This is a genomic window from Pseudomonas sp. P7758 (genome assembly GCF_013386485.1).
GTDB lineage: Bacteria > Pseudomonadota > Gammaproteobacteria > Pseudomonadales > Pseudomonadaceae > Aquipseudomonas.
In genome coordinates this window covers 1-54,773 of sequence record NZ_JACARS010000052.1, presented here as the reverse complement: position 1 = coordinate 54,773, position 54,773 = coordinate 1, and the positions used below count along the sequence as shown (strand labels likewise).

Annotated in this window: 60 protein-coding genes, 1 tRNA gene, 1 pseudogene and 1 riboswitch (1 of these 63 running past the window's edge); of the genes and pseudogenes, 22 read left to right on the top strand and 40 right to left on the bottom strand. The window is 60.9% G+C overall.

Features of this window, described 5'->3' with window-relative positions; all coding sequences use genetic code 11:
• Together HX873_RS11475 and HX873_RS11470 are read right to left on the bottom strand one after the other, a co-directional pair.
• Nucleotides 1–566, bottom strand: the 5' end (the start) of a protein-coding gene (locus HX873_RS11475) for a low temperature requirement protein A (protein ID WP_177122683.1). 622 nt of this gene lie to the left of the window's left edge; the window shows 566 of its 1,188 coding nt (coding positions 1–566); the start codon lies at nt 564–566; its stop codon lies off the left edge, out of view.
• Between the two features lie 26 nt (nt 567–592).
• The gene (locus HX873_RS11470) at nt 593–1,528 is read right to left on the bottom strand and encodes a LysR substrate-binding domain-containing protein (RefSeq protein ID WP_003211897.1); all 936 of its coding nucleotides are present in this window, start codon (nt 1,526–1,528) and stop codon (nt 593–595) included.
• A gap of 61 nt (nt 1,529–1,589) precedes the next feature.
• Here HX873_RS11470 and HX873_RS11465 point away from each other — a divergent pair, with 61 nt between their 5' ends.
• Nucleotides 1,590–1,835, top strand: coding sequence for a hypothetical protein (locus tag HX873_RS11465; RefSeq protein WP_023659101.1), 246 nt, complete (start codon nt 1,590–1,592; stop codon nt 1,833–1,835).
• Here HX873_RS11465 and HX873_RS11460 read toward each other — a convergent pair.
• The 6 genes from HX873_RS11460 to HX873_RS11435 all read right to left on the bottom strand — a co-directional run bounded on the left by HX873_RS11460 (nt 1,790) and on the right by HX873_RS11435 (nt 8,049).
• Nucleotides 1,790–3,121, bottom strand: coding sequence for an MFS transporter (locus HX873_RS11460; RefSeq protein WP_177122682.1), 1,332 nt, complete (start codon nt 3,119–3,121; stop codon nt 1,790–1,792). The two genes, HX873_RS11465 and HX873_RS11460, sit on opposite strands and share 46 nt — an antisense overlap.
• A 59-nt stretch (nt 3,122–3,180) precedes the next feature.
• Nucleotides 3,181–4,503, bottom strand: coding sequence for an MFS transporter (locus HX873_RS11455; RefSeq protein WP_003211904.1), 1,323 nt, complete (start codon nt 4,501–4,503; stop codon nt 3,181–3,183).
• A 75-nt stretch (nt 4,504–4,578) separates the two neighbouring features.
• A complete protein-coding gene (locus HX873_RS11450; RefSeq protein ID WP_134325896.1) occupies nt 4,579–5,457 on the bottom strand; it encodes an SMP-30/gluconolactonase/LRE family protein in 879 nt (292 codons plus the stop codon).
• 69 nt (nt 5,458–5,526) lie between these two features.
• Nucleotides 5,527–6,459: a 3-keto-5-aminohexanoate cleavage protein gene (locus tag HX873_RS11445; RefSeq protein WP_087692589.1), complete on the bottom strand. Its 933-nt coding sequence runs from the start codon at nt 6,457–6,459 to the stop codon at nt 5,527–5,529.
• An 82-nt stretch (nt 6,460–6,541) separates the two neighbouring features.
• Nucleotides 6,542–7,330 carry an SDR family oxidoreductase gene (locus HX873_RS11440; RefSeq protein ID WP_177019685.1) on the bottom strand — a complete coding sequence of 263 codons (789 nt, stop codon included), beginning with the start codon at nt 7,328–7,330 and terminating at the stop codon, nt 6,542–6,544.
• Nucleotides 7,327–8,049 (bottom strand): GntR family transcriptional regulator, encoded by a 723-nt coding sequence (locus HX873_RS11435; protein WP_003211913.1) that lies wholly within the window; start codon nt 8,047–8,049, stop codon nt 7,327–7,329. The genes HX873_RS11440 and HX873_RS11435 overlap by 4 nt, the downstream gene beginning before the upstream one ends.
• Nucleotides 8,050–8,183: 134 nt before the next feature.
• Here HX873_RS11435 and HX873_RS11430 point away from each other — a divergent pair, with 134 nt between their 5' ends.
• Nucleotides 8,184–8,576, top strand: coding sequence for a VOC family protein (locus HX873_RS11430; protein WP_008437902.1), 393 nt, complete (start codon nt 8,184–8,186; stop codon nt 8,574–8,576).
• Between the two features lie 120 nt (nt 8,577–8,696).
• On the opposite strand, the gene HX873_RS11425 is transcribed toward HX873_RS11430, so the two are convergent.
• Entirely contained in the window at nt 8,697–8,843 is a 147-nt protein-coding gene (locus tag HX873_RS11425; protein WP_008437901.1) for a hypothetical protein, read from the bottom strand.
• Between the two features lie 198 nt (nt 8,844–9,041).
• Between HX873_RS11425 and HX873_RS11420 the strand changes: the two genes are divergently transcribed.
• Together HX873_RS11420 and HX873_RS11415 are read left to right on the top strand one after the other, a co-directional pair.
• Nucleotides 9,042–10,334, top strand: coding sequence for an MFS transporter (locus HX873_RS11420; RefSeq protein ID WP_003211917.1), 1,293 nt, complete (start codon nt 9,042–9,044; stop codon nt 10,332–10,334).
• 12 nt (nt 10,335–10,346) lie between these two features.
• Complete coding sequence (locus HX873_RS11415; protein WP_087692592.1) at nt 10,347–11,105, top strand: substrate-binding domain-containing protein; 759 nt, start codon at nt 10,347–10,349, stop codon at nt 11,103–11,105.
• On the opposite strand, the gene HX873_RS11410 is transcribed toward HX873_RS11415, so the two are convergent.
• Both HX873_RS11410 and HX873_RS31765 read right to left on the bottom strand, forming a co-directional pair.
• The gene (locus HX873_RS11410; protein WP_008437881.1) at nt 11,097–11,999 is read right to left on the bottom strand and encodes a LysR family transcriptional regulator; all 903 of its coding nucleotides are present in this window, start codon (nt 11,997–11,999) and stop codon (nt 11,097–11,099) included. The two genes, HX873_RS11415 and HX873_RS11410, sit on opposite strands and share 9 nt — an antisense overlap.
• Entirely contained in the window at nt 11,996–12,241 is a 246-nt protein-coding gene (locus tag HX873_RS31765; protein WP_008437880.1) for a hypothetical protein, read from the bottom strand. Before HX873_RS31765 ends, HX873_RS11410 begins: the two co-directional genes overlap by 4 nt.
• Before the next feature lie 151 nt (nt 12,242–12,392).
• Between HX873_RS31765 and HX873_RS11400 the strand changes: the two genes are divergently transcribed.
• Both HX873_RS11400 and HX873_RS11395 read left to right on the top strand, forming a co-directional pair.
• On the top strand, nt 12,393–13,238 hold the full coding sequence (locus tag HX873_RS11400) for a DUF6216 family protein (protein WP_003211924.1): 846 nt from the start codon (nt 12,393–12,395) through the stop codon (nt 13,236–13,238).
• Between the two features lie 192 nt (nt 13,239–13,430).
• On the top strand, nt 13,431–14,282 hold the full coding sequence (locus HX873_RS11395; RefSeq protein ID WP_003211926.1) for a hypothetical protein: 852 nt from the start codon (nt 13,431–13,433) through the stop codon (nt 14,280–14,282).
• Here HX873_RS11395 and HX873_RS32085 read toward each other — a convergent pair.
• The 5 genes and pseudogenes from HX873_RS32085 to HX873_RS11375 all read right to left on the bottom strand — a co-directional run bounded on the left by HX873_RS32085 (nt 14,251) and on the right by HX873_RS11375 (nt 19,812).
• Nucleotides 14,251–15,060 carry a methyl-accepting chemotaxis protein gene (locus tag HX873_RS32085; protein WP_371316412.1) on the bottom strand — a complete coding sequence of 270 codons (810 nt, stop codon included), beginning with the start codon at nt 15,058–15,060 and terminating at the stop codon, nt 14,251–14,253. The genes HX873_RS11395 and HX873_RS32085 overlap by 32 nt on opposite strands.
• Before the next feature lie 48 nt (nt 15,061–15,108).
• Nucleotides 15,109–15,876, bottom strand: a pseudogene (locus HX873_RS32080) (MCP four helix bundle domain-containing protein); the annotation flags it as partial.
• A gap of 179 nt (nt 15,877–16,055) precedes the next feature.
• Nucleotides 16,056–17,081, bottom strand: coding sequence for a histone deacetylase family protein (locus tag HX873_RS11385; RefSeq protein WP_177122681.1), 1,026 nt, complete (start codon nt 17,079–17,081; stop codon nt 16,056–16,058).
• A 168-nt stretch (nt 17,082–17,249) separates the two neighbouring features.
• Entirely contained in the window at nt 17,250–18,479 is a 1,230-nt protein-coding gene (locus tag HX873_RS11380) for a Zn-dependent hydrolase (RefSeq protein ID WP_177122680.1), read from the bottom strand.
• Nucleotides 18,480–18,501: 22 nt separating this feature from the next.
• Nucleotides 18,502–19,812 (bottom strand): MFS transporter, encoded by a 1,311-nt coding sequence (locus HX873_RS11375; RefSeq protein WP_177122679.1) that lies wholly within the window; start codon nt 19,810–19,812, stop codon nt 18,502–18,504.
• A gap of 159 nt (nt 19,813–19,971) precedes the next feature.
• Here HX873_RS11375 and HX873_RS11370 point away from each other — a divergent pair, with 159 nt between their 5' ends.
• From HX873_RS11370 to HX873_RS11360, 3 genes are all read left to right on the top strand, one after another.
• Complete coding sequence (locus HX873_RS11370) at nt 19,972–20,913, top strand: LysR family transcriptional regulator (protein ID WP_177122678.1); 942 nt, start codon at nt 19,972–19,974, stop codon at nt 20,911–20,913.
• Nucleotides 20,914–21,025: 112 nt separating this feature from the next.
• A complete protein-coding gene (locus HX873_RS11365; protein WP_102368300.1) occupies nt 21,026–21,847 on the top strand; it encodes an SDR family NAD(P)-dependent oxidoreductase in 822 nt (273 codons plus the stop codon).
• 26 nt (nt 21,848–21,873) lie between these two features.
• Entirely contained in the window at nt 21,874–22,902 is a 1,029-nt protein-coding gene (locus tag HX873_RS11360; RefSeq protein WP_102368299.1) for an AraC family transcriptional regulator, read from the top strand.
• A gap of 2 nt (nt 22,903–22,904) precedes the next feature.
• Here the strand turns inward: HX873_RS11360 and HX873_RS11355 are convergent, their stop codons facing one another.
• From HX873_RS11355 to dapA, 11 genes are all read right to left on the bottom strand, one after another.
• On the bottom strand, nt 22,905–23,672 hold the full coding sequence (locus HX873_RS11355) for an anti-sigma factor (protein WP_003211941.1): 768 nt from the start codon (nt 23,670–23,672) through the stop codon (nt 22,905–22,907).
• Nucleotides 23,669–24,166, bottom strand: coding sequence for an RNA polymerase sigma factor (locus tag HX873_RS11350; protein WP_003211943.1), 498 nt, complete (start codon nt 24,164–24,166; stop codon nt 23,669–23,671). The genes HX873_RS11355 and HX873_RS11350 overlap by 4 nt, the downstream gene beginning before the upstream one ends.
• A 59-nt stretch (nt 24,167–24,225) precedes the next feature.
• Complete coding sequence (locus HX873_RS11345) at nt 24,226–24,777, bottom strand: tetratricopeptide repeat protein (RefSeq protein WP_003211945.1); 552 nt, start codon at nt 24,775–24,777, stop codon at nt 24,226–24,228.
• Between the two features lie 43 nt (nt 24,778–24,820).
• A complete protein-coding gene (locus tag HX873_RS11340) occupies nt 24,821–25,378 on the bottom strand; it encodes a cytochrome b (protein WP_177122677.1) in 558 nt (185 codons plus the stop codon).
• Nucleotides 25,379–25,453: 75 nt separating this feature from the next.
• A complete protein-coding gene (locus HX873_RS11335) occupies nt 25,454–25,888 on the bottom strand; it encodes a DUF86 domain-containing protein (protein WP_003211948.1) in 435 nt (144 codons plus the stop codon).
• The gene (locus tag HX873_RS11330) at nt 25,878–26,273 is read right to left on the bottom strand and encodes a nucleotidyltransferase domain-containing protein (protein WP_087692601.1); all 396 of its coding nucleotides are present in this window, start codon (nt 26,271–26,273) and stop codon (nt 25,878–25,880) included. Before HX873_RS11330 ends, HX873_RS11335 begins: the two co-directional genes overlap by 11 nt.
• Before the next feature lie 121 nt (nt 26,274–26,394).
• A tRNA-Ser gene (locus HX873_RS11325) sits at nt 26,395–26,484 on the bottom strand.
• Nucleotides 26,485–26,567: 83 nt separating this feature from the next.
• Nucleotides 26,568–27,281: a phosphoribosylaminoimidazolesuccinocarboxamide synthase gene (gene purC, locus HX873_RS11320; RefSeq protein WP_003211975.1), complete on the bottom strand. Its 714-nt coding sequence runs from the start codon at nt 27,279–27,281 to the stop codon at nt 26,568–26,570.
• Nucleotides 27,282–27,309: 28 nt separating this feature from the next.
• Nucleotides 27,310–28,068, bottom strand: coding sequence for an MBL fold metallo-hydrolase (locus HX873_RS11315; protein WP_003211977.1), 759 nt, complete (start codon nt 28,066–28,068; stop codon nt 27,310–27,312).
• 4 nt (nt 28,069–28,072) lie between these two features.
• Nucleotides 28,073–29,188, bottom strand: coding sequence for an outer membrane protein assembly factor BamC (gene bamC / locus HX873_RS11310; protein WP_008437851.1), 1,116 nt, complete (start codon nt 29,186–29,188; stop codon nt 28,073–28,075).
• Between the two features lie 17 nt (nt 29,189–29,205).
• On the bottom strand, nt 29,206–30,084 hold the full coding sequence (gene dapA / locus HX873_RS11305) for a 4-hydroxy-tetrahydrodipicolinate synthase (RefSeq protein WP_003211981.1): 879 nt from the start codon (nt 30,082–30,084) through the stop codon (nt 29,206–29,208).
• 261 nt (nt 30,085–30,345) lie between these two features.
• Here dapA and HX873_RS11300 point away from each other — a divergent pair, with 261 nt between their 5' ends.
• Together HX873_RS11300 and HX873_RS11295 are read left to right on the top strand one after the other, a co-directional pair.
• Nucleotides 30,346–30,906: a glycine cleavage system protein R gene (locus tag HX873_RS11300; protein ID WP_003172487.1), complete on the top strand. Its 561-nt coding sequence runs from the start codon at nt 30,346–30,348 to the stop codon at nt 30,904–30,906.
• 10 nt (nt 30,907–30,916) lie between these two features.
• Complete coding sequence (locus tag HX873_RS11295; protein ID WP_003211984.1) at nt 30,917–31,390, top strand: peroxiredoxin; 474 nt, start codon at nt 30,917–30,919, stop codon at nt 31,388–31,390.
• Nucleotides 31,391–31,523: 133 nt separating this feature from the next.
• On the opposite strand, the gene HX873_RS11290 is transcribed toward HX873_RS11295, so the two are convergent.
• Together HX873_RS11290 and HX873_RS11285 are read right to left on the bottom strand one after the other, a co-directional pair.
• A complete protein-coding gene (locus HX873_RS11290) occupies nt 31,524–32,594 on the bottom strand; it encodes an AI-2E family transporter (protein ID WP_003211986.1) in 1,071 nt (356 codons plus the stop codon).
• Between the two features lie 40 nt (nt 32,595–32,634).
• Nucleotides 32,635–32,874, bottom strand: coding sequence for a sulfurtransferase TusA family protein (locus tag HX873_RS11285; RefSeq protein WP_003211989.1), 240 nt, complete (start codon nt 32,872–32,874; stop codon nt 32,635–32,637).
• 95 nt (nt 32,875–32,969) lie between these two features.
• Here HX873_RS11285 and HX873_RS11280 point away from each other — a divergent pair, with 95 nt between their 5' ends.
• Nucleotides 32,970–34,403 carry a M48 family metalloprotease gene (locus HX873_RS11280; protein ID WP_087692605.1) on the top strand — a complete coding sequence of 478 codons (1,434 nt, stop codon included), beginning with the start codon at nt 32,970–32,972 and terminating at the stop codon, nt 34,401–34,403.
• A gap of 67 nt (nt 34,404–34,470) precedes the next feature.
• On the opposite strand, the gene HX873_RS11275 is transcribed toward HX873_RS11280, so the two are convergent.
• The 4 genes from HX873_RS11275 to rpoE form a co-directional block, all read right to left on the bottom strand.
• The gene (locus tag HX873_RS11275) at nt 34,471–35,910 is read right to left on the bottom strand and encodes a DegQ family serine endoprotease (RefSeq protein WP_003211993.1); all 1,440 of its coding nucleotides are present in this window, start codon (nt 35,908–35,910) and stop codon (nt 34,471–34,473) included.
• 244 nt (nt 35,911–36,154) lie between these two features.
• Nucleotides 36,155–37,111, bottom strand: coding sequence for a MucB/RseB C-terminal domain-containing protein (locus HX873_RS11270; protein WP_177122676.1), 957 nt, complete (start codon nt 37,109–37,111; stop codon nt 36,155–36,157).
• Between the two features lie 16 nt (nt 37,112–37,127).
• Nucleotides 37,128–37,715: a sigma-E factor negative regulatory protein gene (locus tag HX873_RS11265; protein WP_003172479.1), complete on the bottom strand. Its 588-nt coding sequence runs from the start codon at nt 37,713–37,715 to the stop codon at nt 37,128–37,130.
• Nucleotides 37,716–37,746: 31 nt separating this feature from the next.
• Nucleotides 37,747–38,328, bottom strand: coding sequence for an RNA polymerase sigma factor RpoE (rpoE, locus tag HX873_RS11260; protein ID WP_003172477.1), 582 nt, complete (start codon nt 38,326–38,328; stop codon nt 37,747–37,749).
• Nucleotides 38,329–38,795: 467 nt separating this feature from the next.
• Between rpoE and nadB the strand changes: the two genes are divergently transcribed.
• Nucleotides 38,796–40,412: an L-aspartate oxidase gene (gene nadB / locus HX873_RS11255; protein WP_003211997.1), complete on the top strand. Its 1,617-nt coding sequence runs from the start codon at nt 38,796–38,798 to the stop codon at nt 40,410–40,412.
• Here the strand turns inward: nadB and HX873_RS11250 are convergent.
• Nucleotides 40,381–40,833, bottom strand: coding sequence for a protein YgfX (locus tag HX873_RS11250; protein WP_008437845.1), 453 nt, complete (start codon nt 40,831–40,833; stop codon nt 40,381–40,383). The genes nadB and HX873_RS11250 overlap by 32 nt on opposite strands.
• Nucleotides 40,817–41,071 carry a succinate dehydrogenase assembly factor 2 gene (locus tag HX873_RS11245; protein ID WP_003212000.1) on the bottom strand — a complete coding sequence of 85 codons (255 nt, stop codon included), beginning with the start codon at nt 41,069–41,071 and terminating at the stop codon, nt 40,817–40,819. The genes HX873_RS11250 and HX873_RS11245 overlap by 17 nt, the downstream gene beginning before the upstream one ends.
• A gap of 139 nt (nt 41,072–41,210) precedes the next feature.
• Between HX873_RS11245 and HX873_RS11240 the strand changes: the two genes are divergently transcribed.
• Nucleotides 41,211–42,152 (top strand): folate-binding protein YgfZ, encoded by a 942-nt coding sequence (locus HX873_RS11240; protein ID WP_177122675.1) that lies wholly within the window; start codon nt 41,211–41,213, stop codon nt 42,150–42,152.
• A gap of 36 nt (nt 42,153–42,188) precedes the next feature.
• Complete coding sequence (locus HX873_RS11235) at nt 42,189–43,010, top strand: HDOD domain-containing protein (RefSeq protein ID WP_003212004.1); 822 nt, start codon at nt 42,189–42,191, stop codon at nt 43,008–43,010.
• Here HX873_RS11235 and HX873_RS11230 read toward each other — a convergent pair whose 3' ends face one another.
• On the bottom strand, nt 43,011–44,396 hold the full coding sequence (locus HX873_RS11230; protein WP_003212006.1) for a sensor histidine kinase: 1,386 nt from the start codon (nt 44,394–44,396) through the stop codon (nt 43,011–43,013).
• A complete protein-coding gene (locus tag HX873_RS11225) occupies nt 44,389–45,060 on the bottom strand; it encodes a response regulator (protein ID WP_003212008.1) in 672 nt (223 codons plus the stop codon). The genes HX873_RS11230 and HX873_RS11225 overlap by 8 nt, the downstream gene beginning before the upstream one ends.
• A gap of 236 nt (nt 45,061–45,296) precedes the next feature.
• Here HX873_RS11225 and HX873_RS11220 point away from each other — a divergent pair, with 236 nt between their 5' ends.
• The 5 genes from HX873_RS11220 to HX873_RS11200 all read left to right on the top strand — a co-directional run bounded on the left by HX873_RS11220 (nt 45,297) and on the right by HX873_RS11200 (nt 50,727).
• On the top strand, nt 45,297–46,577 hold the full coding sequence (locus tag HX873_RS11220) for an OprD family porin (RefSeq protein WP_008437839.1): 1,281 nt from the start codon (nt 45,297–45,299) through the stop codon (nt 46,575–46,577).
• A 28-nt stretch (nt 46,578–46,605) separates the two neighbouring features.
• A complete protein-coding gene (locus tag HX873_RS11215; RefSeq protein WP_161635736.1) occupies nt 46,606–47,592 on the top strand; it encodes a tripartite tricarboxylate transporter substrate binding protein in 987 nt (328 codons plus the stop codon).
• A gap of 130 nt (nt 47,593–47,722) precedes the next feature.
• The gene (locus tag HX873_RS11210; protein ID WP_008437838.1) at nt 47,723–48,181 is read left to right on the top strand and encodes a tripartite tricarboxylate transporter TctB family protein; all 459 of its coding nucleotides are present in this window, start codon (nt 47,723–47,725) and stop codon (nt 48,179–48,181) included.
• Nucleotide 48,182: 1 nt separating this feature from the next.
• On the top strand, nt 48,183–49,697 hold the full coding sequence (locus tag HX873_RS11205; protein WP_003212016.1) for a tripartite tricarboxylate transporter permease: 1,515 nt from the start codon (nt 48,183–48,185) through the stop codon (nt 49,695–49,697).
• On the top strand, nt 49,690–50,727 hold the full coding sequence (locus HX873_RS11200; RefSeq protein WP_003212018.1) for an AbrB family transcriptional regulator: 1,038 nt from the start codon (nt 49,690–49,692) through the stop codon (nt 50,725–50,727). The genes HX873_RS11205 and HX873_RS11200 overlap by 8 nt, the downstream gene beginning before the upstream one ends.
• A 68-nt stretch (nt 50,728–50,795) precedes the next feature.
• Here HX873_RS11200 and ung read toward each other — a convergent pair whose 3' ends face one another.
• On the bottom strand, nt 50,796–51,488 hold the full coding sequence (ung, locus tag HX873_RS11195; RefSeq protein ID WP_177122674.1) for a uracil-DNA glycosylase: 693 nt from the start codon (nt 51,486–51,488) through the stop codon (nt 50,796–50,798).
• A 135-nt stretch (nt 51,489–51,623) separates the two neighbouring features.
• On the opposite strand from ung, the gene HX873_RS11190 reads away from it, so the two are divergent.
• A complete protein-coding gene (locus HX873_RS11190) occupies nt 51,624–52,736 on the top strand; it encodes an enoyl-CoA hydratase/isomerase family protein (RefSeq protein ID WP_177122689.1) in 1,113 nt (370 codons plus the stop codon).
• On the opposite strand, the gene HX873_RS11185 is transcribed toward HX873_RS11190, so the two are convergent.
• Together HX873_RS11185 and HX873_RS11180 are read right to left on the bottom strand one after the other, a co-directional pair.
• On the bottom strand, nt 52,730–53,179 hold the full coding sequence (locus HX873_RS11185; RefSeq protein ID WP_177122673.1) for a DUF3757 domain-containing protein: 450 nt from the start codon (nt 53,177–53,179) through the stop codon (nt 52,730–52,732). The genes HX873_RS11190 and HX873_RS11185 overlap by 7 nt on opposite strands.
• Before the next feature lie 160 nt (nt 53,180–53,339).
• Nucleotides 53,340–53,696, bottom strand: a complete 357-nt coding sequence (locus HX873_RS11180) for a hypothetical protein (RefSeq protein WP_003212026.1) — start codon at nt 53,694–53,696, stop codon at nt 53,340–53,342.
• Between the two features lie 302 nt (nt 53,697–53,998).
• Nucleotides 53,999–54,099, top strand: a riboswitch (guanidine-I (ykkC/yxkD leader).
• 61 nt (nt 54,100–54,160) lie between these two features.
• Between HX873_RS11180 and HX873_RS11175 the strand changes: the two genes are divergently transcribed.
• The coding region (locus tag HX873_RS11175) for a putative urea ABC transporter substrate-binding protein (protein WP_177122672.1) at nt 54,161–54,773 on the top strand (613 nt) is incomplete at its 3' end.

Below are 54,773 nucleotides of genomic sequence, written 5' to 3'. Positions count from 1 at the left end.
AGCCCGGGCACCCAGAAATACACCGACGGGGAAATCAACTCGATCAACAGCGCCAGGGCCCAGAAGGCTAAACGCTGCTCGCCTTCGAGCAGCGCACCGGTGATCCAGAACACCCCGGAAAACAGCATCCACGCCAGGATCCGCTGGAAATTGCGGGTCATGTTCAGCGACTCGCCGCGCACCGCCCACAACGCAAACAGCGTGCGTCCTACCTGCATGAACACATAGGCGCCGGCGAACAACAGCCCGCGATCGGTAAACGCCTTGGGGATCGACGAGGACAGCAACAGGCCCGCCACCATCAAACCGAACAGGCCGATGCGGATCGGGATTTTTTCCGGGTCCAGCCAGTTGGTGACCCACGAAGTGAAGATCCACACCCACCACACCGCGACCATCATCAACGCCACCTGCACGGCACCGCCGATGGACAAGTGGGCGAGCAGCGAATGGGACAACTGGGTCACGGCAAACACGAACACCAGGTCGAAAAACAGCTCGACCATGCCAACCTTGCCGCTGTCATGACTGCCGCGCCCACGCAGCAAGGAACGGGATGGGGCCATGCCTGGATCTCCCTGAAGGTTTTATCTCAAGATTTGGGTGCGACCACCGGCAGCATGTCCCGCTCGCTCATGAACGCCTCCAGCCGCGAACGCATCCAGCGCTCCGCCGGATCGGTGTCAACGTGGCTGAGCCAGACCATCGACAAATCCAGGGTCGGGGTTTCGAACGGGAACGGTTCACAGAACAGATTGCCCCCGGCGGCCATGGCCTGGGCGGTGTAGTCCGGCAGGCTGGCGATCATGTCGGTGCCGGCGAGCAGCGCCGGCAATGCGCTGTATTGCGGCACCGAGAGCACCACGTGGCGCTTGCGACCGATTTCCGCCAGCCACTCATCGGCAAACCCGGACACGTTGGCGGTGTGGGACACCAGCACATGGGGCCGTGCGCAATATTCGTCGAGGGTCAGGGGTTTGTCCGAGGCGTCCGCCCGCAGCAGGCACGGGCGGATATGCCGCAATAATTTGCGCTTGGCATTGGCCGGCAGGCCGCGGGTCTGGGTGATGCCGACAGTGATATCCCCGGAACCCAGCAGGTCCGGGATGCGCCAGTAATCCACATGCTGCACCACGAACACCACCTGCGGCGCTTCCTGGCGCAAGGCCCGCAGCAGCGGCGGCAGCAGGCCGAACTCGACGTCATCGGACAGGCCAATGCGAAAGGTCATGGTGCTGATGGACGGGTCGAAATCGTGGGTCAGGCTCAGGGCCGACGACAAGGAGTCGAGGGCCGGCGACAGGTGCTTGATGATTTCCTCGGCCCGCGCGGTAGGTTCCATCCGATGGCCGACACGAATGAACAGCGGGTCATTGAACAACGTACGCAGGCGGTTGAGGGCCGAACTGATGGTGGGTTGCCCGAGAAACAGCTTCTCCGCCACCCGGGTCACGTTGCGTTCGAGCATCAAGGTTTCAAAGACCACCATCAAATTGATGTCGGCCTTGCGTAATTCATTGCGATTCATCGGCGACCGCCCCACTGCCCTGGATAAGTCGCAGTTTAGAAACACCCGGGGCCCTGCGTCTATGCGCACACTGTTCAACACGGGCCTTTGGGACTATAAAGCAGCTTCCAAGGCTTGCGAGAACACCATCGTGCTGGTCATTTCTGCCTTGAGCGTCCTGGTTGCCGGGATTTTGCTCTGGGCCATCAAATTCATCGCTCATCCCACCGCCAGGACACTGTTACGGGTATTTGTCGGTTTGTGCCTGGCGGCAGTCGTGGCTTACCTGGTGCTGGCTTCGGGGTTTCCTACCTCGTTGCTGGTGTGACCGGGCTCCTGCTCCTGCCCCTGACGCAAACGCAAGGCGGCCAACGCGGCCACCACCAGCACCACGGCAATCACTTTCAAGCCATTCGTGGCATTGCCGGTGCTCATCTCGATCGCGCCCATCACCGACGGCCCGACAAACCCGCCGAGCAATCCGCAGGCATTGACGAAGCCCAGCCCGCCCGCCAGCGCCACGCCCTTGAGGCGCGAGGCCGGGTAGAGAAAGATGATCGACTGCACCACAAAGAACATCACCGCCGACACACAAAAGCCCAGCAGGCTGAACACCGGCCCCGACACCGAGGCAATCCCCAGCCCCAATGCCATGGTCAGCAAACCGGTAATCAACAGCCGCCGGGCACGGGTGGGCGTGGTCGCAAAGCGCGGCAGCAACACAGCGCCGGCCGCTGCGGCAATCCACGGCAATGAGGTCAGCAAGCCGACGCTCATGGTGCTCAATTCACCGTATTTGCTGATGATGCTCGGCAGGAAAAAGATCACGGTGTAGATGGTGATCTGATGGCAAAAATACACAAAGATCGCCAGCAGGATCTGCGGTGTCAGCCAGTTCTTCAGGGAATGCCCGCCCTCGCCTGCGCCCTCTTCGGTCTCCATCGCGATGCGCTGTTCAATCCCGCGCGCCTCTTCGGCCGAGAGCCATGGTGCCTTGCTCGGACGGTCCGGCAACTTGCACCACACCACCCAGGCAAACGCGACTGCCGGCAGCCCTTCGAGCAGGAACATCCACTGCCAGCCGTGCCAGCCGAGCAGCCCGTCCATGCGCATCAACGCCGCGCCCACCGGGCCACCGATGATGTTGGCAAAACACACGCCGAGCAGGACATACCCGGTAGCCCGCGCCCGTTGCTCGCGGTTGAACCAGTAGGTGAGGTACAGCATCACCCCGGGAAACAGGCCGGCTTCGGCAATGCCCAGCAGCAGGCGCAGGATATAGAACGAGGTCTCACCCTGGACGAACGCCATGGCCGCCGAAATCAGGCCCCAGGTCACCATGATCCGGGCTATCCAGAACCGCGCGCCGACCTTGTGCATGATCAGGTTGCTGGGGATTTCCGACAGCGCATAGGTCAGGAAAAACAGCCCGGCGCCGAGGCCATAGGCCGCTGCTGAAATCCCCAGGTCAACGTCAAGATGGTGCTTGGCCAAGGCGATGTTGGTGCGGTCCAGGAAGCTCAGCACGTAGGCGATGATCAGCAAGGGCATCAGCTTGACGAACATCAGTTTGTTCAACTCCCGTGGTTCACGGGCGGTGTTGGCAGTCTTCATCGGGCAATTCCTCTTGGCGCCCCGCCAGCGCAACGGCTGGGGGACGCATCGGTGTTGTTCTAGGGTTCGAGTTGCGCAACCAGCGCCGGCGGGCGATGGGAAAACAGTTGCAGCAGCGCCCCGCCCAGGGCACAGCCGGCCATCACGAAGAAGCACACCGTGTAGCCGTGCAAGGTGGTCCAGCCGCCGCCCATGGCAATCAGGCTGCCCATCAGCACCGGCGCCAGGCCGCCACCGATAAACATCGCGGTGGTGATGATGCCGTTGGCGGTGGAGGTCGCCGACGGCTCGGCCGAGTCGCAGGCCACCGCGTAGTAGATCGGCCACACTGCGTTGGCCACCAGGCCGAACAGCAGTTGCACGACGATGATCAGGGTCAGGGTGTTGGCGAAGTAGAACGCACCGACACTGGCCGCCATCCACACCCCGCAGATGATCAGGGTGACGCGCCGGCCAATGATGTCCGACAGCGACGGCCACACCAGTTGCCCGAGAATCCCGGTCAAGGTGAACACCACGCTCATCCCCGCCGACTCGGCCAGGGACAGCCCGGCAATGTTGTACAGGTACGCCGGCAGCACGATGTTGACGCCCATGTACACCACTTGGGTCAGCATCGTATTACCCGCCGTCAGGGCGATATTGCGGTTGCGCAACGTGGCGATAAACGTGCGCCAGGCGTGGCCCTTCACTTGGCTGGCCGGTGCGTTGTCCGGCGGGGTCATGCCCTTGGCGGCGATGTCGACGTACAGCGCGGTGATGCGTTCGGCGGTGGAATACCGCGCCCAGAAAATCATCAGCGGCAACGCCACCACGAACGCGAAGAAGAACACGTAGCGCCAGTTGTCTTCACCGAAGGTGCTGATGACAAAGCTGGCGACGATGCCACTGAGCATGGCGCCGATCGGGTAACCGGTGTGGTGCGCGCCAAGGGCAAAACCACGACGCTCCACCGGCCACCATTCGGCGGTGTTGCTCACGCCCACCGGCTCGCCCCAGCCTGCGCCGAGGTTGACGCCAACCCGCAGCGCGATAAAGGTCGCGAGGTTGCCGCTCAGGGCCTTGAACCCGGAGAGGAACGAAATAGCCGTGTAGCCCAGCACCAGCGGCACCTGGAACCGCGCACGTTTCCAGCCACCGCCGTAGCGGTCACTCCACATGGAGCCGGGAATATCCAGCAGCGCCAGGGCCAGCATGATCACCGTGGCCATGGTGCCCCACTGGTCGGCCGACAAATCGAAATGCTTGGAGATGGTCGGCCCCAGGCGCAGCACGATCTCACGGTCGTAGGCGTTGAGGATCCAGATCATCCAGCACACCAGCAGCGACACCCAGGAGTGCCGGTGAATACTGCGCAGCGAGGCTTTTTTCAAGGTTGCCATGGGTTTCTCCAGGCGCGCGAGGGCGCGCACTGACACAAGGTTGCGAAAGGAAAGTGCCTTGTTGAAAAAAACGCGCTAGCTGGCGAACCGTCGCTCGGCTATTCCTTGCACGCCCAGCCCGGTGATCGCAAAAAGCGCCCCGCGCTGCTGACCGTCGGCCGGGAAACGCGGCAACGGTGGCTTGGCCATGGAGGTGACAAACAGGGTGTCCAGGTTCGGCCCGCCAAAGGTCAGGCTGGTGACTTTTTTCACCGGCATCTGGATGATCCGGTCGACCTCGCCGTCGGGTGTGTAGCGCACCAGTTTTCCGGCGTAGACCAGCGCCTGCCACAGGCAGCCTTCGGCATCCACGGTGCAGCCGTCGGCAGCGCCACCGCCGCTGGTATCGACCTTGGCGAAGGTGCGTCGATTGCTCACCGCGCCGCTGGCTGGGTCGTAGTCATAAGCCCAGATCTCGCCGGACCAGGTGTCGCAAAAGTAAAACGTATCGCCCGCCGGGCTCCAGCACGGGCCGTTGGACACGATGATGCCTTCGTCCAGGGTGTGCAGGCTCAGGTCCGCGTCGAGGCGGTAGAGTTTGGCGCTGGCGCTGTCTTCGAGGGTGTCCATGGAGCCGAAGACAAAGCGCCCCTGGCGATCGACCTTGCCGTCGTTGAGGCGGTTGTTGGGCAGTGCGGGTTCCGGGTCGATCACCAGGGCCAGTTCGCCGCTGTTGAGGTCGAGGAGGTGCACGCCGTTTTGCAGGGCGACGATGGCTTGCTCGCCGCTATGGCGCAGGGCCATGGAGCCGATTTTCTGGCCCACATCCCAGGCCCGCAGTTCGCGGCCATCCTCGGTGCAGCGCAGGATCCGGCCGTCGGCGCTGTCGATCCAGTACAACCGTTGTTGTTCGACGTCCCACACCGGGCCTTCGCCCAGGGTGGTCTTCACGTCCACAAGCACTTCGATACGCATGGTGTTATCCCCTTTTTTGTTGTTGTGCGGGATGGGCATGGCCGCGCCATGACGCGGCCGGTTTATCAATTAGAAATTGACTTGGTCGCGCCCCTTGAGCCCGAGGATTTCCCGCGCTTCATCCGGCGTGGCGACCTGATGGCCGAGGGCTTCGATCACTGTGCGAATGCGCCGTACCTGGTCGGCGTTGGACGCGGCCAGTTTGCCCGGGCCATCCCACAGCGAATCCTCCAGGCCGACCCGGGCGTTGCTGCCCATGGACAGGCCCATGGTGGCCAGCGGAATCTGCCCACGGCCGGCGCCGAGGATCGACCACACGTAGTCGTCGCCAAACAGGCGGTCGGCGGTGCGGCGCATATGGGCCAGGTCTTCCGGGTGCCCGCCGATGCCGCCGCGCAAACCGAATACCGACTGGATAAACAACGGTGGTTTCAGCAGGCCGCGCTCCAGGAAATGGGCGGCGGTGTACAGGTGGCCGATGTCGTAGCACTCGATTTCAAAACGGGTGCGGTTCTCGGCGCAGGAATTGAGGATGTGGGTAATGTCGCGGAAGGTATTGCGAAAGATCCGGTCGTCGCTTTCTTCCAGGTACGGACGCTCCCAGTCATGCTTGAACTCGGTGAAGCGGTTGAGCATTTCGTACAGGCCGAAGTTCATCGAGCCCATGTTCAGCGAGGCCAGTTCCGGCTTGAACTGCATCACCGGTTGCAGGCGTTCTTCGACGCCCATGGTCGGTGCGCCGCCGGTGGTGATGTTGATCACCACGTCGCTGGCGGCCTTGATCTGCGGCAGGAATTCGGCGAACAGCGCGGGGTCCTGGCTGGGACGGCCATCGATGGGATCACGGGCATGCAGGTGGACAATGGCGGCGCCGGCTTCGGCGGCACCGATGGCGGCGTCGGCAATTTCCTGCGCGGTGATCGGCAAATGCGGCGACATCGACGGCGTATGGATGGCACCGGTGACGGCGCAGGTGATGATCACAGGACGATTTTTGGACATGACGATTCTCCGACTTTTATTCTTATGAAAAAAATCCCGGGTGTAACTTGTGTGTTCTTCCCTGGCTTAACGCTGACGCGGCCTACAGGTACTCGACGTTACCGTCGACACTGATCGCCTGGCCGGTGACATTGCGGGCGGCAGGCGAGCAGAGAAACAAGGCCATGGCCGCGACGTCTTCGGCGGTGACCATGCGCTTGAGGGAGATCTTGTTCAGGTATTCCTGGCGCATCTCGGCTTCCGGCACACCGACCTGTTCGGCACGGGCGCGGATCACGCCGTCCATGCGCGGGCCTTCAACGATGCCGGGCAGCAAGGCGTTGACGCGGATGTCGCTTTCACCCAGCTCCGAGGCCAGGGATTTCATCAGGCCGACGATGGCCCATTTGGTCGCCGCATACGGCGTGCGCCAGGCGTAGCCGAGGCGCCCGGCGACCGAGGCGATATGCAGCAGATGGCCGTGGGACGATTCCTTGAGCATCGGCACCGCGTGGTGGGCAAAGCGGTATTGCGCCGTCAGGTTGATATTGATCGTGGCTTGCCACTCAGCATCGCTGATGGCGTCGATGCCGCCGGTGGGCCCGGCAATCCCGGCGTTGTTGACCAGCACATCCAGCCCGCCGAATTGCTCGCGCTGCACCTGGAACACCGCCTCGATCTGCGCGGCATCGCTCACGTCGGCACGGGTGGCGACAGTGCCCGGGTACTTGTCGCGAAACGCCGCCAGGGCCGCTTCGCTGACATCACACACATGCACCTTGGCACCCGCCTCCAGATAGGCCGCCGCCAACACTTCACCGATGCCGGCAGCCCCGCCGGAAATCAACACACGTAACCCAGGATAAGGCTGCAGCCGCTGTAGGATACTCATGCACGTTTACCTCCTGAAACAGACGACCGCGAACGGTCGTTCTTGACGAGCAGGCGCGCCAGGGAATCGGCGGCCTGCATGATGTCATCGGTCACGGCCGCGCGGGCACCGGCGCCATCGCGGGCGGCCAGGGCTTCGACGATGCGCGTATGCGCCTCCATCGAGCGTTGCAAGTGAGCTTTATCGGGGGCGACCAGGGCAAAACACGGGCCCATGTGCAGCCAGAAGTTTTCCACGGCGGCCATGGTCAATTCGGCCTGGGCGACGGCATAGATCCGACGGTGAAAGGCGAAGTTGGTCCACAGGTAGCGGGAAACGTCGACTTCGTCGGCGGCTTGTTGCATCTGCTGGCAGAGGTCGGAAATTTCGTCGAGGTCGGCTTTTTCCAAGAGCAGCACGGCTTTTTCTGCCAGCAAACCTTCCAGGGCGACCCGCGCATCGCGAATCTCGCGCAGGCGTTCGACCGTCATCATGCGGACCCGCAGACGGGAGGTTTCGGTGACTTCAAAGGCGTTTTCGGCGCTGAGGCGCTGGAGGGCTTCGCGTACCGGCATGGGGCTGGAGCCGAGGGCTTCGGCGAGGCCGCGGATGGTGAGTTTCTGGCCGGGCTGAAAACGACCACTCATCAAGGCTTCGCGGATCTGGCGATAGACCTGGTCTTGCAAGGTATCGCGGGACACCTGGCGCAAGGTGGGAAGGAGAAGCGGGCCATCTGTCATGAGTCAAAACCTGTGTTGTCGTTCTTATGGCTCCAATATGTGATCACAAATCAAATATGTCAAATGGTTTCCCGTTGACGGTATGCACGACGCTGACTCTAATGAGCCCTTTCTCCAGCAAGGACCGCTGAACCATGAAATTTGCCTACACCATCGTCTACGTCCCGGACGTCGCTGCATCCCTGCAATTCTTCGAAAAAGCCTTCGGCTTCAGTCGCCGTTTCCTGCATGAATCGGGGACCTATGGCGAGTTGGATACCGGTGATACCACCCTCTCTTTTGCAGCGCATGAGTTGGGCGAGATGAACTTCAAGGGCGGGCATGTGGAGGCGCATGCTTCACAGCAACCGCTGGGGATGGAGTTGGGGTTTGTTACCGAGGATGTGTCAAAGGCTCATGCCAGAGCGCTGGCCGAGGGTGCGACAGAACTTGCTGCGCCGAGCACCAAGCCTTGGGGGCAGGTGGTGTCGTATGTGCGGTGCCCGGATGGGACGCTGGTGGAGTTGTGTACGCCGATTCAAAACTGAAGAAACACTGTAGGAGCGAGCTTGCTCGCGAAGGTCGTTAACGATAACGCGGGAAATCAGGTGCCCCGCGTCGCCCTCAGGTTTTTCGCGAGCAAGCTCGCTCCTACAGGAAACAAGGACTCAAGGCTTGAGCGGGCGCTCCTGGTCACGCTCGGACAGTTCCGTGCCATCGTCCGGATGCTTCCAGGTCTGCGGTTTTTCTTCCTCGCGAAGCTTCCTGGCGCGCTCCTGCTCCAACTCATCACGTTGCTTGTGTTCGTTGCTCATACCCACCTCCCGTCCGTAAGAATTGGACACAATGGAGAAGCATAGATGAGGGAGCGGTTTTGTGTGATCCCGGTCATTGATAACCAAGGCGCATCAATACATGTAAACAACTCACTTATCATTTCCAAATGTGTCAGCCACTATCCGCGGTCTTAAGCGAAACAAGCACTTTAAAAAGAACGCTGGAGACACAAGAAAATGCAAAACCCTTCACGGCCTGACTCTGCCCGCTCCAAAGTCGGCGCGGTCTTTCGCGTCACCTCCGGCAACTTTCTCGAACAGTTCGACTTCTTTCTGTTCGGTTTCTATGCCACCTATATCGCCGCCGCCTTCTTCCCTGCCGCTAATGAATTTGCGTCATTAATGATGACCTTCGCCGTGTTCGGCGCGGGCTTTTTGATGCGTCCGCTGGGGGCTATCATCCTCGGCGCGTACATCGATGATGTGGGCCGTCGCAAAGGCTTGATCGTGACCCTGGCGATCATGGCCAGTGGCACCCTGCTGATCGTGCTGGTGCCCGGCTATCACACCATTGGTTTGTGGGCACCGCTGCTGGTGCTGATGGGCCGGCTGTTGCAAGGTTTCTCGGCCGGTGCCGAACTGGGCGGCGTGTCGGTGTACCTGGCCGAAATGGCCACCCCGGGCCGCAAGGGTTTCTATACAAGCTGGCAATCGGGTAGCCAGCAGATCTCCATCGTGGTCGCGGCCGCCCTGGGTTATGGCCTGAACCAGTGGATGGAACCAGCCGTGGTTGCCGATTGGGGCTGGCGCATTCCGTTCGCCATCGGCTGCGTGATCATCCCGTTCATCTTCGTCCTGCGCCGCAACCTGCAGGAAACCGAAGAGTTCGCCAACCGCAAGCATCGCCCGACCATGCGCGAAGTGCTGGCCACCCTGGTGAAGAACTGGACCATCGTGATCGGCGGCATGATGATGGTGGCGATGACCACCACGGCCTTCTACCTGATCACCGTGTACGCACCCACCTTCGGCAAAACCGTACTCAACCTGACCACCGCCGACGCCCTGCTGGTGACCCTGCTGGTGGCCGTGTCGAACTTCATCTGGCTGCCCATCGGTGGCACCCTCAGTGACCGTTTTGGCCGCAAGCCGGTGCTGATCGCCATGACTGCTTTGACCGTGCTGACCGCTTACCCGGCACTTTCCTACGTGGTCAATGCGCCAAGCTTCGCGCACATGCTGGAAACCCTGCTGTGGTTCTCCTTCCTCTACGGCATGTACAACGGTGCCATGATCCCGGCCCTGACCGAGATCATGCCGGTAGAAGTGCGTGTGGCCGGCTTCTCCCTGGCCTATAGCCTGGCGACCGCGATCTTCGGCGGTTTTACCCCGGCGATTTCCACCTGGTTTATCCACGAGACGGGCGACAAGGCATCGCCCGCCTACTGGCTGATGTTCGCCGCGCTGTGCGCCCTGTGCGCGACGTTCGCACTGTATCGCCGCGCCAGCGCCCGTCTGCAAGTTGCCTGAGGAGTCGCACTGATGAACCCCATGCTGAAAACACTGGCGGTACTGGCGATCGGTTCCCTGGCGATGGTCGCCCACGCCGAAGAGCTGAAAGTCATGACCTCCGGCGGCTTCACCGCTGCCTACAAGGTGCTGGGTGCGCAATACGCCACCCAGAGCGGCGACACCCTCGACACCATCCTCGGCCCGTCGATGGGCAAGGCGCCGGAAGCGATTCCCAACCGCCTGGCCCGTGGCGAACACGCCGACGTGGTGATCATGGTCGGCTACGCCCTGGATGAGCTGATCAAGCAAGGCAAGGTCGACAAGGCGTCCCGGGTTGAACTGGCGGACTCGCGCATCGGCCTGGTGGTCAAGGAAGGCGCGGCCAAGCCCTCGATTGCCACCGATGCCGAACTGAAGACGGTACTGACCAACGCCAAATCCGTCGCGTACTCGGACAGCGCCAGCGGCGTCTACGTCGAAAAGGAACTGTTCAAGAAGCTCGGCATGCCGTCCAAGGGCACCATGATCGAACGCATCCCGGTGGCCTCCCAGGTGGCCAAGGGTGACTACGAGGTGGGCTTGCAGCAGGTGTCCGAACTGCTGCCGATTCCGGGCGTGACCTACGTCGGAAAGATCCCTGAAGACGTGCAGTCCGTCACCCGTTTTGCCGCCGGCATTCCGGTAAATGCGCAGCACCCGGCGCAGGCGAAAAAGCTCCTGCAATTCCTCGCCTCGCCCCAGGCGCAACCCGTGGTGCAATCCACCGGCCTGGATTCGGTCTCACACTGACCGGAACGGCATCTCCCGCGTCAACCGCTCCAGTTCCAGTGCCGCCGGCGTCAACGTACGCCCGCGGCGCTTGATCAACCCCACGTTGCGCACCACCTCCGGCTCCACCAGCGGCACGCTCGTCAGAATCGGATGTTCGCCGCCCGGCATCGCAATCGACGGCACCATCGCCACCCCAAGCCCCGCCTCCACCAGCCCGATCATGGTCGTCACGTGATGGGTTTCGCAGATGCTTGGTTTCTTCACCCGCACGCCGCGCAGGGCCTGGTCCAGCAGGAAGCGGTTGCCTGAGGTCTTGTCCACGGTGATGTAGTCGTGCTCGTACGCCTCGGCCCACGTCACACTAGCGCGGTCCGCCAGCGGATGCTCCCGGCGACAGGCCAGTACATAACGCTCCTGCAACAGCAGCTCGAACTCCACCCCGTCTGCCAGGCTGCCGCTGAAACTCACGCCGAAATCCGCCTCGCCACTTTCCACTGCCGCACACACCTCGCCCGCACTGGCGTCCAGGACCCGCAGGCGAATCTTCGGATAGAGTTTGTGGAATTCGGAGATCACGTGGGGCATGAAGTAGTACGCGGTGGAGGGCACACAGGCGATGGTGACATTGCCCATGCGGGTCGAGGCGACGTTGCTGATGCCCATCAGGGCGATGTCCAGGTCATCGAGCATGCGCTCGACTTGCGGCAGGAACGCGCGGCCGACCATGGTCAGGCTGACCCGGCGCGTGGTGCGTTCGAAGAGTTTGACGTCGAGGGCGGATTCGAGCTTCTCGATACGCCGGCTGAGGGCCGGCTGGGAGATACGGATGGCTTCGGCCGCCGCACGGAAACTGCCCTTGTCTACGACGGCGCGGAAGGCCTGGAGGTCGTTGAGGTCGAAGTTGATGATCATCGAGTGGGCCGTTGGGTAGTCGCGGGAGAAAAACGCTCAGATGCAAAAAACCCAGCAACAGGCTGGGTTTTTCCGGTATCTGCCGTATACAAAAATCCTGCCTCTGCTAACAGCTCAGTGAGCTGGGCTTGATCATAGGTCTCGGGTATTAGGGCGTCAATTGTCGCAAAACTGGCATCAAGCTTCACACGCTCGCTGGCACCGTCAAAACCCTTGATCAGCAGGTCTACGTGAATCTGCACACCGTATAAGCGTTTCAGTTCAATGACCTCTTGATGCTGTCCGGCTTCCTACGTGCAAGTCAGCTTCTTCCTGTTTTTCCTGAAGCAAAGACACCTCTGCCCAGTTTGCCTAGAATCGCGCGTTCGACTCGTTATGACTAAGGATTAAGCCATGACCGCCCCAATCTCCAAAAGCACACCGCTGACTTGGTATGTTGAAAATTTCCCTGCATTCAGCGGCATCGTTACTCTACTCGCCGTTGTGTGGCTGCTTTGTTTCATCTACCGACGCTCCGGCTCTCTGTTGTTTCTGCGCGACTGGATTTGGCGTTTTTTTGGTGGGCAGCCGCACTTCGAAACCGAACGTTTCGAACGCATGCGCAAGGACCTCCGTGAGCTGGAGTACTACCGCTATGAGTTCAACATTCCTGCAAACACCTTGCAGGATGCAGACTCGGCTGAAGAGTGGATGTACAACAATGGATTCACCCCACGCGATTTCGGTCGAGTGAAGCGCTACATTGACTGGAGCGACTTCACCGCCTTGAGCTTCATCACCAGAAGGTTCGCGCAGTGGAGGACCAATTGCTGTTTCTTGTTGGCCATCGTGCTGCTGGCAGGCGTAGCGATCACTCCACCTTTGATTGAATCCGGGTATTTGATGGTGTCACTGAAAAACTCTCCGGAGTCGCCATCATTCTACCTCTCCGAAGAAAACGTGAAGTTCGGGATATGGTCCGACGCAAGGCTCACTGTTGAGCAATGTCGGTCATCAGGGTCTCTGCAAGCCTTCATCCTTCCCGGTCTGCCAGAAGAAAAGCTCGACGTCATCTGCTCATTTTTTATCGATAAAAACTACAGTAAATACGTGCGCGACGGTTTGAGCGAACAGCGCGGGCTCCTGCTGTGGTTCGCCTTGCTCTCGATGGGCGGGATGATCTGGCTGGTTATCCTTATCGCGCGAATGGAAGTCGCCCGTAAGCTATACCGCCAGTGGCTTGCCAGAGGGATCAGGTGATTCCCAGAGACGTTTCAGGTGGGGCACGATATGCAGCCCTCTTGCAGGTGACCACGACAATTAATTTATATTCAGATCTTTTCTATTCACGACTACCTACCGGCAGCGCACTCAATGGATAACACAATAAAAAGGACTTCCAACCCAGCGCCTCTCTATCGCGCGCTTCTTCTGGGTCTGTGGCTACTGGGGTTGCTCTGCCTTGCCACCCTGGGCTTCTTCGCCTGGCAAAGTTTCTATCCGGTCAGCGCTGCCAATAACTGGAGTGTGCAAGTGATCCACCGCAATGTGGAAAAGGCTGCGTCGCTGATGCCAATGCTTGACGGTTCGCTGATGGTCAGCCAGGAATTGAGCAACAGCCTTGGCAGTATCGTGCGCATCTTGCCCGACGGAAAACGCGAACAGGTGGTAGGAAATTTATCCAAACCGGATGGGATGGTCGCCACTCAAGGCGGTTGGGTATTCAGCCAGGAAGTGGACGGCGCGCCGGTCAGTTTCCTCAAGGACGGCGTCGTTACCGAGCTGTTCAAGGGCGACAGCGTGCAAGGGCTGTGGGACGACGGCGAGTTCCTTTACGCCATCGAAGACCGCAAGGTAGCTGCCCGCATACTGCGCTATCGCTGGAGCGACAAGACCTTGAGCGTCGTGCGTGACCAACTCAGCGAAGGCGAGTCGATCGTTCGCTGTACCGATGGGCGCATGCTCTACACGGAAAAGAAGAAGGGTGTGGTCCGCGAATTAACCGAGGACGGTAGCGATCCAGTGGTACTGAGCCAATTGAACAAACCCACCTTCCTGATGTGCGATGAACGCGGGTTATGGATCAACGAGGATTCCACCCACCGCGCGCGTTTGTTGTTGATCGACAAGCAAGGACGCCAGCAGACGATTCTGTCTTTCCTGAAGGCGCCACAGTCGATTGTGCGTACGACGAAGGGAACGTACCTGGTGGCCGAAGGGGGTCGTGACCGGATCCTGGAGCTGGTGCCATCCGTGGCACGACTAGACCCGGTTACAGCTGAAACCGCGCCACCGCCTCATTGAGCGACACGGCCAAGCGCGCCAGCTCTTGGCTCGACCCGTTGATCTGCCCTGCTCCCGAAGATGATTGCGCGGACAGGTCACGAATGTTGACGATGTTGCGATCCACTTCCTTGGCCACCTGCGCCTGCTCCTCGGCGGCGCTGGCAATGACCAGGTTGCGCTGGTGAATCTGGTCGATGGAGTCGGTGATCTGGCTCAAGGCTCCACCGGCGCCTTCGGCCAGGATCAAGGTTTCGCTGGCCCGCTGGGTGCTCGATTGCATTGAGGTCAGTGCCTCGCTGGAGCCACTGCGCATCGCGGTGACCATCTGGTCGATTTCCAGGGTCGATTGCTGGGTGCGATGGGCCAGCGCACGCACTTCGTCGGCCACCACGGCAAAGCCACGCCCGGACTCACCGGCACGCGCCGCCTCGATGGCGGCGTTCAGGGCCAACAGGTTGGTCTGCTCGGCGATGGAGCGAATCACATCGAGCACCTTGCCGATGTCCCGCGATTGATCGGCGAGGTTTTGCACCAGGCTCGAGGTTTCACCGATGTTGGTACTCAACGCCTGAATCGCGCTGACCGTCTCGCCGACGCGCTGCTGGCCATCGCGGGCCGTTTCATTAGAGAGCCGGGTGGATTCGGAAGTGGAGACTGCATTACGTGCCACCTCATCGGCGGCCGAGGTCATCTCGTTGACCGCGGTGGCGGCTTGCTCGATTTCAGCGGTCTGCTTTTGCAGGCTGCGGCTGCTCTGGTCGGTGATGCCGTTGAGGTCGGTGGCCGACGCGGCCATCTGCCCGGCCGACTGGCGAATCAGCTGCAAGGTACTGCGCAGGCTGCCTTGCATGGTCTGCAACGCCACCAGCAGGCGCGTCACTTCGTCATCGCCGGTCACTTCAACGGTTTGCGTCAGGTCGCCTTGGGCGACGTTTTCTGCGGCGCGCACCGCGTGGCTGAGCGGGCCGACAATGCTACGCGTCAGCAACCAGGCCAGGGCCACGGTGCTCAACGCGGCCAGCAGCACGAAGCCGAAGACCATCGTGCGCGAGCGGCTGTACTGCAACTCGGCCGTCTGGCCCTGCAGGTTTATCTGGGCGTTGTAATAGTCGGCCAGGGCATTGAGCTGATTGCCGGAACCGTCGACCACGGTCTTCATGTCCACCAGCAGCAACTTGTTCAGCTCGGCGGTCTGCTGCTTGTCGGCGAGGATGAATGACTGAGTGAGACCTTGCTGATACTGACGCAGGGAGACCTGGAACTGATCATAAAGATTGCGTACCTCGGGGGTATCAATCACCGCATTCAGGTCGGCCAGTTTCTTCGTCAGATCCTGGCTGCGGGTGTCCATCTGGCTACGGTATTGCGAGAGGCTCGCGGGATTGGGATCAAGGGCCATGCGCAGGGAAATAGTGCGGATGCGCAGCATGATTTCGCGGATATCCGAGACCAGGCGCATTTTCGGCACCAGGCCACTTTCAACCTGCACGGCGCTTTCGCGGATGCTTGCCATGTTCGAGAGCGCAAAGAACCCCAACAGCGCCACGAGCAAGGCAATCAAGGCAAAACCGAGACCCGCACGGCGGGCGATGGACAGGCTGCGGAGCGACATGGCGATTGTTCTCATTATGGGCATACGACATCGTATGACAGAGTTTCGGCCAGTCAGGCCGGGACTTTAGGGGTGTCGACCAGAAGTTAAGAGATATAAATTATCGACGTGAAAGGCCCACGGGTCGGACGCGCCTTGAATGTATTTCCAAGGCAGTCCGGGGCGCTTTATTCAGCGGGTTACATCGACCACGCCTGCGCACTTGCAAAAAAAGCCTGAGCATTACTGTCCAGCGTTTCCAGGTGATACCCGCCCTCCTGCACGATCACACACGGCAACCCCAATCCACGAATGCACTCCCCCAGCCGCGCAAATCCTTCCCGCGTCACCGCCACTTTGCTTTGCGGATCCAGCTCGTAGATATCGAACCCCAGCGACAACACCAGCACGTCCGCCGAGAAGTCCTTCACTGCCTTCAATGCCAGTTCCAGCTTTTGGAAAAACACCGCCTCACTCGCGCCATGCGCCATTGGCAGGTTGAGGTTGAAGCCTTCACCCGCAGCAGCGCCGCGCTCTTCCGCAAAGCCTGCAACCCCCGGATAGAAGTTGGTCGGGTCGCCATGAATCGACACGTACAGCACGTCATCACGCTCGTAGAAAATCTCCTGGATGCCTTGCCCATGGTGCATGTCGGTGTCGAGTACGGCGACGCGCTCGAAGCCAGCGCGCAACCCCTGCGCCGCAACCGCCGCGTTGTTGATATAGCAGAACCCACCGGCTGCATCAAAACGCGCGTGGTGGCCTGGCGGGCGGCATAGCGCGTAGGCCGCGGGTGCGCCGTCGAGGATGTCCCGGGCGGCAGCGACGGCGCTTTGGGCGGACCAATAGGCCGAGCGCCAGGTGAGTTCGCCAATCGGGCAACTGCCGTCGGCGAGGTAGCGCGCCGCCTGGGCAAGGATGCCGCGCAGGGCGTTGGGCTCGCGCACGAAGATGTTGGACATGACTTCGTCGCCCCAGTCTTCGGGGATTTCTTTCCAGCGCTGGTGGGCTTCCTGGAGGAAGGCCAGGTAGGCCGCACCGTGCACAGCCAGCAGTGGATCAAGGCCGTGGTCGTGGGGTTGCTGGATGTCGAAGCCCAGGTTTTGCGCGGCCAGCAGCAGATTGCGGGCGCGCTCCGGGACTTCCTGCGGGGTACGCATCTGGCCACGGGAGTAGTAGCTGCGAGGATGGTGCAGGAGTTGTTCGGGGTGGAAATAAGTACGCATGGGATTTCTCCTGATGGGCACACATCTGCGATTGAACACCGGACCTGTAGGAGCTGGCTTGCCTGCGATTGCGGTGGCTCAGATACAAATTTGTTGCCTGAACCACCGCTATCGCAGGCAAGCCAGCTCCTACATTTTGATCGTGTTCAACCTTGCAGAAATGTTTCGTTAATTAGCCTGGCCGGCACGTTTCAACACGGCATTGAGCAATACATCGGTACCCTGGCGAACGTCCTCGGGCAGCACATCTTCGGCTTCGTTATGACTCAAGCCGCCCACACACGGGATAAAGACCATCGCCGTGGGGCAGAACCGCGCCAGGTGGATGGCGTCATGGCCAGCACCGCTGACAATCGATTGCTGGGCATAGCCCAACGCATCCACGGCGGACTGCACACAGGCGACACACTCGGCATCAAACGGTGTCGCCGGGCTGATCCAGCGCGGGCTGACGGTGACGCTCAGACCACGTTGGGCGGCGATGTCCTGCAAGCGGGCACGCACCTGTTGCTCCATGGTTTCTATGTCGGCGTCGCGGTGATGGCGCAGGTCGACGGTAAAATTCAGCAAGCCGGGAATGGTGTTGCGCGACGACTTGGCGATGCTCAATTCACCCACGGTCGTGAGGCCCTCAGGCGCAAAATCAGCCGCCAGGTTTTCCAGCGACTGGATCATCTGCGCTGCGCCGTACAAGGCGTCCTTGCGCAGTGGCATCGGCGTGGTCCCGGCATGGGCGGCCATGCCTTCCACGCGCACGTCGAGCCAGCGAATCGCCTGCCCACCGGTGACCACGCCAATGCTCTTGGCGTTGTCTTCCAGAATAGGACCTTGCTCGATGTGCGCTTCAAAATACGCATCCACCGCGCCACCCAAGGGGCGCTCGCCGTTGTAGCCGGTGCTGCGCAACGCATCCGCCACGCTGACACCGGCGACATCCCGGGTGGCCAGCGCGTTATCCAACGCCAAGGTGCCAGTGAACACCGCCGAGCCGAGCATGGCCGGAGTAAACCGGGCGCCCTCCTCGTTGGTCCACACCGCGATTTCCAGCGGTTTGCGGGTCTTGATGCCGTGGTCGTCGAGGCTGCGGATCACTTCCAGTCCGGCCAGCACACCATAGACGCCATCAAAGCGCCCGCCTTCCGGCTGGGTGTCGAGGTGGCTGCCCATCATTACCGGGGCCGCTTCATTATCCGTGCCGGCGCGGCGGGCGAACAGGTTGCCGATGGCGTCGACGCTCAGGGTCAGCCCGGCCTCTTCACACCAGCGGCTGAACAGTGCGCGGCCGGCCTGGTCTTCGGCGCTCAACGCCAGGCGGCAGCTGCCTCCGCGAGCCGTGGCGCCGATCTCGGCCATGGCCATCAGGCTGGCCCACAGACGCTCGCCATTAATCTTCAACATACACATTCTCCAATCAAACGCTTCAAGCCATTTCAAGACGGTGGGCGGTGGCGTGACGCCGGGACAACGCAAGTACGCACAGCAGCGAAACCGCCGCGATCGCGCTGTAGAACACAGCCATCGGCCACCACTGGCCCTGGTATTCATGGGCCAGCCAGGTGCCGATCAACGGCGTGAGGCCACCGGCCAGCGCGCCGCACACTTGATAGGCCAGGGAAATGGCGGTGTAGCGCACGCGGGTTTCGAACAAGCCGCTGACGAAGCCTGCAATCACCGCATAAAACGAGGCCATGCACACCACGGCCAGGGCGATGCCGAGGATGATCAATGGCGCCTGGCCGCTGCTGACAAGCACGAACATCGGATAAGGCGAGGCCATCGCAAGCACGCTCATCGCACACAGAAAGCGTGTGGCACCGACCTTCTCCGACACCCAGGCCGCCAGCGGCTGGACACAGAACTGGATGATGGCCACGACAAACAGGCATTCCAGAATCAACGAGCGCGGCAGGTTAAGTTGCTGGGTGGTGTAGGCAATCATGAAGGTGTTGGTGAAATACACCCCGGCAATCCCCAGGGTGTTGGCACCGATGCACAGCAGCAGCGGGCGCCAGGCCGTTTTCAGCACTTCGATCACCGGGGCCTGATCCTGGGTGATGGCCCGGGCCTTTTCTGCCTTGGCTTTGTCTTCCAGGAACTCAGGCGATTCGTTGACGCCCAGGCGGATTGCCAGACCGACGATCAACAACAAGGCACTGGCCAGGAACGGCACGCGCCAGCCCCAACTGAGCAGGTCGGCCTCCGGCAAACGGGTTACCGCACTGAAGGCCAGCAACGACAGGATCAAACCCGCCGGGCTACCCAGTTGCGCAAAGGAGGCAAAGAAATTGCGACGGCCTTTGGGTGCATGTTCGCCGGCCATCAGCACCGCCCCGCCCCACTCGCCGCCAACGGCGATGCCCTGCACGATGCGCAGCAGCACCAGCAACACCGGCGCCGCGACGCCGATCTGCGCATAGGTCGGCAACAGGCCGATACATACGGTGACCACGCCCATCATCACCAAGGTGATCACCAGGGATTTCTTGCGACCGATACGGTCACCGATATGCCCAAACACAATGCCGCCCAATGGCCGGGCGAAAAAGCCCACGGCAAAGGTGCCGAACGCGGCCATGGTGCTGAACAGTTTGTCGTCGGAAGGGAAGAACAATTGACCGAACACCAGCGCGGCGGCGGTGGCGTAAATGTAAAAGTCGTACCACTCGATCATGGTGCCGATGAAAGCGGCGGCCGCGGCACGGCGCGGCTGCGGCGAAGCGGAAGGCTTCATGGGGCTGGCTCCTTTGGTTATTTTTTTGGCAGGAGAAAGGACTGGCGCACGCGCTCTGATGGCGCTGGTTGAGGGTGATTTTTCGTCTCGGCCCTATGATTAGTCAATTTTCTATTTATTATTCCGATTATAAATCCTGCTTATTATCGAGCTGTCGCCATGCCTGAAAACCGCCGCGATGTTCATCCGCTGCTCAATGACCGCCTGGACTGGAACCTGTTACGCACCTTCCGGGTGATCGGCCAGGAGTTGAGCATCAGTCGCGCCGCCGCCCGCCTGCACCTCACCCAGCCGGCCATCAGCCAGGCGCTCAAGCGCCTGGAAGAACAGCTCGACTGCCAGTTGATCGCCCGGCGCGGCCCGCGCTTCGTGCTGACCGAAGCCGGCGAGCAGATTTTCGCGATCGCCGGCGAGATGTATGGCCAGGTCTCGCAGATGAGCAACGCCCTGCAAAAGCCCGGTGACGAGGTGATCGGCAAGGTGCGGTTGCTGATGATCAGTCGGATCAGTTCGGACACCTTTGATGACTTCCTGGCGGACTTCCATCGCCAGCATCCCCGGGTCGACCTGGACGTTGAGGTGATGCGCAGCTCTGACATCGTCGCCGCCCTGCTGGAGAAAACCGCTACGCTGGGCCTGAGCCTCAATCGCCGGGCGCAACCACGGCTGGAGCAGCACCTGTTCCTGCGTCAGCGTTATGCATTTTTTTGCGGGCGGCATCACCCGTTGTTCGGACGCACCGGGCTGGCGGAGGGAGATTTGCAGTCGGAGAACTTCGTGAGTTTCACCAGCGACCAGATCGGCGGAATGCTCTCGCCGTTGACGATCTTTCGCGACCAGCAGGGCTTCAGCGGGCGCATCGTGGCGTCGTCCTCCAGCCTGGAGGAAGTGCGGCGGTTGGTGATTGCCGGGTTTGGCCTGGGCTGCCTGCCGATTCATGTGGTGGCCGAGGATGTGAAGCATGGGTTGCTCTGGCGCTTGCCGCCAGACGAAGGGATTACCGACGTGGATATCCACCTGCTGTGGAACCGTGAGCAGAAGATGAGCCGGGCGGAGACGGTGTTTATCGAAAGCCTGTCGGCACGGTTGGCCGCAGAATAAATGGCGTGATATGCAAGTCACTTGGCGGCCTCTTGCTAGTGTATGAGAGAAGCCGGTCGACCATCATTCGTTCACAGGTTACTCCCGCAGTCTCAAACGAAGAGGTGTTCGAATGTCCAGGATATGGTTTATCACCGGCAGTTCCCGCGGCCTCGGCCGCTCGATTACCGTAGCCGCCCTGCGCGCCGGTGATCGTGTGGTTGCCACCGCGCGCAATCCCAAGCAGTTGGATGACCTGGTGGCCGACTACGGCGAGGCGATTTATCCGGTCACGCTGGACGTGACCAACAACCAGCAGGTGCTGGAAGCGGTGGATGCCGCGGTGAAACATTTTGGTCGCCTGGATGTGGTGGTCAATAACGCCGGCTACGGTGACCTGGCGTCGGTGGAAGATGTGACGCTGGAGGATTTTTCCGCGCAGATCAGCACCAACTTCTATGGTGTGGTGCACGTGAGCAAGGCCGTGGTGCCGGTGCTGCGCGCCCAGGGCCGTGGGCATATCTTCCAGGTATCGTCGTTGGGTGGCCGCATCGGCATGGCCGGCCTGGCCGCGTATCAGAGTGCGAAATGGGCAGTCGGTGGATTTTCCACAGTACTGGCACAGGAAGTCACACCACTGGGCATCCAGGTGACCGTGCTGGAGCCGGGCGGCATGCGCACGGACTGGTCGGGCAGTTCCATGACGATTCCGGCCATCAGTGAGCCCTACCAACAAACGGTCGGCGCCCTGGTTGAATTGCTCAACTCCCCCGGCATCCTGCCGACGGGTCCGGACCGGGTTGCCGAAATCGTGCTGGAGCTGGCACTGAACAAAGACGCCCCGCTACGCTTGCTGATCGGCAGCGATGCCGTGCAATACGCCGCCCGGGCAGCAGCAGACTTGGCCGAGTCGGATAAGAAGTGGCATGACCTCAGCGTGTCAGCCTCGGATTAATCTCACGCTTTTGAAAAAGGTGCCGCATGCCTGACGTGACCCAACCCCGTTTCAACATACCGGATGTGTTCTGGCTGGCGCTGCAGAGCGTCGGGCTGGAGCCGTCGGTGGTGTTGCGTCAGGCACGCTTGCCCATGACCCTGCATATCCGCGAGCGGCGAGACCGGCGGCAGGTGACGACGCTGGAGTTCTTTCGCTTGTGGGAGGCGGTGCGCATACTTAATCCTGATCCGGCTGTCGGGATATTACTGGTGACGCGGCTGGATATCACCGCGCTTCCACCCTCCAGCTTTGCCGCTTTTATCGCCCGGGATTATCGCGATGGCCTGCACCGCCTCGCCCGCTTCAAGCAATTGTGCACACCCGAGCGCCTGCAGGTTTGCGAGGATGGCCGTACCTGTACGGTGACCATCGACTGGTTGCACACGCCAGAATTACCGCCTGCGCTGCTGGTGGATGCGGCGTTTGCGACGTTTGTTGAATTGGGGCGACGGGGAGCACGGACGCAGATCACTCCCCTGCAGGTCGAACTGGTTCGCCCGGACGATGGCAGCCGTGCACTGGCCGAGTTTTTCGGTTGCTCCGTGCGTTTTGGTGCCGGGCGCAACGCGCTGATACTGGACGCCGCCGATCTGGACCGATCTTTTCCGGGGTACAACCCGCAAATGCTCGAAATGCTGAACCCGGGCCTGGTGGCAGCGCTTGCCGAAGCCTCGACACCAGCCAGCATCAGCCATCAGGTCAAGATCACCCTCAAGCGCTTCCTGGCCAGTGGCCGCCCCGAGATGGTCGAGGTAGCGCGGGAGCTGGGCATGAGCGAACGCACGTTGCAACGGCGCATTACCGAGGCCGGCACCAGTTTTCGGCAACTGATGCTGGAAACCCGCCAGGAAGTGGTGCGGCATCTGCTCACCGAGCCGTCGATTGAGATAGACGAGATCGCGTGCCTGGTGGGCTATGAAGATACCAACTCGTTTTATCGTGCGTTTCGTTCCTGGGAGGGGACGACGCCGGCTCGGTGGCGGGCGTTGCAGACGCCCTCATCGTCTCATTGAAGCTATGCCGACAAAGCCTTCTCGGCACTGCGCGCCATGATCTGCAAATCCTCGAACGGGTTTCTGCCAATCAACATGAACGCATGGGACGGGCTGGACCAAAACACCACGTTCATGCCCCGGCGCTGTTCGGTGGCCATGGCCACCGCACCTTTTTTCGCCGCCGTAATGCACAGCGCCAGCGGGCCGTGGCGCGCGTCGAGGTAGGTCAGTTGGCCGATCAGTACGCCGTCATAATCGAGGATTTGTGCGCGGCGAAATTCGGCGCCAGGCAGGTGTACTGCATCCGGGTTCAACGGCAGGCCGAGCTGGGTCCCGACCGAACTCAGCTGGGCGATATGGGAGTCGGGATCGGCGCTGAGGTTTTCCAGGGTCTGGGGCGTATACAGCGCCATGTATTCGGCCACCGAGGCACGCCAGCCCGAACCGGGCTCAGGCCGGGGCCAGGTCATGAACAAGCGATCAGCGACCACACCGGCCACCGCAAAGCTTGCTGCTACCGCGAGAAATTTGCGTCGACTCAGGGTGGGTGTTTGTGCCGGCGGCAAGGCATCGAGCATCACCTGCAAACGCTCTGTAGGGGCTTGATCGAGAACCGAATCGAAGGCTGATTTGAACGGCAAGTGGCCGCGCTTGAGCAGCTCCAAGCGGGCCGTCACGGCAGGATCGATCCCCAGCAGGTTATCGATAACCTGACGCTGCCGAGGGTCTAACTCACCGTCCAGGTAAGCCACCAGCAGTTCATCCGACGGTGGTGTATTTTGAGTCATCGTCGTTCTCCGCTCGATTTATCCAACAAGCCGCTTGAGTGCGCAGTTTCAGCCAGCTTCATGCGCGCAGCGGCCAACCGGCTCATCACCGTTCCTACGGGAATATGCAGGACTTCGGCAATTTCCTTGTATGAGAGGCCTTCGACGTAGGCCAGAAAAACAGTCTCCCGCTGCGCTTCGGGTAATGCATTGACGCGCTTGATCACCTGTGCGGCCAGGACCTGGTCCTGAGCCAGGGCTTCACCGTCGAACGACAACGCCTGCTCGGCGTCGACAAACCCCTGCCCTTGCCGTACTCGCTGGGCGCGCAATTCGTTAAGCCAGATCGAATGCATGATCGTCAGCAACCAGCGATCCAGCCGCGTGCCAGCCACGAACTGGCCTGCACGCTCCAACGCCCGCACGCAGGTGGCTTGCACCAGGTCATCAGCCACATGCTTTTGTCGCGACAGCACCAGCCCGTATCGCCATAAACGTGGCAACAGCTGGCTCAACTCTCGGCGCAACTCAGCGTCTGTGGTGATGGCGCTCTCCCCGCTGTTCGCTCACAGCTTCAAGCCTGAGGCGCGGCGGCGATGGCTTCTGCCAGGTCTTCGTACTCTTCGCAGGTGGTGCTGCACAACGCCTTGATCTTCACCAGTTGCTCCTGGGCCAGGTCCACACGGCCCTTGATGACGTAGGCTTCCCCCAGGTACTCACGGACTTGTGCGTAGTTGGGGTCCAGTGCCACGGACTTCAGGTAGTAGCTGATGCCTTCATCGGTGCGCCCCAGTTTGCGGGTGGCGTAGCCGCGGTAGTTCAGGGCCTTGGCGGTGTTCGGGTTGTGCAGGGTGTCGAGCAGTGACAGGGCTTCTTCGTAACGCCCGTCCTTGGCCAGGCGGTAGGCGTAGTCGGTGCGGTCGGCGTCCGACGTGGCCTTGCTGGTTTGCAGCACGCACTTGCCAGTCTTGGTATCCCAGACCTGGCCTTTGGGGCAGTTGGGCTTGGGCGGCGCCGATTCGTCACCGGAGGCATGGGCCTGGCCGGCCAATAGCGCGGCGGCCATACAGGCGCCAAAGAACAAAGCGGTGCGGTAACCAACGGCGTGCTCGGGACGATTCTTCATGGCATTCATGCTCCGTAACGATAGGGAAAGTACAGCAGCAAACTCAGTAGGGAAGATCGCCACGAGGGGCCGGCAGCATGCGGCGCAACGTGCTGTCGCGCTGGATGTAGTGATGCCACAGCGCGGCGCAGGCATGCAGCCCGGCGAGTACGATGATCGCCCAGGCGACATTGTTGTGCAGGCCACCCAGGGTGCCTCGCAATTCGTGATCGATCACAAAAGGCGCTGGCACCGGGAACAGTCCGAAAAAGTTGAAGGGCTCGCCCTGGGCCCAGCGGAACAGGAAGCCCAGGGTCACCTGCGTCAGTAACAACAGGTATAGACAGCCGTGGGCGATTTTGGCGGCCACGTTAAGCGCAGGGTGATTGTCGGCCTTTGGGTGATTGCCGCCGAACACACGCCAGAGGATACGTGCACCGATCAGCACCGCCATGGCGATGCCCAGGGAGATATGGACCGATTGCAGGCCCTTGCGCAGTGGCGTGCCTTTTTCCAGGTTTTCCCAGACGTGGGCGCTGGCGAACATGAAGATCACCAGGGCGGCGGTCAGCCAGTGGAAGGTGCGGGTCAGGCGGTCGTAGCGGTCGGCGGGATTGTTCATGGGCGTTTCCTGAGTGGTCTGTGTGGTGAACACCGCAGCAGGAAAACTTATTCAGAGGGATGGAAAATTTACAGATTAGACTTGTTTATTTTCCAACCCCGCATCCTTGGTCAAAATATGCGAACTAAATGCTAGAAACTCATCCAGGTGTTTTGTAATGATCGCTACAGTAATCGGCAATTGAAGCGTCTGGTACTCGTGAACAGCAATGTTACGGAACCCGACCATGTTCTTCAGGTTGGTCAGCAACGCAGGATTGACCCAACCGCCCTGACATAACAACTCAAACACGTCACGAGCTCCTTGTGGAACACCCAGGCGCTCACGACGAATCAAGTGCTGGCCCATGTCCAGCGCTGCCTCACAGGCACGCTGAATATTCAAAATCGCCGCATCCTGGCGCGTGAAATCGGTGGTGAAGCTGGTGGGATCCTTATCGTATTCCTGACGGGCGCGCGCAACGCAACGCTCAATACTGGCTGCTTTATTGATGAGAACATCATCGACCATAAACTTTCCCTTCCTTCTGGATATCCGCCAACAACTCAGCCCTTGCCGTGTCCAGCGCGGTTTTTTCGCTCAGGACGTAGCTCTCGAATAGACCCGCCTGGACGTTCCCGGACCAGAGCCGACGCCCAGTGGTCAATACTTGGTATTGCATTACCGTTGAGGCTGCGCGCAAATCAAGCAAGTCGACGGGAACCCCAACGATATCGGCCAACTCCCCAGAAAGCTGCCATAGCAATAAAGGCTCGACCACTCCCGCAGAAAGGACCGCAACATCCAGATCACTCTCACTACCTGCCTCACCCGTCACTTGGCTACCGAACACATACACAGCCAATAGCTCGGGAACTTCAGCCTGCAAATGCGCCAGTACTTTTTTAAAATTCATGACCGATGTCCGAAGCGCCAATTAACGAAGACCGTAGCAGAATTCATTATGCAGTTTCTGACTGAAAGCAAAAAACCCCCGACAACATTGAAGTTATCGGGGGTTTTTCATTTTTCAATAATGGCGGAGAGATAGGGATTCGAACCCTAGGTACCGGTGAAGGTACAACGGATTTCGAATCCGTCCCATTCGGCCACTCTGGCATCTCTCCAACGGCGCGCATCATAACAGCCTGTTTCCTGGAAGCAAAGCGCAAAAGCGATTTTTTTCCGTGCTATCAGATGCTTGCGTCGATTACAGCGGTACGCCGAGACGGTTGGCGACTTCTTCGTAGGCTTCGATAACGTCACCGAGGCCCTGGCGGAAGCGGTCTTTGTCCATCTTCTTGCGAGTGTCTTTGTCCCACAGGCGGCAGCCGTCCGGGCTGAATTCGTCGCCCAGGACGATGGAGCCGTCGTGGAACACGCCGAATTCCAGTTTGAAGTCCACCAGCAGCAGGCCGGCGTCGTCGAACAGTTTGCTCAGGACGTCGTTGACCTTCAGCGACAGCTCCTTCATGCGAGCCAGTTGCTCAGCGGTGCCCCAACCAAATGCCACCACGTGGGATTCGTTGATGAACGGGTCACCCTTGGCGTCGTCTTTCAGGAACAGCTCGAAGGTGTAGGGGTTGAGCTTGAGGCCCTCCTCCACGCCCAAACGCTTCACCAGGCTGCCGGCCGCATAGTTACGCACGACGCACTCGACCGGGATCATGTCGAGTTTTTTCACCAGGCATTCGTTGTCGCCCAGCAGTTTGTCGAATTGGGTCGGAATGCCGGCCGCTTCGAGTTTCTGCATGATGAAGGCGTTGAACTTGTTATTCACCATGCCTTTGCGGTCGAGCTGTTCGATGCGCTTGCCGTCGAACGCCGAGGTGTCGTTGCGAAACAGCAGGATCAAGCGGTTGGCGTCGTCGGTCTTGTAAACCGATTTGGCTTTGCCGCGGTAGAGTTCTTCACGTTTTTCCATGATGGGCTCCGCTTGCTAAGTAGGTGGGCTAGGCGATGTGTCGCCAGTCGAGCCCTGAATCTTGATCGGCCAGTTGCAGCCAGTCCGGGTCGCACCCAAGGGTGTCGACAAAACATTGCCGGGCCAGCTGCGGCAGGTTGTTCTTGCTGCTCAGGTGGGCCAGGACCAGGTGTTGCAGGTCTTGCCAGCCCAACTCATACACCAGGTACGCCGCCTGGTGGTTGTTCAAATGTCCAAACTGCCCGCCGACCCGCTGCTTGAGAAAGGCCGGGTAGTGGCCACGCGCAAGCAGGTCACGGCAGTGGTTGGACTCGATCATCAATGCGTCGAGGTCCCGGTAACCGTCCAGCACCTTGGCGCAGTACGAACCCAGGTCAGTGAGCAGGCCAAAACGCCGTTCACCGTCACTGAATACGTATTGCGTCGGTTCCTGGGCATCGTGGGCCACTTCAATCACATCGATGCTCAAGGCACCGATCTGCAATTGTTCGCCACCGGCCAGCAAACCTGCGGGCTCAATCGGTTTGCGCATCCCGCGCAAGGTGCCGCGACTCAGGTACACCGGAAGATTGTAGCGCCGAGACAGCAAACCCACGCCATGCACGTGGTCGGCATGTTCGTGGGTCACCAGAATCGCGCTCAGCTGCGCGGGGTGAACCCCCAGGCGCAGCAGGCGCCGCTCGGTTTCCCGCAGGGAGAAACCACAATCAACCAGGACGTACGTGTCGTCATGGGCTACAAGCGTGCCGTTCCCTTGGCTACCGCTGCCGAGAACGGCAAAACGCATCGGATCAGCCCAGGTTGTCCTGAATCACGCCCAACACTTTGCGCGCCACTTCTGCCGGCGCCACGGTGTTGATGTTTTTCTCGACGGTGACTTGCACGCTTTCGCCTACCTTGCTCAAACGAACCTGGTAACGCTCGGCGCGGGTCTCGATCTCTTCCTTGGTCGGCTTGCTGCCGAACAACTTGCTGAAGAAACCTGGCTCGTCGTCTTTCTTCTCGGCTTTTTCGGCCAGGTTGATGTAGTACAGGCCCAGGCTGCGGTTGATGTCTTCAACGCGCCATTCGCCGTGCTCCAGCGCGCGGCCGACACTCGACCAGGCGCGGTCCAGGTCTTCACCCAGGTTGAGCACCACGTTGCCGCTGCCGTCTTCGCTGAGGCTGACGCGGCTAGGGGTGTCAAAGCTACCGGCGGCGAGCAGGGAGACGGAGCCGCCCTTCTCGGAAATACGGCTCATACTGGCGAGCATTTCGTCGACCAGGGCAGCGTCCACGCCGGTGTTGACCGAACGTGGGGTGAAGTCGACGTTGGCGGTGCTGCCGGCAGGACGCTCGGCGCTGACTACGTAGACTTCACTGGTGTTGCGTTGCACGCCTGGCTCGATACGCACGCGGATGCGGGCTTCGCTGTCATTGGCTACACCACCGGCCTGCAGGCGCTTGGCCATGGATGCCGACAGTTCGCTGGTGTGCTGCCACGCGGTGGTGAATTCACCGGTCTGCGGGCGTTGTTCGTCAAGGCGGAAACCGTTGTCCTGGAAGAACTGCACGGCCACCGGCCAGACTTCGGCAGGTGGGCGCTGGGCCATGACCCAACGGGTGTCGCCGCTCTTCTGCAGGCTGTAGTCGCTGGCATCGGCCACGGCCGACAACGGCTGTGGACGCGGCACTTCGTATTCACCCTTGACGGTGTCGTCGGCCACGTTGCGCGGAATCGGCAGCAACGGGTCAAGGCGCTTGGCGACATTGACGTCCGACGGCAATTTCATCGGGGCGGTTTGTTGGGCTTCCAGGTAATCGCTACCGCGGTCGCGGAAGTAGCCTTCCGGGCCCCAGATCCAACCGCAGCCACTGGTGCTGGAGATAATCAAGGCAAGTGCGGAAAGTCCGGCCAATCGCTTCATGCGTAGTGCTTCCTCAATTAAACCAGGACGCCGGACTGGCGCAGGGCCTGTCGCAGCGGTTCGTGACAGGCTTCGCTGAGCCAGGTGAGCGGCAGACGGATACCGTCCGGCATCAGGCCCATCTCATGCAGCGCCCATTTCACGGGGATAGGGTTGGATTCGATAAACAGGGTTTTGTTGAGCGGTGCCAGTTGTTCGTGGATCGCCCGGGCCTTGACCGCATCACCGGCGATGGCGGCGGCACACAGCTCGCTCATGGCGCGCGGTGCAACGTTGGCAGTCACCGAGATGTTGCCTTTGCCGCCCAGCAGGATCAGCTCGACCGCCGTGGCGTCATCACCGGAGTACACCAGGAAGTCGCTGCTGACGCCGGCCAGGATGTCCTTGGCGCGCTGCAAGTCACCGGTGGCTTCCTTGATACCGATGATGTTCGGTACGGTGGACAGGCGGATCACGGTCTCGGCCTTCATGTCGCAGGCGGTGCGACCGGGTACGTTGTAGAGGATCTGCGGGATATCGACCGCTTCGGCAACGGCGCGGAAGTGCAGGTACAGGCCTTCCTGGGTCGGCTTGTTGTAGTACGGCGTCACCAGCAGGCAGGCATCGGCGCCGGCTTTCTTGGCGTTGCTGGTCAATTCGATCGCTTCGCGAGTCGAATTGGCGCCCGTGCCGGCGATGACAGCAATGCGCCCTGCAACGCGCTTGACCACGAACTCGATCACTTCGATGTGTTCTTCCACATCCAGTGTGGCCGATTCACCTGTGGTGCCGACCGCCACGATGGCGTTGGTGCCCTCTTGCAGGTGGAAGTCCACCAGTTTGCCCAGGCTGTCCCAGTCGAGATTACCTTGTGCATCCATGGGTGTGACCAGTGCCACCATACTGCCCGCAATCATGCAACCGCTCCTGCCGGAAAAAGAGAGCGGTAATGGTACTGGCGCCAAGATGCTTGTACAAGCGAAGTACCGCCTGAGGATGCGTTCTGGATCAACTTAGTTCGCAGCAGCGCCATCATTCGGCCAAAGCGGGGTTTGATGAAGCTGATTACGTAATGAAAACGCCACCTCCTAGCCCTTGGCGATGGTTTTCGCTACCCTTCATCCTTTGATTGATACCGCTTGCATCGTATCGACCGCTCATCGCTTTAGGAAGGCTGCATGTCCACCCCCACAGTCCGCGAACAATTCCTTGTCATCAGTGCCCTTGGCGCCAACCCCATGGAGCTGACTAACGTCCTGTGCCGCGCCAGCCATGAAAACCGCTGCGCCGTCGTGACCTCCCGCCTGACCCGCCATGGCGAGTGCAGTGCGCTGGTCCTGCAGATTTCCGGGACCTGGGATGCCCTGGCCCGCCTTGAAACCGGTTTACCGGGTTTGGCGAAGAAGCATGACTTCACGGTCAACGTGGTGCGCAGCGCCGCCCTGGAAAACCGTCCGCAGGCCCTGCCCTACGTGGCCTATGTCAGTTCGGCCTACCGCTCGGACATCGTCAACGAGCTGTGCCAGTTCTTTATCGACCACAACGTCGAGCTGGAAAACCTGACCTGCGACACCTATCAGGCTCCGCAGACCGGCGGCACCATGCTCAACGCCACCTTTACCGTGACCTTGCCGGCCGGCGTACAGATCAGTTGGCTGCGTGACCAGTTCCTGGATTTCGCCGATGCCCTGAACCTCGACGCACTGATCGAGCCTTGGCGCCCACAGAACCCTATGTAAGGAAGTCTTCATGTCTGTAGTGATCGACCAACCGGTAGCCGACTTCGAAGCCCAGGCCACCAGCGGGCAAACCTTCAGCCTCGCCGGGCTCAAGGGCAAGCAAGTGGTGATCTACTTCTACCCGAAAGACAGCACCCCGGGCTGCACCACTGAAGGCCAGGGCTTCCGTGACCAGCATGCTGCGTTCAAGGCGGCCAACACCGAGGTGTTTGGCGTGTCCCGGGACAGCGTGAAGTCCCACGAGAACTTCAAGGCAAAGCAGGAATTCCCCTTTGAGCTGATCAGCGACAAGGACGAAGCGGTTTGCCAGCTGTTTGATGTGATCAAGCTGAAGAAGCTGTATGGCAAGGAATACCTGGGTGTTGATCGCAGCACCTTCCTGATCGACAAGAATGGCGTACTGCGCCAGGAATGGCGCGGTGTGAAAGTGCCAGGCCATGTGGATGCAGTGCTCGAAGCGGCGCAGGCGCTGAACCAGGCTTGATTCACCTGCTGGCTTTGAAATAGCTATCGCAGCCAAGCCAGCTCCCACCTGTGATCATTGTTCGACAGGACAACTCAGTCAATGTGGGAGCCGGGCTTGCCCGCGATGAGGCCCTGCACCGGCACCACAAATATCAGAGTAACGGCGCCACCACCGGCTCCTGCCGAGGCCAGGCATCCAGCACCGCCTTGAACAGCGTCGCCAGGGGAATCGCAAAGAACACCCCCCAGAAGCCCCACAACCCGCCAAACAACAACACCGCACAGATGATCGCCACCGGATGCAGGTTCACCGCCTCGGAGAACAGCAGCGGCACCAGCACGTTGCCGTCCAGCACCTGGATGATGCCGTACACCGCCATCAGGTAGATGAATTGATCACTCCAGCCCCACTGGAACAGCGCGATCAACATCACCGGCACCGTCACCACCACCGCGCCAACGTATGGCACCACCACTGAAACACCCACCAGCAGTGCCAACAGGGCAGCGTAGTTAAGCCCCAGCGCGACAAAGCCGATGTAAGTGACGCCACCGCAGATAAAAATCTCGATAACCTTGCCGCGGATGTAGTTGGCAATCTGCCGGTTCATTTCCTCGGCGACCCGGGTAATCAGCGCACGCTCACGGGGCAGATAGCCACGCACCCAGCGACCGATCATCTCGCGGTCCTTGAGGAAGAAAAACACCAGGATCGGCACCAGTACCAGGTAGATCATGATGTTGACCAGCAGCGGCAAGCTCGAAAGGGAAAAGGTCAGCGCCCATTGTCCGAACTTTCCGATTTCGCCGCGAGCCACCTCAATGGCCTGCAGGACCTGCTCGTCCGACACCAGGTGCGGATAGCGCTCAGGCAACAGCAGCAGCAATGACTGCCACTTGGCGAGCATGCCCGGTAGCTCGTTGAACAAGGTGATCAACTGGTGCCACAGCAAAGGCACCACGATCACGATAAATACCAGCAACAGCCCCATGAACAAGGCAAACACTAGACCCACCGCTGCCCCACCCGGCAAGCGCAGACGCTCCAGGATGGAGACCAGGCCTTGCATCAGGTACGCCAGCACCATCCCCGCCAGTACCGGCGCCAGCATGCCGCCCAAAGTGAGCACGGCCGTAAAGGCAAGAAACAGCAGGACGGCCAGCACCACGGCTTCTTCGTCGGAGAAGTAGCGCTGAATCCAGTCACGTAACACTTTGAACATCAATAAACCTCAGGCGATAAGGACAGCATATTCAAGCGATTCAGGCCTTGCGCAACCAGTAACGATAGACGCCCGCTTCGTCTTCTTCATGCAGCAGGGTGTGGCCGGCCAGCTTGGCAAACGTACGAAAGTCCCGCTGGGAGCCAGCGTCCGTGGCGATCACCTTGAGCACCGCGCCGCTGGCCAGCCGATTGAGCTCCAGCTTGGCCTTGAGCAAGGGCAGCGGGCAGTTAAGGCCACTGGCATCCAGTTCGGCATCGAAGGCTACAGCGTCGGTCATGGTCTAACTCCGGGTGGGCGTCGAGGGCGCTTAGAATATCTGGTCCGAAGCTCAGTGTCCGGCTACAGTAAGCTCTTTGTCGAAAGGCTTTGTGCATGACTTTTTTGCGCCCTACCCTGCTGACGCTGGCTTGCCTGCTTGCCTCTCCAGGCTTCGCCGACGACCTGCCGTCACTTGGCGACGCCAGTTCTGCCATTGTCTCGCCAAAACAGGAATACGATCTGGGTCGGGCATGGCTGGCCTACCTGCGTGGCCAGGTCTCGCAACTCAACGACCCGCAGCTCAAGGATTACGTCGAATCCAGCGTTTATAAGCTGGTGGAAACCAGCCAGGTCAATGACCGGCGCCTGGAATTCATTCTGATCAACAGCCCGCAGTTGAACGCCTTTGCCGCACCGGGCGGTATCGTCGGGGTCAACGGCGGCCTGTTCCTCAACGCCCAGACCGAAGGCGAATATGCCTCGGTACTGGCCCACGAATTGGCTCACTTGTCCCAACGTCACTTCGCACGAGGCGTGGAAGCACAGCAGCGCATGCAGATCCCGATGATGGCTGCGCTGCTCGGCGGCATCATCGCTGCCGCCGCTGGCGCAGGCGATGCGGGCATTGCCGCGATCGCCGGCAGCCAGGCCGCCGCGATCCAGGAGCAACGGCGCTTTTCCCGGCAAAACGAGCAAGAGGCTGACCGCATCGGCATTCTCAACCTGGAGAAAGCCGGCTACGACCCACGGTCCATGCCAACCATGTTCGAGCGCTTGATGCGCCAGTACCGTTTCGATGCCAAGCCGCCTGAATTCCTGCTGACTCACCCGGTAACCGAATCGCGTATCGCCGACACCCGCAACCGTGCGGAGCAAGCCAAGCTGGGTGGCATTGAGGACAGCCTGCGCTATCAACTGATCCGTGCTCGAGTGCAACTGTATTACGAAGACACCCCGGGGCTGGCCGCCAAACGTTTCCAGGCCCAGCTGGATGAAAATCCGAAGAACGATATCGCGCGTTATGGCCTCGCCATCGCTCAGATCAAGGGTGCCCAGTTCAACCTGGCCCGGGAAAACCTCAAGCCGCTGCTGGCCAAGGCGCCCAACGACATCACCTACAACCTGGCGCAGATCGAGCTGGACATGACCAACAATCGCCTGCCGGATGCCCAGCAGCGTACGGACCGAATGTTGACGCAATATCCAGGCAACTATCCGCTGAACCAGGTTCGTGTGGATCTGCTGCTCAAGCAGAACCGCAACGCTGACGCGGAAAAAGCCCTGGAAGGATTGTTGAAGTCTCGCCCGGACGATCCGGACGTCTGGTACCAGGTTGCGGAAACCCGTGGCTTGTCGGGCAATATCATCGGCCTGCATCAGGCCCGGGCCGAGTACTTCGCGCTAGTGGGAGATTTCAAGCAGGCCATCCAGCAATTGGATTTCGCCAAGCGTCGCGCCGGCAGCAACTTCCCGCTTTCGTCACGTATCGACGCACGCCAGCGTGAACTGATCGACCAGGAACGCATGATCAAAGACATGATGGGCTAAACCTTTCAGCCACAAAAAAGCCCCGCTCTCGAACATCGAGAGCGGGGCTTTTTATTGGACTAGCGGATTACTCGGCCAGTTTGAAGGTAATGAAGCTGGCACGCCCCTGACGCAGGACGCGCATCGACACCGAACGGTTCTTCGGCAGCGCCTTGGCGATGTCGGTGAACTCTTTGGTGGAGTTGATAGCCTGGTTGTTCAGGTGGGTGATGACATCACCTGGTTGCAGGCCGATCAGGGAGGCAGGACCGTCCTGGACTTCCTTGATCACTACACCGCTCTTGAGGTCGAAGCTCTTTTTCTGTTCGTCGGTCAACTCGACGACGGCAATGCCCAGGCGATTGCTGCTGCGCTCGGCACCTGGCTTGCTGTTGCCCAGCGCATCCAGCGCCGCGCCTTCTTCCGGGATCGCACCGACGGTCAGTTCGACGTTCTGGCGCTTGCCGTCACGAATCACTTCCAGCTTGGCCTTGCTGCCGGCCTTGAGCGCGCCCACCAGGTGTGGCAAGTCCGCAGACATGACGATCGGCTGGCCGTTCATGCTCAGGATCACGTCACCGACTTGCAGGCCACCTTTGGCAGCAGGGCCATCGTCCTGGATCTGCGCGACCAGGGCACCGGCCGGCTTGTCGAGACCGAAGGATTCAGCCAGGTCCTTGTTCACTTCCTGGATCACTACCCCCAGCCAGCCGCGGCTGACTTTGCCACCGGTTTTCAGCTGGTTGGATACGTCCATGGCCACGTCGATCGGAATCGCGAACGAAACGCCCATGAAACCACCGGAGCGGGTGTAGATCTGCGAGTTGATGCCAACGACTTCACCCGCCAGGTTGAACAACGGACCGCCGGAGTTGCCCGGGTTGATCGGCACGTCGGTCTGGATGAACGGCACGTAGTTTTCGTTCGGCAGGCTGCGACCGATGGCGCTGACGATACCCTGGGTCACAGTATGGTCAAAACCAAACGGCGAACCGATGGCGACGACCCATTGGCCGGCTTTCAGGTCCTGGGATTTGCCCAGTTTCAGCACCGGCAGGTCCTTGCCTTCGATTTTCAGCAGGGCAACGTCGGAACGTGGGTCGGTGCCCACCAGCTTGGCTTTCAGCTCACTGCGGTCCGCCAGGCGCACCAGGATCTCGTCGGCGTCGGCAATCACGTGGTTGTTGGTGAGGATGTAGCCGTCAGGCGAGATGATGAAGCCCGAGCCCAGGGACTGGGCCTCACGCTGGCCGCCACCACCGCCACGCGGCGTGCGCGGCTGGGGCATGCCGCGTTCGAAGAACTCCCGCAGCATCGGCGGCAGGCCTTCCAGGTCGGGCATCTGCTGGTTGGAGACCTTACGATCCGGCAGCTTCTGCGTAGTACTGATGTTCACCACGGCAGGCGACGCCTGCTCCACCAGTTGGGTGAAGTCAGGCAGCTCGGCCGCTTGCGCGGTAACGGCCTGACCCAGCACCAGCACCGTGGCGACTATGGATAGGTAAGACTTCAAACGTGGTATCGACATACAGCTCCCGTTACGACGAGCAGGGTTGAGCGACAGGGTTCAATAAACGCCGAAAAACTGCGACCGACATTTTTGTTCCGCGAACAAAACAAGGCCAGGGCCGTTAAGCCCTGACCTATAAAAAACATAGGGGATATTAGCAAGTGAAAAAAATGATCCAGACATTTCATGCTCTCGGCAGAGGCAGGCATCGACTATCTCCTGCGCAACATTGAAATATCAGGATGAACATAGGATTAACAACTCAAGGCTTGGCGGGCACGGTGCCACTGCGTAGTGACAGCGCAATTCGCTCGGCGGTGCCAATCGGGATCTCGCCGACGACGGTCACCATCACCTCGCCTTCCAGGGTATTCAACCGCCGTGAAACGGCGACTGTCGGGCCCAACTGGGTGCGGGTCTCGTTTACGGTCGCACCGTTAAGCGGCTCCAGGAATACCGAAAAACGCGCCAGACCATCGTCATACATCAGACTGCTGACGGTTACCTTGGTGTGGGAGTCTTTATGGGCACTGCTGTTGACCAGCTGAAAGCCTGGTGGCAACCAGTCGAGGCGCCAATCCTGAGGGATCTCGACCTCCGGGGCCTTGGCGTTGGTCACCGCCACCGGCGTGCATTCGCCACTGGGCTGCAAATCACGATCGTCAGGCACCGATGTATTGAGCTGGGTGAACTGGAAACGCTCCAGCAACTGGCCCTGGTCGTTAAGCAACAATGACTTCAATGGCAGCGCAGTTTCACGATCCAGATGCAGCTCAAAACCATAACGGTATTGATCGCGGGGGGTCACGGAGACGATCACCGCATTCCGACCGGCCACGCGCGATTTGCCGATGACGGCAAGATCGTAGAACGCTTTGAGTTTTTGCGGATCAAGGGTACGCGCAGAGGTATTGGGGGAGCCCCCAAGCCCGGCAACCAGCGTGCCGCTCACGCATTGGGTACGGCCATCGACGCGCAGGACTTCCTGGGCAGAACCATCGAGCTGCAAAAGCCGCTCACGGACCTGACCATTCTGGACACGATGCCAGATGTCATGGGTAGAAAAACTACCGTTACGCTCGTAGATGAAGGTGCCCTGAAAGCTTTGCTGCTGCTCCGCCCGCCCAAGACGCGTCAGCCAGTCATGGGCTTCATCGGCATGGGCGGGGACTGCAAACCAGCCACTGAGCAAAAGCGCAAGGAGCGGTATGGCGCGCATAAAGCTCCTTGGCGGACTAGCGGTTTTCCAGGCTTGCAGCGCGAGCGTAAGGCAGAGCGCTTTCAGTGCCTTTCAAGGCCGATTCCTGTGCGTGTTGGCGCAGGTAGCCTGGAAGACGCTGATCCTGCCAGCCGGATTGCCCTTGAAGTACACCGTTGGCCATAGGCCCGGTGGTATCGGAGCTTTCCTTGTAGCCGGCCAGTACGGCTGGACCCTTAACCTGCGGGCCGGCCATGACCGGTTGCTGGGTCTGCTGGGCCAGTTCGGCACCGGCGATTTCGTCCTGGTTGTACAGGCGAACACCTGCCAATACAGCGACGGTCACCGAAGCAGCGACTGCCAGACGGCCCAGGCTACGCCAAGGACCGCGAGCAGCTTTTGCCGGAACGGCTTCATCAGCCAGTGCAGCAGAAACGGCCGCAGCAATATCCAGACGAGGGATTAGAAGATCCTTGTGCATCACCGCCCGAGCGACTTGGTAACGAGACCAGGTATCACGGGTTTCGGCATCATCAAATGCATTAAGCACTCGACGAAGTTCCAGTTCATCCGCTTCGTTATCCATCACTGCGGACAGCGATTCCTGCAGGGCATCACGACTCATGGCGGTTCCTCTCTTGGCTGTCGCCGCTGTCTCAGTTTTCCTGCAACAACGGCTGCAGGGCTTTATCGATGGCTTCCCGAGCCCGGAAGATCCGGGAGCGTACGGTACCCACCGGACATTGCATGACGCTCGCAATGTCTTCGTAACTCAGACCATCGAATTCACGTAAAGTTAACGCCGTACGCAAATCTTCTGGCAGTTGTTGAATAGTGCGATGGACGGTTCCTTCGATCTCGTCGCGCAGCAATGCACGCTCCGGCGACTCGAGATCCTTGAGGCCGTGATCACCATCATAAAATTCAGCATCTTCCGAACTAACATCACTATCCGGCGGGCGGCGACCGCGAGAAACCAGATAGTTCTTCGCCGTGTTAATGGCGATGCGATACAGCCACGTGTAAAACGCACTGTCACCGCGGAAATTACCGAGTGCACGGTACGCCTTGATAAAGGCTTCCTGTGCAACGTCCTGCGCTTCATGGGTGTCGTGCACAAACCGCACGATCAACCCGAGAATTTTGTGCTGGTATTTCAGCACTAGCAGATCAAATGCCCGCTTGTCGCCGCGTTGAACGCGCTCGACCAGCTGCTGATCCTCTTCCTGGGTTAGCATGAACACTCCTCGTTGTACTTGAAGGAGGCTTGCATAACTAATCGATCAGGCTTGCAAACATAGACTCGGACTTTTCGCAAAAGTTCTCCCCCTCCAAGCAAGTTTCCGGCGCGCACTGATTTGGCACACACGAAAAACGCAGCGCGGGCAATGCCGGCTGCGCGAATAATCTGTCGCCAGTTTCCTGACGCGCCTGACACAGACGCGGCTCAGCAAATCCAGCGTGTTCCCAGCTTTCGGGCATCCTGCTATTGAGTCGGGGCCTATGCAAAAAGTTCCCATCCCAATCGCTGTCCGTTTCATGAAAGCCGTGCAGTTCGTTGCCCGTAGTCTCACAATGCCACGAATGCCCGGCTATTGTGCCGCTCCCCCCCTCTATATACTAGTGGGCCGTGTCACCCTTTGATTCGCCGATCCAGGCGTCCTGTTTGCGCCCCCTACGGATCGCTTTTTGCGGAATCCTTCAAATGAGCCAACAGTTTCAACACGATGTCCTGGTGATTGGCAGCGGCGCCGCGGGCTTGAGCCTTGCACTGACCCTGCCGGGCCACCTGCGCATAGCCGTACTGAGCAAGGGCGACCTCGCCAATGGCTCGACGTTCTGGGCCCAGGGCGGTGTCGCCGCGGTGCTCGATGACACCGACACGGTGCAATCCCACGTCGAAGACACCCTGAATGCCGGCGGCGGCCTGTGCAATGAAGAAGCGGTGCGCTTCACCGTCGAGCATAGCCGCGAAGCCATCCAGTGGCTGATCGACCAGGGCGTGCCCTTCACCCGCGACGAACATTCCGGCACCGACGACGGCGGCTTCGAGTTCCACCTGACCCGCGAAGGCGGCCACAGCCATCGGCGGATCATCCATGCCGCCGACGCCACCGGCGCCGCGATCTTCAAGACCCTGCTCGCCCAGGCCCGGCAACGCCCCAACATCGAACTGCTGGAACAGCGGGTCGCCGTCGACCTGATCACCGAAAAGCGCCTTGGCCTGCCGGGCGAACGCTGCCTCGGCGCCTACGTGCTCAACCGGGCCAGCGGCGAAGTCGACACCTACGGCGCGCGCTTCACCATTCTCGCCTCGGGCGGCGCAGCGAAGGTCTACCTCTATACCAGCAACCCCGACGGCGCCTGCGGTGACGGCATTGCCATGGCCTGGCGTTCGGGCTGCCGGGTGGCGAACCTGGAATTCAACCAGTTCCACCCCACTTGCCTGTATCACCCGCAGGCCAAGAGCTTCCTGATCACCGAAGCCCTGCGCGGCGAAGGCGCACACCTGAAGCTGCCCAACGGCGAACGTTTCATGCAGCGCTTCGACCCACGAGCAGAACTGGCCCCGCGGGACATCGTCGCCCGGGCCATTGACCATGAAATGAAGCGCCTGGGCATCGACTGCGTCTACCTGGACATCAGCCACAAGCCCGAAGCCTTCATCAAGACCCATTTCCCGACGGTCTACGAGCGCTGCCTGGCGTTCAATATCGACATCACCAAGGGCCCGATCCCGGTCGTCCCGGCGGCGCACTACACCTGCGGCGGCGTGATGGTCGACCAGAACGGCCGCACCGACGTGCCCGGCCTGTACGCCATTGGCGAAACCAGCTTCACCGGCCTGCACGGCGCCAACCGCATGGCCAGCAATTCGTTGCTGGAGTGTTTCGTGTACGCCCGCTCCGCCGCCGCCGACATCCTTGAACAGCTGCCGCGCATCCCGGTGCCGGCCGCCCTGCCCCGCTGGGACGCCAGCCAGGTGACCGATTCGGACGAAGACGTGATCATCGCCCACAACTGGGACGAGTTGCGGCGCTTCATGTGGGACTACGTGGGCATCGTGCGCACCAACAAGCGCCTGGCGCGGGCGCAGCACCGGGTTCGACTGTTGCTGGATGAGATCGACGAGTTCTACAGCAACTATAAAGTCAGCCGCGACCTGATCGAGCTGCGAAACCTGGCCCAGGTGGCGGAACTGATGATCCGCTCGGCCATGGAGCGCAAGGAAAGCCGGGGATTGCATTACACCCTCGACTACCCGCAAATGCTGCCCGAAGCGCGCGACACTATTCTGGTGCCAACCACCTACGGCGGCTGAACTTCAAGCGCACCCGCAGGCGCCGATGCACATCGGTAGCCTGCGAATCCCGTGGCACGCAGATCGAACGCACCCGCCAGTCACCCTGCACCCGAAAGCGCAGCACCACGATCAACGGCAACGCCAGGCTGTCGGGGCGCAGTTGCACGCTGTGCCAGCCACGCGCGGCGCTCCACAGTTGCCAGCCATCCTCGTCGCGGCGCAGGCCACGGATCGACGAACGGTGAGTCAGCAGGATATGACGCGGCAATACCCAACCGGCATGGGCCAGGCACAACAAGGCGCCAAAGGCTCCGAACCACGGGGACACATCGAGAAACCACAGCGCACCCAGTGCGAACGCCTGGGCGAAAAGATAAGCCGCCAGCAACTGCCCGGAGGCGTGCCAGCGGCATTCGAACGTATTACTTGGGCTGGACACGATCCAGAATCATCCGAACCATGCGCTGCAGCTCCGGGTCTTCCGATTCGGCGCGTTCCATGAACCAGCCGAACATGTCCTGATCCTCGCATTCCAGCAGCTTGCGGTAGCAGTCGCGGTCGACGTCGTTGAGGTGCGGATAGACCTCCCTGACGAACGGTACCAGCAACACGTCCAGTTCAAGCATGCCGCGGCGGCTGTGCCAGTAGAGGCGATTGAGTTCTACATCTTCGACCATGGAGCGCTCCTCAAATAGAGCGCAAGTATACAGGCCGAAGCTGCCTGGAACAGTCGGCTTTGGTCGGCCATACGGAAACTATCCATTTGCCGGGCGCCCCTCTATGATGCACTCATGACTTTTTAACCTGCGATGACCCATGGCTGACTCTGCTTTTTTCTGCCCCCTGTCCCACGAAGGCGTTCTCGCCGTCCGCGGTTCCGACGCTGCCAAGTTCCTCCAGGGACAACTGACCTGCAACCTTAACTACCTGAGTGACACCCAGGCCAGCCTGGGCGCGCGCTGCACCCAGAAAGGGCGCATGCAGTCGAGCTTCCGCATCCTGCTGCAAGGCGATGGCGTGCTGCTGGCCATGGCCACCGAACTGCTGGAGCCACAACTGGCGGACCTGAAAAAGTACGCCGTGTTCTCCAAATCCAAACTCACCGACGAAAGTGCTGCCTGGGCGCGTTTCGGTGTGTCGGATGCCGATCAGGTACTGGCCGGCCTCGGCCTCCAACTACCCGCCGAGACCGACAGCGTGGTGCGCAGCGACGACCTGATCGCCATCCGCGTATCGCCGGGCCGTGCCGAACTCTGGGCCCCCGCCGCCCAAGCTCAAACCCTGCACGGCCAACTCGCCGCACAATTGAACGAAGGTGAACTGAACCAATGGCTGCTGGGCCAGATCCGTGCCGGTATCGGCCAGGTCATGCCCCAGACCCGCGAACTGTTCATCCCGCAGATGCTCAACCTGCAAGCCGTCGGCGGCGTCAGCTTCAAGAAAGGCTGCTACACCGGCCAGGAAATCGTCGCGCGCATGCAGTATTTGGGCAAACTCAAGCGTCGCCTGTATCGCCTTAGCCTGAATGCCGGCGAGCTGCCTGAGCCCGGCACCCCACTGTTTTCCCCGAATCACAATAGTGCCATCGGCGAGGTGGTGATTGCCGCCCGTGCCGATCAGGCGATTGAACTTCTAGCGGTGCTGCAAGCCGAAGCAGCAGAGAGTGGCGATGTGCATGTGGGCACGCTGGAAGGCCCGGGCCTTCAGCTGCTCGACCTGCCCTACCAGCTGGACCGTGATCGCGAGATCCAGCGCTGATCGTCGTACCTTTTTGCTACACCCTAGAGATCTTGAATGAACAAGCTGGCGGAAAAAGTCCAACAGGCGTTGGTTGTGGCCATCGATAACGATGACCTGGTTCTGCCAACGCTGCCGGAAGTGGCCCTGAACATTCGCCAGGCCGCCGAAGACCCGGACATCAGCATCAGCCACCTGAGCAAAGTGATCGGCCGTGACACTGCCTTGTCGGCACGGCTGATCAAAGTGGTCAACAGCCCGCTGTTGCGCGCGACCCAGGAAGTCACCGACCTGCACACCGCCATCACCCGCCTGGGCACCAACTACAGCAGCAACCTGGCGATCGGCCTGGTGATGGAACAGATCTTCCACGCCCGTTCCGAAGTGGTCGAACAGAAGATGCGCGATGTCTGGCGGCGCAGCCTGGAAGTGGCCGGCGTGAGCTATGCGTTGTGCCGCAACCACAGCCAGTTGAAGCCTGACCAGGCGGCGCTGGGTGGGCTGGTGCACCAGATTGGCGTGCTACCGATCCTGACCTTCGCCGAAGATCACTATGAACTGCTGTCCGATCCGGTCAGCCTCGATCACGTGATTGAAAGCATCCACCCGTTGCTGGGGGACAAGCTGCTGCGGCGCTGGGACTTCCCGGAAATGCTGGTGAACCTGCCGGCGCAGTACATGAACCTTGAGCGCGACTCCGAGCGCCTGGACTATATCGACCTGGTGCAGGTCGCCGTGTTGTATTGCCACCGCGACACTGACCACCCGCTGGCCAGCGTGCCGATATTGACGGTACCTGCGATCAAGAAGCTGCGACTCGACCCCTACAGCGACACCTTGCGCGCCGAGCTGGATGAAGCACGGTCGATGTTCTACTGATTACCCCGCGATAAAACTGACCCGCACTTTCAACCCCGCCAACTCTCCGTCATGCAAGCTGATCTGCGCCAGGTGTGCCCGGCAGATCTCGCCAACAATCGCCAACCCCAAGCCCGCCCCCAAGCCCTGCTGGCTGCGCCGATAGAAGCGCTCGAACACTCGGTCCCGCTCATCCAGCGGGATGCCCGGGCCGTCATCTTCCACCTCAAGTACCGCCGGCGCCGTGACCCGCAAGATCACGTTGCCGCCCGGGGGCGTGTGGGCCAGGGCGTTGTCCACCAGGTTGCTCAACAACTCGTTCAACAAGGTGGGCTCGCCCCGCAGCCACACCGGTTCATCCGCCTCCAGCGCCAGGGCCACGCCACGCGCATGGGCCAGCGGCGCCATGGCCATGCCCAGCTCGCGAGCCAACTGGCTCAGGTCCAGCAACTGGGCCCCGCCTTCGGCAATCGCCCGGGCGCCGTTTTCGATGCGCGCCAGCGAGAGCAATTGATTGGCCAGGTGAGTCAGGCGATCAGTGCCCTGGGCTGCGGTTTCCAGGGTGGTGCGCCAGGTAGCCGGGTCTTCGGCACGCAGGCCAAGCTCCAAGCGTGCCTTGAGCGCTGCCAACGGAGTGCGCAGCTCATGGGCGGCATCGGCAATAAACTGTGCCTGGCGCTCGAACTGCCCGCGCAGGCGTTCGGTGAAATGGTTGAGCGCATGTACCAGCGGGCCCAATTCATGCTGCACCTCCACCAGCGGCAATGGCCGCAGGTCATCGGGCTGACGCTCTTCCACGGCCGTGCGCAAGCGCTCCAACGGCCGCAGCGCCGCACTCACGGCAAAGAACACCAACAACAATGCACCGATGGCCAGCATCCCCAGGCGCAGCAAGGTATCGGCCATCAGGCTGCGCGCCATCGCCACCCGCGCTTCGTCGGTTTCGGCCACGCGGATTTCCGCCATGCCGTTCATGTTCGGTTCGGAGACTGCCTTGAGCAGGCTGACCACTCTCACGTTCTGGCCCTGATACCTGGCGTTATAAAAGCGCGCCAACGCCGGATAGTCATCGGTGCGTGGAGTGCCCGGCGGCGGGCCCGGCAGGTTTTCGTAGCCGGAGATCAGCTTCTGGTGAATATCGTTGACCTGGTAGTAGATCCGCCCGGCGCTGTCGTAGGCGAACGTATCCAGGGCGACGTAGGGCACATCGGCACTCAAGGTACCGTCGCGGTGGGACAGGCCGGCCGCAATGGTCCGCGCCGAGGCCAACAGCGTGCGGTCGTAAGCCGTGTCCGCCGCCTCGCGCCCATTCCAGTAAGCGCTCAAGCCGCTGGCAATCATCAACACCACCAGCAACAGCGCCAGGTTCCACAGCAGGCGCCAGCGCAGGCTGCTGGGCTTATGCATCGCGGGCTTCCAGCAGGTACCCCAGGCCACGGAAAGTGACGATGGCCACTGGCTGGCCATCGAGTTTCTTGCGCAGGCGGTGCACGTAGATTTCGATGGCATCGGGGCTGGCCTCTTCATCCAGGCCAAACACCTGGGAAGCCAGTTGCTCCTTGCTCATGACCCGGCCCGGGCGCGCGATCAGCGCCTCAAGCACCGCCTGCTCGCGGGAGGTCAGGGTCAGCAGTTCACCACCCAGGGTGAAGCGCCGCGTATCCAGGTCGTAAATCAGCACGCCACACGCCTGTTGCCGCTCACCGCCCAGCACGCTACGGCGCAGCAGCGCCTTGACCCGGGCTTCCAGCTCCGTCAGTTCGAACGGCTTGGCCAGGTAGTCATCCGCGCCCAGGTTGAGGCCATGCACGCGGTCTTTCACATCACTGCGCGCGGTCAACATCAACACCGGCAGATTTTTCCCACGGGCCCGCAGGCGCGCCAACACTTCAAAACCGTCCATGCGCGGCAGGCCCACATCGAGAATCGCCACCGCGTATTCCTCGCTACTCAGGGCCAGGTCCGCCGCCACTCCATCGTGCAACACATCGACGGTCAAACCCGTGCTCTTGAGCGCCTGGGCGACACTTTCGGCTAGCTGCAAATGGTCTTCGACCAGAAGGACACGCATGGTTTTTTACCTCGTTCGGGGGTGGTCGGCACCACGCTTTGCCGGGGAGTTTACAGGCGCGGCCTGCGCTGTGAAGCCCGAAAACATTGAAAGGCGACTGAAAGGTTAGTGAAAGCTTCGCCCTTTAGCATCCAGCCACGGTGGGTTTCGCCTGCCGAGCTATTTCACCCATAGCGCCCGAAAAACGCCTCGAAGCGTTTTCGCCAAAATAAGAACAATAACGGAGTACACCCACGATGCTGCGCACACAGCCGCCTGCTCGTTCTTCTCGTATCACCCAGACCGCCCTTGCCAGTGCCGCCGCCCTCGCCGGCTTTTCCCCCGCAGGCCAGGCCGCCTTTTTCGAGGACAGCACCGCCACCCTCGAAACCCGCAACATGTATTTCAACCGCGACTTTCGCGACGGCACCAGCGCACAACAATCCAAGCGCGACGAGTGGGCCCAGGGCTTCATGCTCAACCTGCAGTCGGGCTATACCGACGGTACCGTCGGCTTCGGCGTGGATGCGCTGGGCATGCTCGGGGTCAAGCTCGACTCCAGCCCCGACCGCACCGGCACCGGGCTGTTGCCGACCCACGACGACGGCCGCGCCGCCAACGAATATTCCAAACTCGGCCTGACCGGCAAAGTGAAGATCTCCGCCACCGAGCTGAAGATCGGCGCGCTGATCCCCGAATTGCCGATCCTCAAGCCCAACGACGGGCGCATCCTGCCGCAGACGTTTGAAGGCGGCCTGCTCAGTTCCAGGGAATTCAAGAACCTGGTGTTCACCGGCGGCCGCCTGAACAAGGCCAAGGACCGCGACGACACCAACTACGAAGACATCGGCCTCAACAACAAGAACAGCCGCTTCCTCAGCGGCGCCACCGGCAAGCATTTCGACTTCGGCGGCGTGGACTACAAGTTCGCCGACAAGATCACCGGCAGCTACCACTTCGCCCAACTCGACGACGTGTACCGCCAGCATTTCCTCGGCCTCGTGGCCTCGCGCCCGATGGGCCCCGGCACCTTCGGCGCCGACCTGCGCCTGGCCGTCAGTGACGACACCGGCGCGGCGCGCGGCGGCAAGATCGACAACACCTCCCTCAACGGCCTCTTCAGCTATGCCCTCAATGGCCATAAGCTCAGCGCCGGTTACCAGCACATGTCCGGCGACAGCGCCTTTCCCTACGTGGACGGTAGCGATCCTTACCTTGTCAACTTCGTGCAGATCAACGACTTTGCCGGCGCCGAAGAACGCTCCTGGCAGGCCCGCTACGACTACGACTTCGCCAAGCTGGGGATTCCCGGCCTGAGTTTCATGAGCCGTTACCTGTCGGGTGACAACATCAAGCTCAAGAACGGCGAGACCGGCAAGGAGTGGGAACGCAACAGCGAGATCCGCTACGTGGTGCAAAGCGGCACGTTCAAGGACGTGGCCGTGCGTCTGCGCAATGCCACCTACCGTTCCAACTATTCGGCCCGTGATGCGGATGAAGTGCGCCTGCTGGTGAGCTACAGCGTCGCACTCTGGTAACAGCAACCTCATAACAACAATGATGGAGATGAACATGACCCTTTCACTGCGTAAATTTGCCCTGACGGCCAGCTGCATGCTGTTCGCCAGCCAACTGCTGGCCGCCGAGCCCAAGCGCCCGGAATGCATCGCCCCGGCGTCCCCCGGCGGTGGTTTCGACCTGACCTGCAAACTGGCGCAGAGCGCGCTGGTCAACGAGAAACTGCTGAGCAAGCCGATGCGCGTGACCTACATGCCCGGCGGCGTGGGCGCGGTGGCCTACAACGCCGTCGTGGCGCAGCGTCCGGCCGACGCCGGCACGCTGGTGGCGTGGTCCAGCGGCTCGCTGTTGAACCTGGCCCAGGGCAAATTTGGCCGCTTCGATGAAAGCGCCGTGCGCTGGCTCGCGGCCGTCGGCACCAGCTACGGTGCCATCGCGGTGAAAAGCGATTCGCCCTACAAAAACCTCGACGATCTGGTCAAGGCCCTGAAGAAAGATCCGGGCAGCGTGGTCATCGGTTCCGGCGGCACCGTCGGCAGCCAGGACTGGATGCAAACCGCCCTGATCGCCAAGGCCGCCGGCATCAACCCGCGTGACCTGCGCTACGTGGCACTGGAAGGCGGCGGCGAGATCGCCACCGCCCTGCTCGGCGGCCATATCCAGGTAGGCAGTACCGACATCTCCGACTCCATGCCGCACATCCTCAGTGGTGACATGCGCCTGCTGGCGGTGTTCTCCGACGAACGCCTGGACGAGCCGGAAATGAAGAACATCCCGACCGCCAAGGAACAAGGCTACGACATCGTCTGGCCGGTGGTGCGTGGCTTCTACCTCGGGCCAAAAGTCAGCGACGAAGACTATGCCTGGTGGAAAGACGCCTTCGACAAACTGCTGGCTTCCGAAGAGTTCGCCAAGCTGCGTGACCAGCGCGAGCTGTTCCCGTTCGCCATGACCGGCCCGGAGCTGGACACCTACGTGAAGAAACAGGTGGCTGACTACAAAGTGCTGGCCAAAGAGTTCGGCCTGATCCAGTAATCGCCCCTCTGTGGGAGCGGGCTTGCTCGCGAAAAACTTCAACGATGACGCGTGCTGCCTGTATAAACGCGACGTCCTGGCGTTCTTCGTGAGCAAGCTCGCGCCTACAAGAGTCTCCAAGGAGTTTCCCATGCTCTTACAACGCATTTTCGCCTCAGTGATGTTGCTGGTCTGTGCCGGCCTCGCACTGATGGCCTGGCCATATCAGGCGTCGTTTTCCTACGAGCCGGTAGGGCCTCGGGCCTACCCGCTGCTGATGCTCGGGCTGATGGGCCTGGGCCTGATCTACATGCTGTTTCGTCCACAGCCCACCAAGCACACAGAAGAAGAGCCCGCGCTGGACCGCCAGACCCTGATCAAGATCGGCATCTGCGTCGGGTTGCTGCTGGTGTTTGCCGGCACCTTCGAACCCTTGGGTTTCATCCTCAGCAGCATGCTGATCGGCATCCCGATGGCGCGCCTGTATGGCGGCCGCTGGATGCCCAGCGTGGTGATCGTGACCTTGATGAGCATCGGTCTTTACCTGCTGTTCGACAAGGCCATGGATGTACCGCTGCCGCTCGGCCTGCTTGAAGTTCTGGAGAACTGATATGGATACGTTCAGCTATTTGGGCCAGGGCTTCGGCGTTGCACTGACCCCTTACAACCTGATCACCGCACTGTGCGGCACCTTGATCGGCACCGTGGTCGGCCTGTTGCCGGGCCTTGGGCCGATCAACGGCGTAGCGCTGTTGATCCCCATCGCATTTGCCCTGGGGCTGCCGCCTGAGTCGGCATTGATCCTGTTGGCGGCCGTGTACCTGGGCTGCGAATACGGCGGGCGCATCAGCTCGATCCTGTTGAACATCCCGGGTGAAGCTTCCACCGTGATGACCACCCTCGACGGCTACCCGATGGCTCGCAAAGGCCTGGCGGGCGTGGCGTTGTCGCTGTCGGCGTGGAGTTCGTTCATCGGTGCGTTTATCGCCACCTGCGGCATGGTGCTGTTCGCCCCGCTGCTGGCCAAATGGGCGATTGCCTTCGGCCCGGCGGAATATTTCGTACTGATGGTGTTTGCCATCGTCTGCCTGGGCGGCATGGCCGGTGACAAGCCGCTGAAGACCTTTGTCGCGGCCTTGATCGGCCTGTTTCTGTCAGCAGTGGGTATCGATGCCAACAGCGGCGTGTACCGCTTCACCGGCGATAACATCCACCTGACCGACGGCATCCAGTTCGTGGTGCTTGTATTGGGCCTGTTCTCCATCAGCGAGATCCTGTTGCTGCTGGAAAAAACCCACCGTGGCCAGGAAGCCGTGAAAGCCACCGGACGCATGATGTTCAACCTGAAGGAAGCTTCCGCGGTATTCGTCGTGAATATTCGCTGCGGCCTGCTGGGTTTCATCATGGGCGTATTGCCGGGCGCGGGTGCCACACTGGCCTCGGCCGTGGCCTACATGACCGAAAAACGCCTGGCCGGTGCCAGCGGTAAATTCGGTCAGGGCGACATGCGCGGCCTGGCGGCTCCGGAAACCGCGATCGGCGCTTCCGCCTGCGGCGCCCTGGTGCCGATGCTGACCCTCGGCGTACCCGGCTCGGGCACCACGGCGGTGATGATCGGCGCCCTGTCGCTGTACAACATCACCCCCGGCCCGCTGCTGTTCCAACAGCAACCGGACATCGTCTGGGGCCTGATCGCCTCGTTGTTTATCGCCAACATCATGCTGGTGATCCTCAACATCCCGATGATCCGCATCTTCACCCGCATCCTTGCCGTGCCGAACTGGGCACTGGTGCCGGTGATCGCCATCATCACTGCGATCGGTGTGTACGCGGTTCACGCCACCACCTTCGACCTGTTCCTGATGGTCGGCATCGGCATCTTCGGCTACATCCTGCGCAAGCTGGATTTCCCGCTCTCGCCGGTGCTGCTGGGCTTTATCCTCGGCGGGTTGATGGAGCAGAACCTGCGTCGTGCGCTGTCGATTTCCAACGGCGAATTGCAGATCCTCTGGTCGAGCCCGATCACCTTCGGCGTGTGGGTACTGACGGCCTTGATGCTGTTGTTCCCGCTCCTGCGCATCTGGCGCAAGCGTTCCCTGCAGCGTCGTGCCGTGGCCGATGTCTGAGGCCACGTTCAGAAACTGGTGGGCAACACCGCTGGTCGGTCTGCTGGGCGGGTATCTCGCCAGCCAGATCGGCTGGCCACTGCCGTACATGGTCGGCTCGTTGCTGGCGATCATCCTGGTGCGCTGCCTGACACCCTGGCAGCTCGCGGAAATTCCCGGCGGCCGCAAATGCGGCCAATGGGTGGTGGGCATCGGCATCGGCCTGCACTTCACCCCGGTGGTGATCGAGCAGGTGATGAGCCACTTCGGCCTGATCTTCTTCGGCGCGCTGGTCACCAGCCTCTCCAGCATCGTGGGTGTGTGGTTGATGCGCCGCAGCGGTGAAGACCGTGCCACAGCGTTTTTCTCGAGCATGCCGGGTGGGTCGGGGGAGATGGTCAACCTCGGCGCACGCAACGGCGCAGTGCTCAGCCGCGTCGCGGCGGGCCAGAGTTTGCGGGTATTGGTGGTGGTGCTCTGTGTGCCGGCGGCGTTCAAGTATTTGCTGGGGGAAGGTGCCCCGCAGTTTCATCCGGCGACGGTGGATTGGACCTGGCTGGCGCTGCTGTTTCCCGTCGGCGCCCTGGTGGCCTGGGGCTGGCAACGCTTGCGTCAGCCAAACCCCTGGCTGTTCGGGCCGCTGCTGGTCAGTGCCGCCGCCAGCATTACCTGGGACTTGCACATCGGGCTGCCCGACGGCGGCAGCCAGATCGGCCAGTGGCTGATCGGCAGCGGCCTGGGCTGCCACTTCAACCGGCAGTTCTTCCGGCGCGCGCCGTTGTTCATGGGACGTACGTTGATCGGTACGGCGTTGACCATGTTGATTGCGACGCTGGCGGCTGTGGGCTTGAGTGCACTCACACATCTGGACCTGCGTTCGCTGACACTGGGCATGATGCCAGGCGGAATTGCGGAAATGAGCCTGACGGCGGAAACCCTGCAACTGTCGGTGCCGTTGGTGACGGCGATGCAGGTGATGCGTTTGTTGTTTGTGCTGTTTCTGGCGGAGCCTTTGTTTCGGCACTGGAACCGGCAGCCAGACAAAATCTGAAGCCCAAGAGACGTTCAATTGTAGGAGCTGTCGAGCTTTAGCGAGACAGCTCCTACATTGGAGCTATGTCAAACCGGCGGCAATCGCCACTCGATCGGCGTCTCGCCATTCTGCTCAAGAAACTTGTTGGTGCGGCTGAAATGCCCGCAGCCAATAAACCCTCTATAGGCCGACAACGGCGACGGATGCACCGACGTCAGCACCAGGTGCTTGGTGGCGTCGATCAGCTTCTGCTTGCCCTGCGCATGGGCGCCCCACAGCAAGAACACCAGGTGCGGCTGATGCTCGCTCACCACTTCAATAATCCGATCGGTAAAGACCTGCCAGCCCTTGCCCGCATGGGCGTTGGCATTCGCGCGCTCCACGGTCATGGTGGTGTTGATCATCAGCACGCCCTGGTCGGCCCAGCTTTGCAGGTAGCCGTGGTTGGGAATGTCGATGTTCAGGTCACGCTTGAGTTCTTTGTAGATATTGACCAGCGACGGCGGTGCCGGCACGCCCGGTTGCACCGAGAAGCACAAGCCGTGGGCCTGGCCCGGGCCGTGATACGGGTCCTGGCCGAGGATCACCACCTTGACCTTGTCCAGGGGCGTTGAGTTGAGTGCGTTGAAGATCATCGGGCCGGGTGGGTAGATCTCCTTGCCTGCCGCGTGCTCCTGGCGCAGGAATTCCCGCAACTGGGCCATGTACGGCTGGTCGAACTCGTCACGCAGGGCGTGTTTCCAGCTGGGTTCGAGTTTGATACGGTCGTCGGTGGTCATGGTTACGCTGTCTAGTCAAAAGAATGAGGCGAACCCTAGGAAAGCCGACCTTGCTTGTCAATTGATCTGACGCAGATACCGCACTTTCCTGCGAAGCGATCATACTGAACCTTCACTTTATCGATTGAGGTCATGATGAACCTGCACTTCGAAGAGCTGATTGGCACCGGCGGCGCCCGCGTTGGCATCGCCAGCCTGGACGCGGAAAAATCCCTCAATGCCTTGTCGTTGCCGATGATCCTGGCCCTGAGCGAACGCCTGGACGCGTGGGCCAAAGACCCGCAAATCGTCTGCGTGCTGCTGCGCGGCAATGGCCCCAAGGCTTTTTGCGCCGGTGGCGAAGTCCGCAGCCTGGCCCAGGCCTGCCGTGAACATCCCGGCGAAGTACCGGCGCTGGCCGCGCAATTTTTCGCCGCGGAGTACCGCCTCGACTACCGCCTGCACACCTATCCCAAACCGCTGATCTGCTGGGGCCACGGCTATGTGCTGGGCGGTGGCATGGGCTTGCTGCAAAGCGCCGCCGTGCGCATCGTCACGCCAAGCAGCCGCCTGGCCATGCCGGAAATCAGCATCGGCCTGTACCCGGACGTGGGCGCCAGTTGGTTCCTGTCTCGCCTGCCCGGCAAGTTGGGGTTGTTCCTCGGCCTGACCGGCGCCCATATGAATGGCCGCGACGCCCTGGACCTGGGCCTGGCCGACCGCTTCCTGCTGGATGAACAACAAGACGAACTGCTTGAAGGCCTGCTGCAACTGAACTGGCAGGAACAGACCGACATGCAGCTCAACAGCCTGCTCAAGGCCCTGGCCCAGGAAGCCACCGGCCAGTGGCCCGAAGCCCAATGGCTGCCGCGCCGTGGGCAGATCGACGAGTGGCTGGACGTGGGGGATGTGCGCTGTGCGTGGCGAGCCTTGAGCCAGTTACGCGATCACACCGACCCGCTGCTCCGCCGCGCAGGCAAGACCCTGAACGAAGGCTGCCCGCTGACCGCGCACCTGGTGTGGGAACAGATCCAGCGAGCGCGGCACCTGTCCCTGGCCCAGGTGTTCCAGATGGAATACACCTTGAGCCTGAACTGCTGCCGTCACCCGGAATTCAGCGAAGGTGTGCGGGCGCGGTTGATCGACAAGGACCAGCAGCCACACTGGCACTGGCAGGACATCAACTTGATCCCCGAGGCCGTGGTGCAGGCGCACTTCCACAAGGTCTGGGAAGGGCGGCATCCGCTGGCGGACCTGTCTGACTATTGAGCGCCCGCCGGCGCTTTTTTGCCCTCGAACGTGAAGGCACAATTATCGGGTTGGTGGTCGTCGCACTGGAAAATCTGTTGCCCGAAAGCATCGGTGCCCGGTACCCAATGCGTGGTATCTACCAGCGACATCGCCCCCCCGGCTTGGGCCGTGCCGTACCTCAGGGTGACTGTCTTACCCCTCAGGGTTTTATAAATGCACTTTTCCAGATAGCCATGCTTGCGCTCGTCCTGCTCGCTTGGAGTAAAAAGCGCGCCGACAAAGGTTTCCACGAATTCCCCGCCGCTCATTGCCTGGCTTATCCATGGCGAGTCGCTGTCAGTTCCCTGAAAGTGACCGTCAACGTACCGTACAGCACTCGGGTAAGGACAGGATTGCGCTGCTGCCAACGTACTGACGCCAAGAAAAGCAAAAAATAACAGGTAGAGCTGGCTGACGTTCATGTCATGGGTTCCATCAGTCGATGCTGAAAGCGATACGCCAAACAGGCGACTGCTCCCAATTAACTACAGGCGTAACCCACAGGATAGCTGTCAAATATGACAGTGCCGACCAACGGTAAACAAAAACGGCGCCTGAGCGCCGTTTTTCCAATTATTCCTATCAGCGATGACCGCCGCCACGGCCTCCACCCTGACCACCACCCTGGCCATGCCCGCCACCATTACCCCAGTGACTGTTGCCCCAACCCTGGTTTGGGTAAGGCCGATAACCCGCGCGCGGCCCCGCAGGATAATAGCGAGGCGCCGGCTGGTAATAACGCGGCGACGGGTAATAACGCTGCGGTGGCGGGTAGTAACCCTGGCGGTAATGGTAATACGGGCCGCCGCCGTAGTAATACGCCGGCGCGGGCGCCGTGTAGACCTCGGAACCGTAGTAGGCCTGGCCGCCACCGTAATAAGGCGCGCACGCAGAAAGGGTCAAGCCGAGCAAAGCGATGAGAAGCAGTCGACGATACATGGCGGCCTCCTGGACCGCGGAAGAGCACACCCAGCGACGCTGGGGGGCGGCAAACAGCTTTCACTGCCTGACGAAATATCTGACATCAAAAACGGAATCTGGTGCGATTTAGACATAGATTGATACATCTGCCGGTCGCCTCATTGCAGTGCAATCCCGCACCACCACGACGCATATTCACCGCACGTTGCGCCCCCCTCCTCGCGCCAACCCACGCCATTACTGCACCCGTGCCACTTGGCACGACTCTCGCTTTACCTCTCCAGTGCAGGAGTCATCACAGGTTCGCGGCACCACAATTTGCAATGGCTGACTAGGGTTCCGGCTCGCTAAGGCGAGTGGCTGGTCCGAGAGTCGGCGACCTCCAGTTGAGGTTACACGGCGGGATAAAAGCCCGGGAGACAAGCCACCGTTCACGGTGCCGCGTTGCTCCTGCTCGCCCTTGATCAACTGGAGAAGCATCCATGCCCCCGATACGTTTACCCGCCCTGCTCGCCGCCGCCTTCGCCGCCGTGGTGAGTTTTTCCGCCCAAGCCGCCCCCAAAGACCATTTCAGCGTGTGCTGGACGATCTATGCCGGCTGGATGCCGTGGGAATACGCCGGCAGCCAAGGCATCCTCGACAAGTGGGCCAAGAAGTACGGCATCAAGATCGACATGGTGCAGCTCAATGACTACGTCGAATCCATCAACCAGTACACCGCCGGCCAGTTCGACGGCTGCACCATGACCAACATGGACGCCCTGACCATTCCCGCCGCCGGCGGCGTGGACAGCACCGCGCTGGTGGTCAGCGACTTCTCCAATGGCAACGATGGCGTGGTCATCAAAGGTGAAGGCAAGACCGTCGCCGACCTTAAGGGCATGAACGTCAACCTGGTGGAACTCTCCGTGTCCCACTACCTGCTGGCCCGCGCCCTGGAGTCGGCCAACCTCAGCGAAAAAGACCTGAAAGTGGTCAACACCTCCGACGCCGATATCGCCGCCGCCTTCAACACCGACCAGGTCAAGGCCGTCACCACCTGGAACCCGATGCTCTCGGAGATCAAGGCCAAGCCCGGTGTCACCGAAGTGTTCG

Coding starts and splice junctions, on each gene's coding strand:
- HX873_RS11470 (WP_003211897.1), bottom strand. CDS start 1,528: ATGAATCGCAATGAATTACGCAAGGCCGACATCAATTTGATGGTGGTC.
- HX873_RS11465 (WP_023659101.1), top strand. CDS start 1,590: ATGCGCACACTGTTCAACACGGGCCTTTGGGACTATAAAGCAGCTTCC.
- HX873_RS11460 (WP_177122682.1), bottom strand. CDS start 3,121: ATGAAGACTGCCAACACCGCCCGTGAACCACGGGAGTTGAACAAACTG.
- HX873_RS11455 (WP_003211904.1), bottom strand. CDS start 4,503: ATGGCAACCTTGAAAAAAGCCTCGCTGCGCAGTATTCACCGGCACTCC.
- HX873_RS11450 (WP_134325896.1), bottom strand. CDS start 5,457: ATGCGTATCGAAGTGCTTGTGGACGTGAAGACCACCCTGGGCGAAGGC.
- HX873_RS11445 (WP_087692589.1), bottom strand. CDS start 6,459: ATGTCCAAAAATCGTCCTGTGATCATCACCTGCGCCGTCACCGGTGCC.
- HX873_RS11440 (WP_177019685.1), bottom strand. CDS start 7,330: ATGAGTATCCTACAGCGGCTGCAGCCTTATCCTGGGTTACGTGTGTTG.
- HX873_RS11435 (WP_003211913.1), bottom strand. CDS start 8,049: ATGACAGATGGCCCGCTTCTCCTTCCCACCTTGCGCCAGGTGTCCCGC.
- HX873_RS11430 (WP_008437902.1), top strand. CDS start 8,184: ATGAAATTTGCCTACACCATCGTCTACGTCCCGGACGTCGCTGCATCC.
- HX873_RS11425 (WP_008437901.1), bottom strand. CDS start 8,843: ATGAGCAACGAACACAAGCAACGTGATGAGTTGGAGCAGGAGCGCGCC.
- HX873_RS11420 (WP_003211917.1), top strand. CDS start 9,042: ATGCAAAACCCTTCACGGCCTGACTCTGCCCGCTCCAAAGTCGGCGCG.
- HX873_RS11415 (WP_087692592.1), top strand. CDS start 10,347: ATGAACCCCATGCTGAAAACACTGGCGGTACTGGCGATCGGTTCCCTG.
- HX873_RS11410 (WP_008437881.1), bottom strand. CDS start 11,999: ATGATCATCAACTTCGACCTCAACGACCTCCAGGCCTTCCGCGCCGTC.
- HX873_RS11400 (WP_003211924.1), top strand. CDS start 12,393: ATGACCGCCCCAATCTCCAAAAGCACACCGCTGACTTGGTATGTTGAA.
- HX873_RS32085 (WP_371316412.1), bottom strand. CDS start 15,060: ATGGCCGCGTCGGCCACCGACCTCAACGGCATCACCGACCAGAGCAGC.
- HX873_RS11385 (WP_177122681.1), bottom strand. CDS start 17,081: ATGCGTACTTATTTCCACCCCGAACAACTCCTGCACCATCCTCGCAGC.
- HX873_RS11380 (WP_177122680.1), bottom strand. CDS start 18,479: ATGTTGAAGATTAATGGCGAGCGTCTGTGGGCCAGCCTGATGGCCATG.
- HX873_RS11375 (WP_177122679.1), bottom strand. CDS start 19,812: ATGAAGCCTTCCGCTTCGCCGCAGCCGCGCCGTGCCGCGGCCGCCGCT.
- HX873_RS11370 (WP_177122678.1), top strand. CDS start 19,972: ATGCCTGAAAACCGCCGCGATGTTCATCCGCTGCTCAATGACCGCCTG.
- HX873_RS11365 (WP_102368300.1), top strand. CDS start 21,026: ATGTCCAGGATATGGTTTATCACCGGCAGTTCCCGCGGCCTCGGCCGC.
- HX873_RS11360 (WP_102368299.1), top strand. CDS start 21,874: ATGCCTGACGTGACCCAACCCCGTTTCAACATACCGGATGTGTTCTGG.
- HX873_RS11355 (WP_003211941.1), bottom strand. CDS start 23,672: ATGACTCAAAATACACCACCGTCGGATGAACTGCTGGTGGCTTACCTG.
- HX873_RS11345 (WP_003211945.1), bottom strand. CDS start 24,777: ATGAAGAATCGTCCCGAGCACGCCGTTGGTTACCGCACCGCTTTGTTC.
- HX873_RS11340 (WP_177122677.1), bottom strand. CDS start 25,378: ATGAACAATCCCGCCGACCGCTACGACCGCCTGACCCGCACCTTCCAC.
- HX873_RS11335 (WP_003211948.1), bottom strand. CDS start 25,888: ATGGTCGATGATGTTCTCATCAATAAAGCAGCCAGTATTGAGCGTTGC.
- HX873_RS11330 (WP_087692601.1), bottom strand. CDS start 26,273: ATGAATTTTAAAAAAGTACTGGCGCATTTGCAGGCTGAAGTTCCCGAG.
- purC (WP_003211975.1), bottom strand. CDS start 27,281: ATGGAAAAACGTGAAGAACTCTACCGCGGCAAAGCCAAATCGGTTTAC.
- HX873_RS11315 (WP_003211977.1), bottom strand. CDS start 28,068: ATGCGTTTTGCCGTTCTCGGCAGCGGTAGCCAAGGGAACGGCACGCTT.
- bamC (WP_008437851.1), bottom strand. CDS start 29,188: ATGAAGCGATTGGCCGGACTTTCCGCACTTGCCTTGATTATCTCCAGC.
- dapA (WP_003211981.1), bottom strand. CDS start 30,084: ATGATTGCGGGCAGTATGGTGGCACTGGTCACACCCATGGATGCACAA.
- HX873_RS11300 (WP_003172487.1), top strand. CDS start 30,346: ATGTCCACCCCCACAGTCCGCGAACAATTCCTTGTCATCAGTGCCCTT.
- HX873_RS11295 (WP_003211984.1), top strand. CDS start 30,917: ATGTCTGTAGTGATCGACCAACCGGTAGCCGACTTCGAAGCCCAGGCC.
- HX873_RS11290 (WP_003211986.1), bottom strand. CDS start 32,594: ATGTTCAAAGTGTTACGTGACTGGATTCAGCGCTACTTCTCCGACGAA.
- HX873_RS11285 (WP_003211989.1), bottom strand. CDS start 32,874: ATGACCGACGCTGTAGCCTTCGATGCCGAACTGGATGCCAGTGGCCTT.
- HX873_RS11280 (WP_087692605.1), top strand. CDS start 32,970: ATGACTTTTTTGCGCCCTACCCTGCTGACGCTGGCTTGCCTGCTTGCC.
- HX873_RS11275 (WP_003211993.1), bottom strand. CDS start 35,910: ATGTCGATACCACGTTTGAAGTCTTACCTATCCATAGTCGCCACGGTG.
- HX873_RS11270 (WP_177122676.1), bottom strand. CDS start 37,111: ATGCGCGCCATACCGCTCCTTGCGCTTTTGCTCAGTGGCTGGTTTGCA.
- HX873_RS11265 (WP_003172479.1), bottom strand. CDS start 37,715: ATGAGTCGTGATGCCCTGCAGGAATCGCTGTCCGCAGTGATGGATAAC.
- rpoE (WP_003172477.1), bottom strand. CDS start 38,328: ATGCTAACCCAGGAAGAGGATCAGCAGCTGGTCGAGCGCGTTCAACGC.
- nadB (WP_003211997.1), top strand. CDS start 38,796: ATGAGCCAACAGTTTCAACACGATGTCCTGGTGATTGGCAGCGGCGCC.
- HX873_RS11245 (WP_003212000.1), bottom strand. CDS start 41,071: ATGGTCGAAGATGTAGAACTCAATCGCCTCTACTGGCACAGCCGCCGC.
- HX873_RS11240 (WP_177122675.1), top strand. CDS start 41,211: ATGGCTGACTCTGCTTTTTTCTGCCCCCTGTCCCACGAAGGCGTTCTC.
- HX873_RS11235 (WP_003212004.1), top strand. CDS start 42,189: ATGAACAAGCTGGCGGAAAAAGTCCAACAGGCGTTGGTTGTGGCCATC.
- HX873_RS11230 (WP_003212006.1), bottom strand. CDS start 44,396: ATGCATAAGCCCAGCAGCCTGCGCTGGCGCCTGCTGTGGAACCTGGCG.
- HX873_RS11225 (WP_003212008.1), bottom strand. CDS start 45,060: ATGCGTGTCCTTCTGGTCGAAGACCATTTGCAGCTAGCCGAAAGTGTC.
- HX873_RS11220 (WP_008437839.1), top strand. CDS start 45,297: ATGCTGCGCACACAGCCGCCTGCTCGTTCTTCTCGTATCACCCAGACC.
- HX873_RS11215 (WP_161635736.1), top strand. CDS start 46,606: ATGAACATGACCCTTTCACTGCGTAAATTTGCCCTGACGGCCAGCTGC.
- HX873_RS11210 (WP_008437838.1), top strand. CDS start 47,723: ATGCTCTTACAACGCATTTTCGCCTCAGTGATGTTGCTGGTCTGTGCC.
- HX873_RS11205 (WP_003212016.1), top strand. CDS start 48,183: ATGGATACGTTCAGCTATTTGGGCCAGGGCTTCGGCGTTGCACTGACC.
- HX873_RS11200 (WP_003212018.1), top strand. CDS start 49,690: ATGTCTGAGGCCACGTTCAGAAACTGGTGGGCAACACCGCTGGTCGGT.
- ung (WP_177122674.1), bottom strand. CDS start 51,488: ATGACCACCGACGACCGTATCAAACTCGAACCCAGCTGGAAACACGCC.
- HX873_RS11190 (WP_177122689.1), top strand. CDS start 51,624: ATGAACCTGCACTTCGAAGAGCTGATTGGCACCGGCGGCGCCCGCGTT.
- HX873_RS11185 (WP_177122673.1), bottom strand. CDS start 53,179: ATGAACGTCAGCCAGCTCTACCTGTTATTTTTTGCTTTTCTTGGCGTC.
- HX873_RS11180 (WP_003212026.1), bottom strand. CDS start 53,696: ATGTATCGTCGACTGCTTCTCATCGCTTTGCTCGGCTTGACCCTTTCT.